Origin of the sequence: Arthrobacter sp. EpRS71 (assembly GCF_001512285.1) — a bacterium.
Taxonomy (GTDB): domain Bacteria; phylum Actinomycetota; class Actinomycetes; order Actinomycetales; family Micrococcaceae; genus Arthrobacter.
In genome coordinates this window covers 336,158-393,828 of sequence record NZ_LNUV01000006.1, presented here as the reverse complement: position 1 = coordinate 393,828, position 57,671 = coordinate 336,158, and the positions used below count along the sequence as shown (strand labels likewise).

Genomic DNA, 57,671 nt, shown 5'->3' with positions numbered 1-57,671 from the left:
ATCAGCGCTCTACGAACTCCTGGAAACCCAGGTGGCGCCGCGCTTCTACGGCACCACCGTGGCCCAAGCCGCCGGCGCAGCGGGACCGTCCGAATCCAGCGTCGAGACCGTGCCCACCCACTGGGTGTCCATGATCAAGCACACGCTGGCCAACCTGGGCCCCGCAGTCTCCGCAGAACGCATGCTCCACGACTACGTCAACAACCTCTACTGCCCGGCCGCGGTGTCCGGACGCAGGGCCGTTGCCGAAGCCTTCAAAGAAGCCAAGGAACTCGCGGCCTGGACCACCAAGGTACGGAACGCGTGGCCCGAAGTTGTGGTGGAACACGTGGACTCCGTCGGCGTCTCCGAAGAACCTCAGGTAGGTGACACGCTCCAAGTCAACGCCTACGTGGCCCTCAACAACCTGACACCCGACGACGTCGCCGTGGAGGTGGCCTTCGGCCGTGCCGAGGAATCCGACGAGCTCGAAGACATCGTGGTAGCCGAACTGGATTCCCTCGAAGACCTCGGCGGCGGACGCCACCTCTTCAGCGGCTCCGTGGTGATCAACCGGTCCGGCTCCTTCGGCTACACCGTCCGGGTGTTCCCGAAGCACAGCGCGTTGGCTTCCAAAGCTGAGTTGGGGTTGATCGCGAACGCCTAGTCCGCATGGACGTTCCTGGCCCGCTGTTCCGTTGTTGTTCAACGACGGAACAGCGGGCCAGCGACGTAAGTTGGACCGACTAATTCTCGAAGATGGCTATGACTGTCAGGTCCCGGCCGGCGTAGCTCTCTGCGTCTTGGAGGATCTCGCAGACCACGCCGAAGGAACGGTCCGTGCGGTAGGCAGGCGGGACCTGCCAGATCATGGTGACCGGGCTGCCGTCGTCCTCTGAGAGGGCATCGGCGTAGTCATGCAAGGAGTCGTTGAGGGCGTCAAGGTTCACGCCGTAGTACTCGGGGAAATCGAGGACCTGGCCGAAAACCTCAAGGACTGCCTGCTTGGTGGTGGCCGGTGGGACCACGAGGGCCCGGCGGCCGGCGTCGGAGATCTGCTCCTGCAGCTCTTCGAGGGTCCAGGTGTCTGCGGAATAGATCTTCATGGGCTCCTGCTTGTGTGGGCTATTTGTCTTCGACAATGAAGGTGAATGACTCGTAATGGTCAGGGGTGTAGTACTTGGCTGAATCCTTGCCCACAACAATTCGGCGCGCACCTCGGTCCGACTCTCCTGGTGTGGGCACCGTGTACTCCTTGTAGAAACCGCCGGATTTCTTGGGCAGCAATCCCTCAAAATTTCCGAAGTTCACGCCGTCGCGCTCGTACGGGTACGGGCCGCCCTGAGCAATCAGGGCAAGCGTTTGGCGTGCTTCCTTGGGTAGCTGTGAGGCGTTGATGGCGGGCAGCGACGAAGGGTTGGCCACTGCGGGGACGGCTGGGTCGGCGGGGACGGCTGAGTCAGCGACGGCGGGGGTGGCACCTCCGGTGGCTGCCGCCGTTGGTGACGTGGACGTGGAGCCAGGTTCCGGCGTCGTGGTTTGAGCGGTCAGTGAGCCTCCGCCCACCATTGCAACCACCAGCACGACGACGGCGATCACCAGACCCGCGAAAGCCACCAGTTTGCTGCGGTTGCGGTTCATTCTGAGAGACCCCCTGTTAGTTGGTGCTTCTAGGCAGCGACTATGTGCGGTAAATATTGATGGTGTTGGCCTGCAGGATATCCCGCTCGCCCGACGCCACCAACGCGCCCTTCCTTCGCTCGTGCAGCACCGAGGTGGTGAAACGAAGTTCAAACATGCGCTTTCCGATGCCTGACTCGCTCAAGATCTCCGGCAGGACCATTTTTACGTCCTGGTTGCTGCCGTTCACTGAGATCAACCCGCGGATCTCACTATCCTCGTGACCCATCAGGAGCTGGACGGAGCGGACACTGGGATCGTTCCAGCGAGCCGGAGTCATCCGCTTTCCCTTGTCATCAAACCATTGAAGGCTGGAGTCGTTCGCGTTGCCTGGGAAGCCTTCAGGCTGGTGCCTCAAGAACCAACGGCGCAGCCTGACCAGTTCACGCGTGGTCCTGAACATGGCGTTGGCTTCCTGGGTGCGGCTCCAATCAAGCCAGGCCGTGGGATTGTCCTGGCAGTAGGCGTTGTTGTTGCCCTGTTGGGTGCGCCCGATCTCGTCACCGGCAGTGATCATGGGAACGCCGAACGACAGCAGCAAGGTGGCCATCAGGTTGCGGACGGACAGTGCGCGGGCGGCAACGATTGCTTCGTTCTCGCTCCTGCCCTCCACACCGTGGTTGTAGCTCCGGTTGTCTCCGTGGCCGTCGCGGTTCTGCTCCCCGTTGGCCTCGTTATGCTTGCGGTCGTAGCTGACCAGGTCCTTGAGGGTGAAACCGTCGTGGGCGGTGATGAAGTTGACGCTGGCCAGCCGTCCGCGTCCCGATGATGCGAAGAGGTTTGCGGAGCCCGCCATGAGCTCAGCCAGCGACGCAACAGAGCCACCCTGGCCACCAGAGTCCATGGCAGCCCTGTCCGAGAGCCAGAAGCTGCGGACGCCGTCGCGGAAGTGGTCATTCCAGTCCGACCATCCGTGCGGGAACCGCCCCGTCTGCCAGCCGCCATAGCCAACATCCCAAGGCTCGGAGATCAGCTTGACCGCTGAGAGTACGGGGTCCTCGGCAATCGCCTGCAGGAAAGGGTGCTGGGGATCGAAGGTGTTGCTGGCGTCCCGGCACAGTGTCACCGCGAGGTCGAAGCGGAACCCGTCCACATGGAAATCGTTCACCCAGTAACGCAAGGAATCCAGGGCGAGGTCAACCACTACGGGATCGCTGAAATCCAAGGTGTTGCCGCATCCGGTGGTGTCCAGGTAGCGCCCATGGGCATCGTGCCGGTAGTACCGTTTCTCTGCCAAACCCCGGAAGCTCAGCGGCGGTCCGTCGGGCCCCGCTTCGGCGGTGTGGTTGTACACGACGTCGAGAATGACTTCGATCCCCGCCGCGTGGAGCAGTTTGATCATGCCCTTGAGCTCATCCTGCACCGCGTGGGGACCCGCATTGCGAGCAGCCTCCGTGGCGTAGTCAGCGTGGGGAGCGAAGAAGGCGGCCGTGTTGTAGCCCCAGTAATTGGTCATGCCCAAGTCCTGAAGGTGGGACTCGTCCAAGTGGAAATGAATGGGCAGGAGCTGGACGGCCGTAATGCCCAGTTCAGTGAGGTGCTGGATCATCACAGGATGCGCCATGCCCGCGTAGGTCCCGCGGAGGTGCTCCGGGATGTCCGGGTGCAGCATGGTTTGGCCGCGAACATGTGCCTCGTAGATCACCGAGGTGCGCATGGGCGTTCGTGGCGGGCGGTCATCGCCCCAATCAAAGCCTGTATCCACGTGAACGCTGGTGAGGAACTCGCCCCGCTGGTCCACGGCGCGGCCATAAGGATCGAGCAGCAGTGGCTGGCCGCCGTCGTCGTCCAGGTCCATAGCCGGGATGGACAGCGGAAGTCCGCCCTCGCCGGGGGCCTCACGGAAGCCGTAGCGGGTGCCGGGCGGCATGCCGTTGACGAGGCTGAAATGGACGCCGTTCTCAACGTTGGACAGAATGTGGGACTGCCACGGTTCGCCGGGTGCTTGGAACACCACCTCCACGCGGTCCAGATCCGGTGCGAAGACGGCCACGTTCACCGAATCGTTGGGTGTGGTTTGGGCGTCGAAAACTCCGGGCTGGGGCGCGCTCAGTCCGAGGGGCCTGGGCTGCGACGCATCCAGGGCAGCTGCTGTGTCAAAAATCGGCATAACCATTGCTTGCAAGTTTAGTTCCACGCAAAGTATGTACCGCGCGGGCCCGCCATGTGACGACGTTCAGCATCTCGATTTCATTACTTGCCCTAACATGGCGGGATTTGATCAGCCGCTCACGTGCTGGAACGCTGCCCCGGGGCGTGCGCCATGGAGGTCTCAGGCCCCGATTGTGTCGCGACCCGCCGCCGCCGGGCCACCCCCTTGGCATACTGGGACGGAGACAACTGGAGGTTTTATCGTGCGAGTGGCACTTGCCCAAGTCATCACCGGCCGGGATCTGGCCAACAACCTGCGGCTCTTGGAGGAGAACGCCCGCCGGGCCAAAGACGGCGGCGCCGAATTGGTGGTTTTCCCCGAGGCGATGATGCGCGCGTTCGGAAATTCGCTGCTGGACATCGCTGAGCCCTTGGACGGGCCGTGGGCCAGCCGGGTGCGATCCCTCGCCGAGGAACTTCAGCTGGTGATCGTGGCCGGAATGTTCACCCCTGGCAACCCCTCCGAGTCCGGATCCCCGCGGGTGCGGAACACGCTTCTGGCCACGGGGCCCGGCGTGGAAACGAGCTACGACAAAATTCACCTCTTTGATGCGTTCGGCTTCGCGGAATCGGACACCGTTGAGGCGGGTAAGGAGCCGGTAACGTTCGACGCCGGTGGCCTCACCTTTGGTTTGGCTACCTGCTACGACATCCGTTTCCCCGCCCTGTTCACGGCCAATGCCCAGCGCGGAGCCGTGGTGAACATTGTGTCCGCGTCATGGGGTTCCGGCCCGGGCAAGGCCGATCAGTGGCAGCTCCTGGCCCGCGCCCGCGCCGTGGACACCACCACGTTCGTGCTCGCCTGCGGCCAAGGCGATCCTGCCACCCAAGGTGTAGAAGCTAAAGGTGCCGCACCCACGGGCGTGGGGTACTCCGCCGTCGTATCCCCGTTCGGACAGGTACTGGAAGCCCTCGAAGGTGAGCCGGGCCTCATTTTCCACGACCTCGACCCCGCCACTGTGGAAGACGCCCGCGCCAAACTCCCCGTGCTGGCCAACCGCCGCGACTTCTAACACCCTCTCACATCTCAAGCCCTTCCCGCCGGCCCTCTCTCACGCAGCGGCCGGAGACCGAACATCGGGGTTGGACGGCGCTACCCGTCCCGGTGAATTTCCCCATTTTGTTCGGCAAACCCAACTACGAGGGAAGTGAGAGAGCGCCAGCCCCAAACCCGAGGGAAATGAGAGAGCGCCAGGCCCAAACCCGAGGGACCTGATAGAGCGTTGGGCATACGAAAGGCGCCACAAGGGCCATCCGGAAGCGTGCGTCTAAGCGAGGAACGAGCGAGCACGCGGAGGAATGGCGCTTGCGGCGCCTTCTGAAGGACTACTTGGCGGCGCGCTGCCTCGACACTTCGTACAGCGAGATACCAACGGCCATGGATGCGTTGAGTGACTCCATGGCGGAGTCGATCGGGATCGAGACGATTTGGTCGCAGTTTTCGCGCACGAGCCTGCTGAGCCCCTTGCCTTCGGAGCCCACTACGATGCACACGGGCTCGGTTGCCACGGTGAGGTCCGGCAGCGAGACGTCGCCGTCTCCGTCCAGGCCGAGCACGTAGATACCCATGTTCTTGAACTGCTTGAGCGCGTTGTTGAGGTTCGACGCGCGGGCGACGGGTACGCGGACAGCGGCACCGGCGCTGGTCTTCCAGGCGGACGCGGTGACGCCGACGGAGCGACGCTCGGGGACGATGACGCCGTGGCCGCTGAACGCGGAGACGGAGCGGATGATCGCGCCGAGGTTGCGGGGGTCGGTGATCCCGTCCAGTGCAACAAAGATGGGGGCGTTGGAGATGTGCCCCTTCTTCCACTTGGCGAGAGTCGTCTCGGCGAGGTCGTAAGCGTCCTCGTATTCGTACGGCGGGATCTGCAGTACGAGGCCCTGGTGGACAGCGTCCTCGGTCATGCGGTCCAGCTCAACCTTGCCCGTTTCGAGCAGCGGGATACCGCGTTCGGCAGCGAGCTTGAGGGATTCCTTGACGCGGTCGTCCATTTCAATGCGAATGGCGACGTGCAGTGCCTTGGCCGGGATGCCGGCGCGGAGCGCTTCGACTACCGAGTTACGGCCCGTCACGAGCTCTTCTGTTGCACGGCCCTTGGGACCGGAGCGGGCGCCGGCGCCACCGGTACGGGGGCCCGATCCACGCTTGGCGGCGGAGCGCTCAGCCAACTGCTTGTTCTTGTATGCCTTGTGGTAGGTGCGTTCCTCCGCTTTGGGCGTGGGACCCTTGCCTTCCAAGGCCTTGCGGCCGTGGCCACCGGTTCCGGTGGTGGGGCCCTTCTTCTGCTTGACCGACCGGCGACCATTATTGGCCATGAGATTCCATCCTTGATTTTGTGAGTAAGTCTGGAATCAAGTCTACTGACCCGATGCAATTCGGCCGTCGCGCCGGTTTGTCAGTCGCGTTTCAGGCTCCAGGTGGCGCCGTCCGCACCATCTTCGACGACCACGCCGGCAGCAGCGAGGGTGTCCCGGATAGCGTCCGAAGCTGCCCAGTCCTTGGCGGCCCTGGCGGCAGCACGGGCTTCGAGTTGCGCTTCGATCAGCACTTCCAGGGCATCGTGCTCGCGCCCCTGGACAGCTTCCGGACGTTTGACCGAGTCCAGGCCCAGCACGTCGGTCATGGATAGCACGCTGTAGAGGGCGGCTTTCGCGGCGTCCAGGTCACCGGCAGCCAGCGCCGTGTTGCCTGCCCGCACGGTTTCGTGCAGGACGCCCAGGGCCTGGGGAACGTTGAGGTCATCGTCCATGGCTGCGATGAAAGCCGCGGGCATATTCGCCTGCGGGGAAACGTCCGAGGCGCCCGTGCCCACCTTGGCGGATGCCTTGTGGATGAACCCGTCAATGCGCTCGACGGCGGCAGCGGCCTCCTGCAGGGATGTGGGCCGGTAGTCCAGGATGGAACGATAGTGGGCCTGGCCCAGGTAGTAGCGGACCACGCGAGGCGATGCGAGCTGGAGCATTTCGGCCGGGCTGACCGTGTTGCCGATGGACTTGGACATCTTTTCGCCCTCGTACGTGACCATGCCGTTGTGCATCCAGAAGTTGGCGAAGTCGTCGCCGGCAGCCTGGGACTGGGCCATCTCGTTTTCGTGGTGCGGGAAGCGAAGGTCCAGTCCCCCACCGTGGATATCGAACCGCGGGCCAAGGTACTTGGTGACCATGGCCGAGCACTCGAGGTGCCAGCCGGGACGCCCTGCGCCCCAAGGAGACTCCCATTTAGCGGTGACGGGCTCACCGTCTTTGAAACCTTTCCACAGCGCGAAGTCGCGGGGGTCGCGCTTGCCCCGAGGGTCGGCGTCGGGCGCTCCCTGCATGTCATCAATATTCTGCCGGGTCAGCGAGCCGTACTTGCTCCAGGATCGGACGTCGAAGTAGACATCGCCGGAATCGTCCAGTGCAGGGTATGCGTGGCCACGGTCGATGAGGCGCTGGATGAGCGCATGCATTTCCGGGATGTGGCCCGTGGCGCGGGGCTCGTAGGTGGGCCGCTGCACGCCGAGGGATTCGTAGGCGTTCTCGAATTCCTGCTCGTAGCGGTATGCCAGTGCCCACCATTCTTCGGCTTGGCGCGCGGATGGCTCCGCGTCCCAGTCCGGCCCGAACGACTGGGCGGACTTGGCCAGGATCTTGTCGTCGATGTCCGTGACGTTGCGTACCACCGTGACCCGGAGGCCCCGGAACTCGAGCCAGCGCGTCAGTTGATCAAAGGCGATGGCCGACCTGACGTGGCCCACGTGCGGCATTCCTTGGACGGTGGCCCCGCAGTAGTACACGCTGGCCTTGCCGTCTTCGAGGGGAACGAAGTCGCGGACTTCGGCGGAGGCGGTGTCATAGAAGCGCAGGGTCACCGCTCCAGATTAGCCGATGACGCGGCGTGACCTGCCTACTTGCAGTATTCGCCGATCTTGTTGAACTGGACTTTGAGTTTCTCCTGCTGGTCCTGAGTGGCTGCACCGAGGGACGATCCCGCTGCTTCGTCCATGATCGCGGCCATCTCCTTGATCGGGTTGCCGATTTCCGGCGCCAGTTTGCCAGCGATCTGGTGATAGTGCTCGGCGATCTGTTTGGACTGCTGTTGCTGGTTGCCGTCGGGTTTGAAGGTGTCGTCATTCAGGAACGCGCAGCTGGCTTTGACGTCCATGGTTTGGGCCCCTCCGCACCCACTCAGCAGGAGCGCTGCGGCCAAGCCTGCAGTCACCACAGCGGAACGCACGACGCCGGCACGTGACTTAAGCATGCGGGGCACCTTTCGCGGGTCCCGGCTCGGATGCCGCCCCCTCGTGTCCGGAAACGGGGTACACGAGGGCTGTAGCAACAGCGGAGATCCCTTCGCCGCGTCCCGTGAAGCCCAGTCCGTCGCTGGTGGTGGCTGTGACACTGACCGGCGCCCCCGCGGCTTCACTCAAGACCTGCTGGGATTCTTCCCGGCGTGGCCCGAACTTAGGGCGGTTAGCGACGAACTGCACAGCGACGTTGCCGATCTCGAAGCCGGCAGCACGCACAATGCGGGCGGCCTCGCTGAGCAGCCGCACACCCGAGGCGCCCTCGAACTCGGGGCGGTCCGTGCCGAAGTGCGTACCCAGGTCACCGATTCCGCAGGCGGAGAAGAGTGCGTCGGCAGCAGCGTGGGCTACGCAGTCGCCGTCCGAATGCCCTGAAAGCCCTTGCTCGCCTTCCCAGAAGAGCCCGCCCAACCACAGCGGCTGCGGGTCGTCTTCGGGGGCGAATGCGTGGACATCGATACCAACGCCGGTACGCGGAAGGACCATGTTCAGTGTCATCAGCCTTCCACCCAACGAATCCCCAGCGGGCCTTCCAACAGCCCCTCGGCGATGATCAGGTCCAACGGAGTAGTGATCTTGAGCGATTGGCTGGCCCCGCGCACGGCGTGAACCGGAACGTTCAGGAGTTCCACCAGCATGGCGTCGTCAGTGACGGCCGCGGACTGCTTGTCGTCGAAGAGGCCCGCAGCCTCGTGGGCTCGGCGCAGGGTGGCCAACTCGAACCCCTGGGGAGTTTGGACGGCGCGGAGCTGTTCACGGGGGGCTGTGCCCGTGACGAGTTCAGGGGCTATGGCCGCATCATCGCCGCTGGTTTCAGTCACCGTCTTGATGGTGTCCACCACCGGCAACGTGGGGATGACTGCTTTCGCGCCGGCGGCCAGGGCGTCGGCTACGCGCTGGAAAACACGCTCGGGAGTCAGTGCACGGGCGGCATCATGGACCAGCACCAATTCGGTTCCGTCTTCCAACGCGGCCATAGCGGCGCGCACCGAATCAGCGCGGGAGGAACCGCCGTCGACGACTGTTATTTCCGGGCCGCCGTCCACGAGTTCCACGGTGAACCCGTCAATCTGCTCGCGGAGTTCCGTGTCCCCTTTGGGCACGGCGATGCAGATCTGGCGGGCCACATCAGAGGCAACCACTCCACGTAGGGCATGCATCAGGATGGTCTCACCTCCCAGCGGAACCTGGGCTTTGGGCATGCCGTAGCCGAGTCGCTCGCCGGAACCGGCAGCAACCACAATCACGGCCGTAACAGCGCGCTTGGAAGGAGTACTCATGCGCCCAAGATTACTGGGAAAGTACTTGAAGGCGCCCCAACATACTCAATGACCAGGTCTCCCCGGCAGTATTTGGGCAAAAAGAAACCCGGCGGCACCTTCGCACCACCGGGCTCAATTCTTAGGAAGCCAAGACCTCGTCAAGAACGCTTGCAGCCTTCTCTTCATCCGTCTTCTCAGCCAGGGCCAGTTCTGAAATCAGAATCTGCCGCGCCTTGGCCAGCATCCGCTTCTCACCTGCGGAAAGGCCGCGATCGTGATCACGACGCCAAAGATCGCGAACGACCTCCGCCACCTTGATGACATCGCCCGAAGCAAGCTTCTCCAAGTTCGCCTTGTAACGACGTGACCAGTTGGTAGGCTCTTCAGTGAACTCGGCGCGGAGAACGTCAAACACGTGCTCCAAGCCTTCTTTGCCCACTACGTCCCGGACCCCAACAAGGTCTACGTTCTCTGCTGGAACTTCAATGGTCAGATCACCCTGAGCCACCTTGAGCTTGAGATACATCTTCTCTTCGCCCTTGATGGTGCGCATCTTGATTTCCTCAATTTTTGCTGCACCGTGGTGAGGGTAAACTACTGTCTCGCCGACCTCAAAAACCATGTGGACTTTCCCCTTTCCCGCAGATTAGTCTATCACGATTAAGGCATACGACTGGCACGCAGGAGGCTCTTCTGCCGCGCCAATAAAGGGAATAAGGCCTTAATCGACTTCCTCCAAGGTCTTGACGTATTACGGTAAAGATGCATCGCGGAGACAATGTGCGAGCAAGATCTCCTTAACCGATGGCGCCACATAGCCTTCCCGAATCCTTATTTCGACTGGTTTGCCGATAGGCTATGGCTGAAAAGTGTTCCAATGACTCTTGAGGAGTAGGTGTCGTGCGCAATACTGCGATGAACCCTGTCCAGCGCGGCAAGCTGGCAATTGCGGCGGCTGCAATCGGCGTCGGTCTTCTGTCCGTCACCGGATGTGGATTCGTCAACGCCCAGCAGACTACCCACCAGTACTCGGCCTCGGACGGGATCAAAGCTGATCTCGGTTCGCTGCAGCTGCGTAACATCCTGATCGTTGCCTCGGGCGAGAAAGAGCCGGGCCGTGTCATCGGCGCCGTCTTCAACACCTCGGCCACCGACGCCACCCTCACCATGAGCGGTGCCAACGGAGCCCAGACCGAGATCCCGGTCAAGGCCAACGGCGAGACCTTCTTGAACGACACCGCGGATGCAGCGATCCTCAGCACCGCAGGAGTCATCCCCGGCGGATTGGTCCCGGTCACCATCCGTAGTGGTTCCGACTCCGCGACCATCAACGTCCCGGTGCTGGACGGCACTCTCCCCGAATACGCCAAGTACCTGCCCACCACGCCGAGCCCCACGGCAACGCCAACCTCCACTGCGACGTCCTCCGAGGCTCCGGCCGCCGGACACTAGCAGCAGCAAGCCACAAGCGACACACAAAGGAAGGGTCCCGCCGCGGCGGGACCCTTCCTTTGTTGTCTGAAAATAGGACGGAGCGCTTACGGCTCGAACTTGTAACCGAGTCCGCGCACAGTCACCAGGTATCGGGGAGCCGAAGGATCCGGTTCGATCTTGCTCCGAAGCCGCTTCACATGGACATCGAGTGTCTTGGTGTCCCCCACATAATCTGAACCCCACACGCGGTCGATCAACTGGCCACGCGTCAAAACCCGGCCAGAGTTGCGGAGCAGCATTTCGAGCAACTCGAACTCCTTGAGCGGCAGCGAAACCTGCTCACCGTTGACGCTCACCACGTGACGTTCAATGTCCATGCGGACAGGTCCGGCCTGCACGGTGGACGTGATGAGCTCCTCCGGCTCACCCTGGCGGCGCAGAACCGCACGGACACGGGCTACGAGTTCACGGGAAGAGTAGGGCTTGGTGACGTAGTCATCGGCACCGAGCTCCAGGCCAACAACCTTGTCGATTTCAGAGTCTTTGGCCGTCAACATGATGACCGGGACACTGGAGCGCTGGCGCAGTTGCCGGCAGACTTCGGTCCCCGGCGTCCCCGGCAACTGCAGGTCCAAAAGGACGAGGTCTGCACCGTTCCGGTCGAATTCCACCAAGGCGTCGCTGCCGTTATCCACTACCTCGACGTCAAAACCCTCTTTGCCCAGGAGATAGGACAGGGGGTCGCTGAAGGACTCTTCGTCCTCCACTATCAAAATCCGGCTCAAGCGCTGGCTCCTTGCTCTTGGGCGCCGTTGGCGCCCGTTTTTTCATTCACGTTTTGGCTGACGTGGTGGGGTTGTTGACTCATGGGACGGGGCTCGACGACGGTACTCGCCTCAAGTTCCGAAGACGCAGCTGCGGCGGAAGGCGGCAGGCCGGCGTCGTCGTCCTGGCCTTCCATCTCCGGCAGGCGGACGGTGAACGTTGACCCTTGGCCGGGCTGGGACCAGACGGTCACCTCGCCGCCGTGGTTGGACACCACGTGCTTGACGATGCTGAGGCCGAGGCCTGTGCCGCCGGTATGCCGGGATCGTGCCGCGTCCACGCGGTAGAAGCGTTCGAACACCCGTTCCTGGTCTTCCGGCGTAAGGCCTTCGCCTTGGTCCGTGACGGAGATGGCGACCACGCCCTCCCGCGTCCGAACGCCGACACCAACCCGCGTGTTTTCCGGCGAGTAGCGGATGGCGTTGTCGATCAGGTTACGGAGTGCCGTCACCAGGAGGTCGTGGTCTCCGAACACCAGCGACTCCGAGTGTCCACCCACCACAATCTGGATGTTTTTGCTCTCTGCCGGCAACTGCGAGCGATCCACCGCTTCGGTGATGACGGTGTTGATGTTCACTGGAAGGCCCTGCTGGGCCACGTTGGCGCCCTGCAACCGCGAAAGTTCAATGATGTCCTGGACCAGGGCCGCCAGTCGCCCGGATTCCTTGTGCATGCGCTTGGCGAAGCGGCGGACTGCTTCTTCGTCATCGGGCGAGGCTTCGAGGGCTTCGGCCAGGAGGGAGATGGCACCCACCGGGGTCTTGAGCTCGTGGGAGACGTTGGCCACGAAGTCGTTCCGGATCTCCTCGGTGCGGGTGATCTCGGTGCGGTCGTCGGCCAGGAGCACGATATATTCCCACCCGAGCATGGCTGCCCTGACCTGGACCACAATGGTGCCTTTGCCCAGCGGGCCACGCGGGAGTTCGTATTGCTCCTCCAGAATCACGCCGTCGCGGCGGACCTTGGCTGTCATGTCCAGGAGCTGTTTGTGAACCACGGTGTGCCCGCGCACCAAGCCGTACGCATACGCGGCGGGACTTGCACGGACCACGCCATCGATCGCGTCCACCACCACGAAGGCGCGCCCGACGACGGACAGCACTTCCGCGGCCCCCTCAGGAAGCAGGGGTTCGCTCACGTCCAGGTCCACGATGCTGCGTTGCCGCTCGCTGATTCTGAAAGCGAGCATGCCAAAGACGCCCAACGACAGGCCTACGAGGCCGGCGACGACACCTATGAGCAATGGATCCACGTGTCCAGCTTATGCTGTGCAAACACGGCCAAGCAGTGATCCGGCCCCAAACGCGGACGGTTCAACTAACGTTCATCTAAAGGAGCCGAACCGTTCACTGGCCCCTGACACAGTTACTGGTTGGACTGTCAATGGTTTTGAAATCCGACGCCCGGCAGGGGACGAGGATTTCCAAGGAAAGGACGCCTTAGTGCGCAAGGTTTTTCAGGAGGAGCTCACCCAGGTAGGTGACGACCTCATCGAGATCTCCAAGCTGGTTCACGAAGCAATTACGAAGGCTACTACTTCCTTCGAAAGCGCCGACGTGGATCTTGCCCAGGACGTCATCGCGGCAGACGCCCGTATCGACTTCCTGCAGAACAGCCTCGACGAACGGGCCATCGACATCCTTGCCCTGCAGGGCCCCGTGGCGAGCGATCTCCGCATGATTGTGGGTTCGCTGCGCATGAGTGCTTCGCTGGAACGCATGGGCGACCTCGCCCGCCACGTTGCCCAGCTGGCGCGCCTGCGCTACCCGGCCACCGTTATTCCCGCATCGCTGACCCAGACCTTCAAGGCCATGGCCCAGCACGACATCGAGATCACCGCCAAGGTCATCGAACTCCTCGAGACCCGCGACCTTGAGGTAGCCCGCGACATCCTCAAGATCAACATCGCCGTGGACGACCTCCACCTCAGCGTCTTCAAGGCGATCGCCTCCCCCGAGTGGAGCGAAAGCCCCTCCACCACCGTGGACGTCGCCCTTGCCAGCCGCTACTTCGAGCGCTTCGCTGATCACGGCGTCTCGGTAGCCCGCAAGGTCACCTACCTGGTGACAGGCGAATGGCAGCCCGAAGGCTTCTAGCTTCACCGCATTAAACGACGGCGGCCGGTCACCTTCCTGGAAAGGTGACCGGCCGCCGTCGTCGACTAAAACGTCATTTCTTGCCCTGGTTGGCCACCGCGAGGATGGCCTGGGCTGCGGCGTCGGGATCCAGGTAGGTTCCGCCGGCGTTGATCGGCTGGAAGTCCTCGTCCAGTTCGTACACCAGTGGGATGCCCGTGGGGATGTTCAGGCCGGCAATGGCGTCGTCGCTAATGCCGTCCAGGTGCTTCACGAGCGCACGCAGGGAGTTGCCGTGGGCCGTGACCAGCACAGTCTTTCCGGCTTTGAGGTCTTCCTTGATGTCCGATTCCCAGTAAGGGAGCAGGCGGACCAGGACGTCCTTGAGGCACTCGGTGCGAGGAAGGGCGTCGCCAAGGTCCTTGTAGCGGACATCGTGGGCCTGCGAGAACTCGCTGTCGTCGGACAGCGCCGGCGGCGGGGTGTCGTAGCTGCGGCGCCATTCCATGAACTGCTCTTCGCCGAACTCGGCCAGGGTCTGGGCCTTGTCCTTGCCCTGCAACGCGCCATAGTGGCGTTCGTTGAGGCGCCAATCGCGCTTAACCGGGATCCAGCCGCGGTCGGCCTTGTCCAGGGCCATGTTGGCGGTGTTGATGGCACGCTTCAGGAGCGAGGTGTAAAGGACGTCCGGGAGGATGTCGTTCTCAACCAGGAGCTCTCCACCGCGCACTGCTTCTTGGCGGCCTTGATCGTTCAGGTCAACGTCCACCCAACCGGTGAACAGGTTCTTGGCGTTCCATTCGCTGTGGCCATGGCGCAGCAGAATCAGCTTGTAAGTCATGGTTTTCATCCTAGCTGAGCAGCTGCGTGCCCTGCCCGGCGTTACGAAGAGCAACGCGGGGTCACATCTGGCCCCTTGGACGCCCCACAGGGGGCCATAAGTGACCCCGCGTTGCAGGATAAAGTGGGGGCCGTGGTGCAAAAAGCGGAACGGGTGAGCTCTCCCCGCAGCAGGGGCGGGAAACCGGTTGGCAACATCACCCGCGGCACCACCAACCCCAACCGCATGCGGCGCCTGGACCGGTGGCTTGCCGGGCCGCAGGCGTGGCGGCTGCGCGCCGCCGTCGACCCCCTGGTGGTGGACCTGGGCTACGGCGCCTCGCCGACCACCGCCGTCGAGCTGTTCGATCGGCTGCAGGCCGTTCGGCCCGACGTGCGGGTCTGTGGAATCGAAATCGAGCCGGAGCGCGTACGGACCGCCAAGGCGTTGGAGCGGCCGGGGCTCAGCTTTCACGTGGGCGGTTTCGAAGTCCCCGTCCCCGGTAACCCGGTGTTGGTGCGGGCCTTCAACGTGCTGCGCCAATATGAGGAAGCCGACGTCGGCGGGATCTGGCAGCTGGTGCAATCACGGTTGGCGCCCGGCGGGCTGTTCATTGATGGCACGTGCGACGAAATCGGCCGACGCGTCACGTGGGTGGCTTTGGATGCCGAGCGCCCGTTGAGCCTCAGTTTTTCCGTGCGGTTCGGCAGTTTTGAGTTGCCATCCGAAGTGGCGGAGCGGCTGCCCAAAGCCCTGATCCACCGGAACGTGCCGGGAGAACCCATCCACGCGTTCCTGCAGGCCATGGATCAGGCGTGGCTGGAGGCGGCGCCGCTGGCCTCGTTTGGAAACCGGCAACGCTGGACGGGAATGTGCCGATCACTACGCGACGCCGGATGGCCGCTTCAGGATGGTCCGGCGCGGTGGCGCTTGGGTGAAGTGACCGTGGGGTGGGACGCCGTGGCGCCCCTGTAGATCATTGAGGCCCGGTAGTGCAATTACCAGGGACCGTAAGGACCCACATTGCGGTTACCACCGCTGCCGGCTTCGCGCAGGGCGGGACGGACATCGGCAAGGTAGACGCTGGCTGCGGTAACAGCGGCGATGCCGAACAATCCAAGGCTGCTTCCGCCCGTCATGACAGTCAGCGCGCCGATCGCCAGCGCCACGCCAGTGAGCGCCAACCAGAACATCTTGGTGCGCTTTGAAGCGGCCTCGAAAAGCGTCGGCTTATGGCGCAAACAGTCCGCGAAGGCCCACAGTTCCAAGGCAAGGGCCACCACGCCAAGGATCAAATAAACCCCGGTGGTAACGTAACCGATCAAAATTTTTCCGTCCACGCCCTTTAGCCTAGCCGTCCAGCGACTTCAGCGCTTGCTCAAGGTCGGACCAAAGGTCTTCCACGTTCTCAATACCGACGCTCAAGCGCACCAGGTTTTCCGGGACGCTCAGCGGCTCGGCCGTGTGCCGGCGTCGGCGTTCAATCAGAGACTCCACCCCGCCCAGGGATGTTGCAGGCAGCCAAAGCTGCAGCGCGCGGACCAGTTCGTCGGCGGCGTCGGCACCACTGCGCTGTTCGTCTCCGGCGATCTGGATGCAGAGGATGGACCCGAAGCCCTTCATCTGTACCTTGGCGCGCTCGTGTCCGGGGTCGCTGGGGAGGCCCGGGTAACGGATGGTTTCCACCCGGGGATGGCTGCTGAGGCGCTCGGCGAGGGTTGCCGCTGAGGCCTGCGAGCGCTCAATCCGCAGCGCCAAAGTGCGGAGGCCGCGCAAAGCCAGCCAGGCCTCGAACGGTCCGGCGATGCCGCCGTGGATGATGCGGTGATGGAGCAGTGTGGCGCGCAGCTCTGGATTGGACGTGACCAGCGCGCCGAGGACCACGTCCGAATGCCCGGCCAGGTACTTGGTTACCGAGTGAAGCACGACGTCGGACCCAAGGCTGAGGGGCTGCTGCACCAAAGGCGTGGAGAAAGTATTGTCCGTGACCACGATTGCGCCCACTGAGTGCGCGGCTTCAGTCAGGGCCCGCACGTCGGCGATGCCGAGCATGGGATTGGTGGGGCTTTCCAGCCAGAGCAGGTCTGCCTTCTTGCCGGTTGCGGGGTTGATGAGTGCCTTGACCGCGTCCGTGTCCGTGATGTCCACGGTTCGAAGTTCCAGGAAGCCCTTCTCTGCCAGTTCAGTGGCCATGACCAGGGAACCTGCGTAACTGTGCGAGGGCATCACCACCACACCACCTGCGGGTACGAGGGACAACGCTGAGCTGACTGCTGCCAGGCCGGAGGCGTAGAGCAGTCCGGGCAGTGTGGCGCCTTCGAGTTTGGCCAGCGCGTCCTCGAAGGGATCCCAGGTGGGGTTGGCGTAGCGCCCGTAGCCGCGATCTCCGTCGCCCAATGAACCTGTTCCGAAGTATGTGGAGGACAGGACGATAGGTGGGTTGACGGGCTCGTCGTGGGCACGGTCGGGGCGGCCGGCCGCAACTACAACGGTTTCCGGAGACAAATCGGCGGCATGCTGATCGGAAAGGCTCATGGTTTCAGCGTAGTCGCGGGCAATGCTGTGGATAAAAGCCGTCTCGTATGCCGGTGATCGGTAGGCTAGTCCAGTGAGTATTAAGAGCCCAGGCCTTTTCATCGCCTTCGAAGGCGGGGACGGGGCGGGCAAATCCACCCAAGCCTCCCGGCTCTCTGACGCCCTTGAGTCACGGGGGCTCACCGTGCTGCGCACCCGCGAACCAGGTGGCACCCCCATTGGTGAGAAATTGCGGTCCCTGGTCCTTGACCACGGACACGGCACCATCGATCCCCGCACGGAAGCCCTCATGTTCGCGGCCGCCCGCGCCGCCCATGCCAGCCAGGTGATTCGGCCTGCACTTGCTGAGGGAACAGTGGTCATCACGGACCGCTACATCGATTCCTCCGTCGCCTATCAAGGTGCCGGGCGCGGACTCGGTGCCGAGGGCGTTTTGTCGCTCAACGAGTGGGCCACTGAAGGCCTCCATCCGGACCTGACGGTACTGCTCGACGTCGACCCCTCCGATGGCCGGCGCCGACGGACTGCCGGGGACGCCACCGAGGACAGGTTGGAGTCCGAACCTGACGATTTCCATTCCGCCATCCGGCACGCTTTCCTGGACCTCGCAGCGGCTGCACCCTCCAGCTATCTGGTGCTGCCAGCCGATGCTGATATCGAAACTTTGGCGTCCCGGATCCTGGAGCGGGTGGAGTCACTGCTCGTTGCCAACGGCGCGCCCCTGACCCCTGAGTCATTGCAGAGCGAAACCGTTCCGGGCGATCGTCCGTGAGCGTCTGGGACGACCTTCAAGGCCAGGCACCGGTGGTTGCCCAGCTCAAGCAGGCGGCGCAGGGTGAAACCGGGCTTACCCATGCCTGGCTCTTCACGGGGCCCCCGGGGTCGGGCCGGTCAAACGCAGCCAAGGCCTTCGCCGCTGCCTTGAACTGCGAGCAGGACGACGTCACCATGCGTGGCTGTGGCCAGTGCGCGGCATGCCACACGATCCTCGGTGAGACCCACTCGGATGTGACATTCGTGCGCACCGAAAAGGTCACCATCACCATTGATGAGGCCCGTGAGCTCGTCTCCAAAGCCGGTGACCGGCCAGCTACGGGTCGGTGGCGGATCATTGTGGTGGAGGATGCGGACCGCATGGCCGAGCGCACCACCAATGTTCTGCTGAAGGCTATTGAGGAACCCACTCCCAGGACCATCTGGATGCTGTGCGCCCCCTCCCCTGCCGATGTCCTGGTCACCATCCGTTCCCGATGCCGCCCTGTGAGCCTGCGGCTGCCGCCTGCCGCTGACGTCGCTGAGCTTTTGGTGAGGCGCGACGGCGTCGAACGCCAACTGGCAGACCGTGCGGCGCGTGCTGCACAAAGCCATATAGGGATCGCCCGCCGGTTGGCCCGCGACGCCGATGCGCGGCAGCGACGGCTGGATACTGTTCGAATACCGCTTGGTCTTCGAGGCGTTACCGCGGCCGTGATGATGGCCGAGAGGTTGGTCAAAATTGCTACGGAGGAAGCCAACAGCTCCAACGACGAACGCGACGCCGCGGAGAAGATCGCACTGCTGGCGAGCCTGGGCGCTCCCGAATCCGGGACGCTCCCTCCCTCCATGCGCAGCCAGGTCAAGCAGCTTGAGGACGACCAGAAACGGCGCGCCAAGCGCTCCATCACCGACTCCTTGGACCGGACACTGACGGATCTGCTGTCCTTCTACCGGGACGTCCTGATCATCCAGCTGGGGAACGCTGTGGAACTGGTCAACGTTGAACTCAAGAGCGAACTGGAAGAATACGCGGGCCATTCAACGCCGGAAACCACCCTCGCCCGAATGGACGCCATCAACAAAGCCCGTGTCCGAATTACCACCACCAACGTGGCGCCGCTGTTGGCGGTCGAGTCCATGGCCACGAGCCTCATCCAGCAATAGGAGAATGCATGAAGTCCGCACCCCGCCGGTCCGCCGGTACCCCTTCACGGGACCGGTCTGCCCAGTTCACAGCGGGTGGTGGTTTGGTGGGCCGGGGCGCTGCGGGGCGTAGCTCCCGCCGCGGGTTTGCGGCACTGTGCGTTGCGCTTGCGTCCATGCTGGTATTGAGCGCGTGCACCGTTCCGTTCTTGCCGGCTCCAACGGCCCAGCCGTCCACCAGCACGGTGGATCCGTCCATCGCAGCCTCAGCTCCCAAGGGCTTGGAGAAGTACTACTCGCAGTCGGTGGAGTGGAGCTCGTGCGAGGATGGCTTCCACTGCGGCAAGGTTCAGGTGCCCAAGGATTACGGCAATCCGGCCTCCGGGGACATCGCGCTTTCTGTCATTAAGTTGCCCAGCACCGGCAACAAGCAAGGGTCCATCCTGGTCAATCCCGGCGGACCCGGCGGCTCGGGCGTGGATTTCGTCAAAGACGCCGGCAACACTCATTTCACAGAGAAGTTGCGGGCCAACTACGATGTGGTCGGTTTTGATCCCCGGGGTGTGGGCCGCTCCGCGCCGGTGACGTGCATGACCGATGCCGAGCGTGACGCCGCCCGCGAAAAGGTGTTCCGCAAGAATACTGACGACGGTCTGGCCGCTGCGTTTGCCTTCAACAAGTCATTCGCTGAACAGTGCGCCCAGCAGACCGGCGATGTTCTGGGACACATAGATACCGTGAGTGCTGCCAAGGATCTGGATGTTCTGCGTGCGGTGTCAAACGATGCCAAGCTCAACTACCTCGGCTTCTCCTACGGCACCTTCCTGGGCTCCACCTACGCGTCACTCTTCCCGGACAACGTGGGCCGTGTGGTCCTTGATGGTGCGGTGGACCCGGCGATCACCAACGAGGAGCTGACGGCCGGCCAGGCGCGTGCCTTCGAAAAAGCCCTGAGCACCTATGTGGCCAGCTGCCAGCGACAGCAACAATGCCCCCTGAGCGGTTCCGTTGACAACGGTGTCCAGGAAATCCGGGACCTCATCACGGCTGTGGACCAGAACCCGCAGACCGCCAAGGACGGCCGGCTGGTGACCGCCAACGACTTCGTCAACGGCCTCATCCTGCCCTTGTACAACGACCAAAGTTGGCCGGCCCTGACTCAGGCGCTGGACAGTGCCTTTGCCGGTGACGCGTCCCAGATGATGCGGCTGGCGGACCTTGGCGCGGACCGCGAACCCAACGGCACGTACAGCTCCAACTCCGCCTTCGCGTTCCAAGCCATCAACTGCCTGGACTACCCGATGGTGACAGATACCGCCGCCATGCGGGACGAGGAAGTCCGCCTCATGCAGGAATCCCCCACGTTCGGCGCGTTCTTTGCCTACGGCGGCGTCAACTGCAAGGACTGGCCCTACCCCAGCACCCGTACCCCGGCGCCCGTGGAATACAACGGATCGGCACCCATCGTGGTGGTAGGCACTACCGGAGACCCCGCAACTCCGCTCGAGTGGTCCCAGTCGCTGCGCAAGCAGCTGGAAAATGCTTCGTTGGTCACGTGGGAAGGTGAGGGCCACACTGCCTACGGCCGCGCGAACACGTGCGTCAGCACCGCCGTCGACGACTACTTTGTTGATGGCAAGCTGCCGCAGGACGGCCTCAAGTGCTAAAGGTGCCGGGCTTCGCGCTTCTCCACCAGGAGCGGGAGCTGCTTGATGGAATCGACGACGACGGTGGCTCCGGCCGCGCGTAGCGTCGCCTCGGAATGGGAACCGGTGAGGACGCCCGCCACGAGGGATGCTCCCGAGCGAACGCCCGAGAGCATGTCCGAGCTGGTATCGCCCACCACGGCCACCTCCCGTACGTCGTCGAGGTCCAATGCGAGCACCGCCGTCAGGATCATGTCCGGGTAAGGCCGTCCTCGTCCGGCATCGGAGGGACATAGGCTGAGGTCCGCCAGTCCCATCCACCCGAGCGATTCAAGCACCATGTTCTGGGTATGGCGGCCGAATCCCGTGGCCAGGCAAATCTGCATGCCGGACTCGCGCATCCACAGAATGGCATCCTCCGCACCGGCAATGGGGCGGACACCGCCGTCTTCAATGAACTCGTCATAGCTCTTCTCGAAGACTTTGTTCGCGCTTTCTGCCACGGCAGGGTCATCGAAGAGGTGGTTGAAGACAGTCATCTTCGAGAGGCCCATGGTGTCCCGTGCATAGCCGAGCATGCTCTCAAACCGCGTGCTTCCCGGTTCAATCCCGTGGTCAACAAGCGCCCGGGACATGGCCCGTTCAGTCCGGCCGTCGTCCGTAATGGTGGTGCCCACCATATCCACCACGGCGAGTCTCAGCCGGTTGGGTGCGTGGCTTTGCCTGGTTGTCTCATGTCCCGTCATAAAGCGGCTCCTTAGGCTCATAGCTGTGGCAGGTGTGCCCCGCTACAGGTGATTCCCCAGCTTCCGGCCACCGGGAAACCACCGCCTGAACCCGGTCCGACGCGTGGGTGAACATCCCCGCAACGGCCGCCGTCGCCCTCGTTTTGACCCGGGTACGGTGCCTCTATTACAGTTATGTCTTGCGTGATCGCCCGGGAAACCGGTGATGAACGCGGTGCTTCCTTAGCTCAGTCGGTAGAGCGTTTCACTCGTAATGAAAAGGTCATCAGTTCGATTCTGATAGGAAGCTCAGAGAAAAAGCCCCGCCGGCTCGTTGAACCGGCGGGGCTTTTCGCTTGCCGAAGTCCAAGACAGAGCCGTCCGCGCATGCCTGATGATGGAAATACCGAACATTCGCCCCAGTCCTTGAAATGTTCAAGATATAGGACATTTGGAGTGTTGAGCCGTATGATCGATATATGGAACATTTCGATGAGTTGACACCGTTTTACCGGGCTGTCGACGCGGCCTCCCTAGGGCGGTCCATCGCTGAGGCACGTAAAGAGGCAGGGCTCACCCAGCACGATCTTTCTGTGAAACTGGGCGTCACCCGCGGAACCATCGTGCGCCTTGAAGCAGGCGAAGCCGTCTCCATGGTCGTGGCTATGCAAGCCATCAGGGCCGTGGGCCGCGACGTTGCCCTGGTGCCGCGCTTTTCGAAGCTGCAGGTGCGGCCATGAGCCCCCGCAAGACCCTTGATGTGTACCTGCCGACCTACTGAACGGCGGCACGGCTAGGCGGGTCCTGGCCCCACAACACGAGTAGACGTCCCGTTCCTCTTGAGTGGCCAGGGCCTCCACCCGTCCGGGACGGCTCGGAGCCGTTCCTCAGCGGCGGCGAGTTGAGCGGTTGTGGCTCCCCGAGGACCAGAGCCGCTTTCGTTGCCGGATCCGTCTGCAGCGAAGAGCGCGTACTCCGCCCACTTCTTCCGGCCCACGGGGTAGCGTTCGCCGTAACCGCCTGCTGCAACACCAAGGACCAACGTCTCCAAGCGGGATGCTTCGCTCTCAGCTGTCTCGTCACAAGCGTCGCAGCCGCAGATGGGAAACGGGAAGTCGTGCAGCACACCGGCGTGGACAACCACCCCTGGGGAACTCGTCAACACGAAAGTCAGCGGAGCGGCGAGCGGGTCGCGAGGTGTCAGACGCGCGACGTCCATCACCTCATCGGCGTTCATGGACACATCCGCCGCATGGGCCGGTTCCCTGCTGACTTCGACGTCGTAAGTGCTCTCCAGGTACTCGATCAAAGCGCGGGCCACCTCGTGGAGCCCTTCGAATCGTTCACTGTGGGTTTCAACACTGTAGGAGTCCTCGGGTGGACTATCGGAACCCCATCTGTTCCCGTAGTTGATCGCGTTGCCGTCAACGCCCCGATACACAGGCGAGGCCAGGTCCGGTCGCACAAAGAGTTCGGTGGCCCGCCCGTTGGGAACCGGCCGCAATGCGGGGAGTGTGGGACCGTCCGGTTCGTCACCTGCCCACTCCTCAAGGTGAGTGAGGAGGCCGGCCACCATCCCGTCGTCGGCCTCCCGCAGACCCTCCATCAAGCGGTCCACCGTGATCGTCATGCCGAGGGCACCTACTTCGCGGGAGCCGTCCGCCATCACTGTCCAGTGCGCTTCCGGGCGCATGGCAGCAATGACGTTTCCTACGAAAATGGTGGCGGCCCCGCTCAGGCGGGGGTCGCCCGTGATGTCGGCGATGGTGGTGCGCAGGAACGCCAACAACCCGCTCACGTCGGAGGCGAACTGCCCAGCGGAAACTCCCATGCCTTCGCAGAACGCCACGAAGGGCCCGTATCCGGCAAGGTGCCTGACCGGAGCCTCTTCCTCCGCCGCCGGCAGGTACCCGGCAGTCTTTCGACTCAGTACAGCTTGGTTCGAAAGCGGTGCCGGCAATCCTGACGCAGGCCCCTCAAAAAGATCTTCAATTTCCCCCATGGGCCCCATCCTAGGGCGGGGCCGGCAGTTAGTGGCCCAGCCGGGACAACAACACGGCGACGGCGGCCGAGACTCCCCCGGCCAGCGAACCTTCCAGCTCGGGAGCGAAAAACGGCGAATGGTTGACGGGGATCGGCCCAGGCCCGTCATGCCCGGCCGTGGGAGTGCCGCCGAACATCCAGAACACGGACGGAACTCCGATGGCCGTGCCTAGATGTCCAAAGTCCTCGCTGCCCATCATGGGCGGGGTGATGTCGACAGCCTCAGCGCCCAGCGCGAGCCGCAGGGCCTCGAGGACCGGAGGAACGGCGTCGGGATCGTTGAAGCATTGCGGGAAGCGGTACATTTCTTCGATGTCCGGCTTCGGTGCCCCGGAGGCGGCGGCCTCTGCCTCGATGATGCGGCGGACGGCGGCCAGAACCTGGCCTCGGACGTCCTCGTCGAAGGTTCGGATGTTGAGGGTGAACTCGGCCAAGGCAGGGATGATGTTCTCTTTGAGGCCCGCATGGAACGTGCCCACGGTGACGACGGCGGACTTCCGCGGATCCAGTTCGCGGGACACAATGCCCTGCAACCGGGTGACCATGTGCGCGGCCATGACAATGGGATCGATGGAGTCCTGCGGCTGCGAGCCGTGCGACTGCTGGCCATGAACGGTGACCTTCAGCGAATCCGCCATCGCGGCCACCGGCCCGCTGGAGATCGCAACAGTACCCACCGGGCGGGGCATGACGTGCTGCCCGAACACCACTTCCGGCCGGGGCGCCTTGTCCCACAGTCCGTCGTCGAGCATGGCCAGCGCACCGGCGGCAGTCTCCTCGCCGGGCTGGAAGATCAGCACCAGTGTCCCGGACCAGGCGTCCAAGCTGCCGGCAAGCACCTCGGCGGCACCCAGCAGGCTGGCCACGTGGGTGTCGTGCCCGCAGCCGTGCATCACCGGGACCGTAGTGCCATCGGGCAATGTGCCCGTGTCCGTGCTGGCATAGTCCAGCCCTGTGGCCTCTTCGATGGGCAGGCCATCGGAATCGGCACGGAAGGCCACCACGGGACCGTCACCGTTTCGCAGGATTCCCACCACCCCGGTGCCACCGCAGCGGAAATGCTCAATGCCCAGGCCGTCCAAGTGCTCTTCGATCAGCGTGGCCGTGGCAAACTCCTGCATGGACAGTTCCGGATGTGCGTGAAGGTGCCGGTACAGGGCGTGGAGCTTGGCGGTCTGGTGGGTATCGAGCTGAAGGGCTGCGACTGTTGACGTCATGGGTGTTGTCTTTCTCGCGGAGGGGCTGGAGGCGTGTCTGGATGGAGTTGCTACTCGATGTGGATCGGTTTGGCTTCGGCAATGGTGGCCTTTCCGCGGAAGAACCACGCCAGCAGGATGGTGCCCAGCACGGCGATGGCCGTTGACACCATGGCGAGCGAGGGTACCAGCGGCAGCACAACGAACACGACGACGGCCGAGACCAGCAGGGCGAACACGGTGGTGCGGGGCTGCTTCATGGACACGATGGCCTGTACCAGAACGGCTCCCAGGACGGTGGGCAGCACGTAGAGCCGGGTGACGAGCAGGACAGAGGGCGGGATGACGCTGATCAGCCAGCTGCCCAGGAGACCGACGAAGATGGCCAAGGAGACCAGGTGGACTACCGCTGCGCCGCAAATAGCGACGACGGCGGCAAGTTCCGCCCTCTTGCTGCCCGGCTTTGCACCGATATTGGTTTGGGCGATCAGCGCCGCCGGCAGGAGCTTGTTGGAGATGTTGCCGATCATGAACGCCTGGTACATCGCGGCCGGGCCCAGGATGGGATAGTACGTGAGGGGCTCCACGATCCAGATGATGCCGAACGTTGCGGCCACTGCCGCGAAGGCGATCCACAGCTGGGCGGGCGCAATATCCAGTCCCGTACCGAAAACGAGGTAGAGCGGACCGGCCACGGAAATCAGGAGGCCGGCGATCATGGTGATCTGGCCCCATCGGGACGTGGTGCGGCTGAAGTCCGCCATGGCGGTGTTGTTTGCGGTTGGAGCAGAAGTGATGGAAGACATGAGGGGTGTTCCTTTCGGGCTCAAGGAGAGTCGGGTTCAGGAAATGACGACGTCGGAAGCTTGCGGGCGAGGGGTCAGCTTGCGGCAGCGCGTTTAGGCGCCGGCGGCCGGACCAACAGCAAGCAGTGCGGCGCCCAAGCCAATGACGATCGAGATTCCAAGCCCCCATTCACGCAACCAGCTCTTGCCAAGTTTCTTGGCCAGCAACAGGCACGTGCCCATGACCGCTGCGGAGACCACGAAGGACAGCACGTGGATTGCCGATTTGGGCAGCTCGGTGAGCCCCAGGCAGGACAAGGCACCGATCAATGCCGCAGCAGGGACGATCGCCATGGCTGCCGGGTTCACCGAGCGGATCTTGGCGTCGCCCTTGCGCAGCAGTGGGGTCAGGATCAGGGTGGCAAGCATCCACATCGCTCCGCCGATGCTCATGGCGAAGAACGCCACCGCGAAAACACTTTGTGTGTAGCTGGCATCGCCGAGCTTGGCCCCCATGGAACCTGCTGCGATGCCAGCGGCCGAAACATCGTAGGCAGCTGAACCGATCAGGCCGATCCTGGACAACACAGCCGGTGCCCCGAAGAGACCCAGCAGCGCGATGGCCACCAGCGATACTGCCAGGGAGGGACCGATGGCCGAGACAGCGCCGGAGCGGAACGAGGTCCTGATGTCCCGTGCACTCATGTCCACGGAGGGAGCGGCCCGCCGTGCGGCTTTCATGAAGATGAGGGACTGAATGATGATCACGCCGAAGACGCCCGCCACGCAGATCCACAGGACGGGATTGTTGGCGATGGCCATGATGTCGGTTGAGTCGTTGGGTGCGAGCGGTTGAAGAGCCAGGGGTTGGTGCATGGGAACCTCCGGTGTTGGCCCCTTGGCAAGTCCGCATCCGGACGACGCTGTGCGGTATGTGGCGCTGTGGGGCAAATCCTTACCCAACGACCAGATCGGCCAGTGGGTTACCAACACCCTCTGCTATGAGCCGGATCACACACAATAGCTGACGAAATCAGCCTCAGTTGTGGCCGAATCGTTCAAAGCTTGCCATTGGCTGATTCAGGACTTCCCCCCCATCAATGTGACCCGGCACACTTCAGGCAGAAGCAATCCAGCAAAGGAGCACCATGTCTGACACCCTTGGCGAGTTGTCCGCCGTCGAACTTTCCGCAGCCATTCGCCACAAGAAAGTTTCCGCTCGCGAAGCGTTGACCGAACACCTGGAGCGCATCTCCGAGATCAACCCCGTGGTCAACGCTGTGGTGACCCTCGACGCGGAAGGCGCCCACGCCTTGGCGCACCGGGCCGACCAGCTCACGGCGTCCGGAGCAGACCTGCCACCGCTCCACGGCGTTCCCATGACGCACAAGGACACCAACAACACCGCCGGGATGCGCACCACCCAAGGATCCCTCGCCTTGCGTGACTTTGTTCCCGACGCCGACGACCTCATCATTGCGCGGTTGAAAGCGGCCGGTGTGGTCACCACCGGAAAGTCGAACGTCCCCGAGTTCGGCGCGGGATCGCACACCTTCAACGAGCTCTTCGGAACCACCACCAACCCCTATGCCCCCACCCTGAGCGCAGGCGGCAGCAGCGGCGGAGTGGCCGCCGTCGTCGCCTCCCGCGTCCAAAGCATCGGCGACGGCAGCGACATGGGCGGATCGCTCCGGATCCCGGCTTCCTTCTGCAATGTGGTGGGCTTCAGGCCGTCGACGGCGGTCATCCCCATGCCGTCCGCCGTCAACGCCCACGCGTGGCTGGGGAGAACCGGCCCCATGGCCCGGACCGTGGAAGACATCGCCTTGTTCATGTCCGTGACCGCCGGCAGCGATCCCCGCGTTCCCCATCCTTCCGGGCTGGACCCTGAAGTGTTTCGATCCAACCTGGAGACCGACATGCGCGGCGTGCGGATCGGGTGGTCGCGCGACTTCGGCATAGGGGTGCCGGTGGAGCCTGAGATCGTGGATCATCTTGAGCGGCAACTGGCCATCTTCGAAGATCTCGGAGCGATAGTTGAGGAGGCCACCCCGGATTTCAGCGAAGCAGACCTGGTGTTCGGCAACACCCGTGCCATGGACTTCGCCGCGGGGCTGGGACCGATCCTGGAGCGTGCCGGTGAGGTCATCAAGCCGGAAGTCCACTGGAACGTGGAGAAGGGGTTCGCCCTGACGGCGCGGGATGTCATAGAGACCGCGGCAGCCCGGACCCGGTTGGAATTGAGTGTTCAGGATTTCTTTGGGCGGTACCAACTCTTCGCCAGCCCCTGCGCCCAGGTTCTCCCCTTTGACGCTAAGCTGCGCTACCCCGCGGACATTGCCGGCACGGCGTCAGAAACGTACTTGGACTGGATGCGTTCAGCCTGCCTCCTGTCCGCGACCGGCCTGCCGGTGCTCAGTATTCCCGCGGGATTCAGCTCTGCCGGACTACCTATCGGCCTGCAGCTCGCCGGCAACCATTACACAGACATGCAGCTGCTCCGCTACGGCCACGCCTTCGAACAGCGGACGGGGTACGCCGCCGTCGCGCCAGCTATCAGAGCAGCCCAGGCACCCCTTACGACGGTGACCGCATAACCCTGCCGCCACGCTTCCGCGCATCAAGAAGGATGGAAACGTCCACGCCGGAGGCGTTTTGTGCCCATGCGGAGGTGGTGATGAAACGATAGAGGGCAGCCATGTCCTCCACGGTCACGTCCGCCATGATCTGATAATTGCCGGCGATCGCCGCGGCATATCGGACGGTGGGAAGCTCAGCCAAGCTCTTCCCCACCTGCTCGACGTGTTGCGGCGAGGCACGGATCCAGAGCAGCGCTTCAACGCCAAGGCCAAAGGATGCGGGCTCCACGATGGCCCTCAAGTGGACCTGGTTATTGGTCAGCAACCATTCGCTACGGCGGCGGGCAGTTGCCTCCGAAACGCCAACCCTGCGGCCCAAAGCCTCAAAACTCATCCGGCCATCGGCACACAGTGCGTCCACAAGTTCGTTGTCCTGACGACTCAAATCCTGCCGGGGCACCAGGGCGCCCGAGTCCTGGGCGACGTTTGAGCGGAGTGCCTCGGCTTTGTCTGCAGTGAGAATCTCCGGCCGCCAACCGCGGATGGTTCGGAAGTACCGCAGCACGGGATAACTGGTGGAATCGCGCAAACCAAGGGTGGCCGGCAGCTCATCAGAGAGGACTTCTGCCATGCGCGCCGGTTCCGTGAGTATTTCGGCCACACAGTCCCCGGTGCCTGTGGTGGTGTAGACGAAGGTGGTGTCCGAGCGTTGCGCGAGTGCGTGGACTGCGGCACGTACCGTCCCGGGCATGCACCGCATTTCAACCAGCACCACCGACGGCCTGGGACGGATCCCCACCACGGCCACCGCACCGGATTCCAACAACTGCGATCCCCTGCGGGCAACAGTTCGTTCGGCTTCGCCCAAAACGGCCGCCATCTTCCGCCACGGGCAGCGCGGATCCAGTTGCAGGGCAGCAACAATCTGCCGTTCCAATGCGTCAAACACCACCATGCCAACCCCGTCCGTTTGCGTCGCTCAATTTCATCACGGACTTCGACGGCGACGCGTCGCGAAGGCGGGAAGCGACGTCGGGCGTTAACTGCAGGTGCCGGGCGTTAACGGCAGGCGCCCCGCACCCATGAAGGATACGGGGCACCGAGGTCAACCCGGTAAAGGCTTGGGTTTAGGCGAAGTCGGAGACTGCCGGGTCCGGGCCGATGCGGCCTTCAGCACCGCGGTCCAGGCCGTTGATGGCCTCGACGTCGGTAGCGTCCAGCGTGACGTTCAGGGCAGCGAAGTTCTCCTGAATGCGGGACTCCGTAACGGACTTGGGGATCACCACGTTGCCGATGGCCAGGTGCCAGGCGATGACCACCTGAGCCGGGGTGGCGTCATGCTTGGCAGCAATCTCAGCCACGGTCGCGCTCTCGAGGAGTTCGCCGCCCTGGCCCAGCGGGGACCAGGCCTGGGTCAGGATTCCCTTGGAAGCATTGAATTCGCGAAGGTCAGCCTGGTTGAAGAACGGGTGCAGTTCCACCTGGTTGATGGCCGGAACAACGCCGGTCTCATTGATGATGTGCTGCAGGCCTTCCTTGGTGAAGTTGGAAACACCGATGGACTTGACCCGGCCGCGCTTCTTGAGCTCGATCAGTGCCTTCCAGGTATCCACGTACTTTTCCTGCTTGGGCTGCTGCCAGTGAATGAGGTAAAGGTCCAAGGTCTCGAGGCCGAGACGGTCCATGGACTCCTCAAAAGCAGCCAGCGTGGACTCGTAGCCCTGGTCAGCGTTCCACAGCTTGGTGGTGATGAAGATTTCCTCGGCGGACAGGCCGGAGGAGGCAATGGCACGGCCGACGCCTGCCTCGTTGCCATAGATCTTGGCAGTATCTATGTGGCGGAACCCGGCTTCGAACGCCTGGCGCACCACCTTTTCGGCTACATCGTCTTCAACTTGCCACACCCCGTAGCCGAGCTGGGGGATGGTGTTGCCGTCGTTGAAAGTAAGTGTTGGTGACGAAGTCATGTCTGCCATCCTGCCAGCCCCGCGCCACCAAAAGCGCGGAATATTACGCAGATCAGCTATGCGCGTAACTTTTTGCATACAGGGAATAAGGGCGCGCGCGGGTAGTTGCATGCGCTTGCCATTAAGTGAAGTGAGCCTCAGGCGCCCAGTTGGCGCTCCGCGTCGGCAACCTGCTCGAAGACCGACTCCGCCCTGCGCCTCACCGATAATGCGCCAACAGGAACGGGCCCTACCGCCAACCTCAACATGGCCGCAGCCTCAGCAGTGGTCGCCAAGGAATTGCCCGCTTTGGACAGGGCGCGGTGCACACCGGCAAGTGCACCCGGGACATCCAGTCCGTCACTCGGAGACCTTTTCTGCGCCTCAACGCAGATGGTCCTCACACGTGAGGATAATTCGGCCAACTCGTTGGCTATCTGCACCAGCTCGTTGTAGAGCTGCTCATCATCAACGCCCTCAAGGACTTGGTGGTACCGGTCCAGTCCCCGGTGAAAACGGTCATGGGCGCGGCGCCACAGCCCCTTGCCCAGCTCCAGATCGTCCTTCCGCCCCTGCCGGACGGCCCCAAAGAAACCCACCTGCGAACTCAGAGGTACTGACCCGGGCCGTGATCGGGATCTTCCCTGCGGCCCTGGTTGGGAGCACCAGGTGCACCGGGTGCTGCCGCCCTCTGCGGTTGACCGTTCTCGCCAATCACGATGCCCGGCGCAATGACAGTCCCCGGCGGGAGCTGACGGAGCTGCATCTGCGCGGCCGCATGTTCTTTGGCAGCCTGCTGCGCGGCAATGGCAGCCTGGATGCCATGAAACAAGCCCTCCAGCCAACCAACCAGTTGCGCCTGCGCAATGCGAAGCTCCGCATCGGAGGGCGCTTTCTCGTCAGGGAAAGGCAAGCTGATGCGTTCCAGTTCCTCGATGAGTTCCGGAGCCAGCCCATCCTCGAGTTCCTTGATGGACCGCTCGTGAATCTCGGCAAGGCGACCGCGGGCGGCGTCGTCCAACGGCGCGGCTTTAACTTCCTCCAGGAGCTGGCGGATCATGGTGCCGATCCTCATCACCTTGGCCGGCTCATCAACAAGTTCGTGAAGGTTGCCTTTGGGTTTGGCGTCCTTCGCCACCTCATCCGCCGACGGGTGCTGTCCCCCGGGCGTCTCAAGGCCCTCGTCCAGCGTGGTTCCCTCCACGGGGGTGTCGTCCGAAGCCTCATCCTTGGGCTGAATCTTGTTCAGATCGCTCATCCGTTCATACTCTCACGAGCTTCACGCCAACCCCTGTCCCAGCCCTGATTTTGGACTTCGTTCGTAGCGAAACTTCGTCCCGGATGCTGACCTCAGCAGCACCTGCCCTGGGGGTTGCTGTCCTGCCGATCCATCCGGTCCCGCCAGAACTCGCGTTCGGTCATGGCAGGACCGGAGTGGCCGGTAGTTTCGAAGTGCTCCAGGTACTTCCGGTAAGCATCAGCACCCATGAGCGAACCCATGTAGGCGGCAAAGCCCCGAAGGCCCCTAACCACGGTATTCATCAGCAAGGTCTTTCATGAGTGGTGCCGTTCATTAGTGGTGACTGGCCTTCTGAGTCCGTTTCTCCGCAGGGAGGGCGTTCCATTCTGCGAGCAACTTCTTCTCCGCAGTGGTGGGGAACAGCCCTGCCGGTGCGTACACCTTGGAAGGAACGGGTGGGTCTTCATGATCCTGGCCGCCGCCTGCGCGGATTGCTTTGATGGTTGCCAGGAGTGCGGCAACGATCACGATGATGCTGAGCGTCACGAAGATCACGGAGAGCACGCCCTGGATCATGGTGTTGCGGACCACGGCTTCCATGGCGGCGACGGTCTTGGCAGTGCCAAACTCCGTCTTCCCATCAGCCAGAGCCTTGGAGAACGCCTGGTTATTGGCGAAGTAACCCACTGCCGGAACCGGCGAGAAGATCTTGTGGAAGCTGGCGGTGATGGTCACTACGGCCGCGAACGCCAACGGAACTGCCACGATCCACAACCATTTGAACACTCCACGTTTGGCCGTGATGGCCAGGCACACAGCCAGCGCAATGGCTGCCAGCAACTGGTTGGCGATGCCGAACAGCGGGAACAGCGTGTTGATGCCGCCCAGTGGATCCGTGACACCCATGATCAGCACTGCACCCCACGCTGCCACCATGATGGCTGTGCACAGCCAGGCCCCTGGACGCCATGAGGCTTCCTTGAACTTGGGAATGAAGTTGCCGATGGAGTCCTGGAGCATGAACCGGGCCACACGGGTTCCGGCGTCTACGGCGGTAAGGATGAAGAGTGCCTCGAACATGATGGCGAAGTGGTACCAGAAAGCCATCATTCCCGGTCCGCCAATGAACTGCTGCATGATGTGCGCCAAACCGACAGCCAGTGTAGGGGCGCCGCCCGAACGGGAAATGATGCTTTCCTCGCCCACGTCCTTCGCGGTTTGCGCCAGCACGTCAGGGGTGATGTTCACGTTGGCCAAGCCCAGGCTGTTCACCCACTGCGCTGCAGACTCCACAGTGCCGCCGGTCAGGGCCAGAGGCGCGTTCATGGCGAAGTAGATTCCACGGTCGATCGAGATCGCGGCTACCAAGGCCATGATCGCCACGAAGGATTCCATCAACATGCCGCCGTAGCCGATGAAGCGGGTTTGCCGCTCCTTCTCGATCAGCTTGGGCGTGGTGCCTGAGGAAATAAGTGCGTGGAATCCGGAGAGGGCACCACAGGCAATAGTGACGAACAGGAAGGGGAACAGGGCACCGGAGAACACGGGGCCGTTTTCCCTGCCGGCGAATTCGCTGAACGCCGGGACAGTGATCTCCGGGCGCACCACGATGATGGCGAGCGCAAGCATCACGATCACGCCGATCTTCATGAACGTGGAGAGGTAGTCACGGGGAGCCAAAAGCAACCAGACGGGCAAGATGGCGGCGATGAAGCCGTAGATGATGATGCCCCAGGCAATGGTGACCTTGTCCAGGTGGAAGAAGGCCGCACCCCACTCCGTTCCTGCGACGGCGCCGCCACCAATGATGGCTGCCATCAGGAGCACGAAGCCGATGATGGACACCTCCATCACCTTGCCCGGCCGGATGAATCGCAGGTAGACACCCATGAACAACGCAATGGGGATGGTCATGCCCACCGAGAACACACCCCACGGGCTTTCACCCAGGGCATTGACCACTACCAGAGCAAGGATGGCCACAATGATGATCATGATGAGCAGCGTGGCTACCAACGCTGCCGTACCGCCAATGACGCCGAGTTCCTCCCGGGCCATCTGGCCGAGTGAACGGCCACCGCGGCGCATGGAGAAGAACATGACCAGGTAATCCTGCACCGCGCCGGCAAGAACGACGCCGATGATGATCCAGATAGTGCCGGGAAGATAGCCCATCTGAGCCGCGATGACGGGTCCCACCAGCGGCCCGGCACCGGCAATGGCGGCAAAGTGGTGCCCGAACAACACGTTCCTGTCAGTACGGACGTAGTCCTTGCCATCCGCTTTGTACTCAGCAGGAGTAGCGCGGCGGTCATCCGGCTTGAGCAAGTAACGCTCAATGACCTTGGAGTAGAAACGGTAGCCGATCAAGTAGGTGCAAACGGCCGCGAAAACGAACCAGATGGCATTGACGGTTTCGCCGCGCACCAGTGCGAGCATGAACCACGCCACCGCTCCCAACAGCGAGATAGCAATCCAGAGACCAATCTTGAACGGGGTCCACTTGCGTTCCTCCGCTTCACGCACGGAGTCCTCCACAGCCGGAGGAGGCAGCGTGGGATCCAATCCTTCCGCAAGCTTGGATTGGTCAGAAATCTTGCCCATATCTCCTCCTTGAGAACTGCTGCGGTGACGAATGTTGCGGTGGGGGCCGCTGCGTCGGGTACTTCTCCTCACCTTAACAACCGACACGGACAGGATAGGGCGGCACACGGCAAACGTCTGCAGGTACGCGGTGAACGGTCATTACCCTGCGCCGGACGTCAGCCCTCCCGCCGAGGCGGAGCCTGCTGGCTCGATCCCCCGTTTACCTGGCCTTGGACCATGCGGGCCTCACAGAGATCCAACCAGCGGACTTCAGCTTCAGCCTGGAAAATCAAGGAATCGAGCACCAGGAGCCAGGCAGTATCGGAGGACCGTTGGCTCGCCGAGACCGCTTTCCTGGCCTGTGTGTGCTCCTGCAGGGCCTTGACCGAGACCTCGCGCTGGGACTGGATCACTGCGGAGGTGTCCACGCCGGGAAGCGTCACTGCGAGCGCCAACTTGATGGCGATTTCGTTCCGTGGAGGATTGCCCCGGTCCACTGCACCGGCGAACCAGGCCGCGACTTCCTCAGCCCCTGCGCCAGTGATGCTGTAGATGACGTGCCCACCGCCGTCGTCGCCGTCTTTGCTGACCAGACCGTCGCGCTCAAGCCTGTCCAGGGTGGTGTAGACCTGCCCGATGTTCAACGGCCAGGCAGCCCCTGTACGGTCCTCGAATTCGACACGCAGCTCGTAGCCGTAGCGCGGCTGGTCCTGGAGCAGGGCCAGCAGGCTGTGCCGGATGGACATGTGGCTCCTCGCTGCAGTGGGACGGATGGACGCAGGTGAACGGGCCGATCAGAGGAGCAGCAATACCTTGCCCACGTGTTCGCCGGAGTCGAAGTACTGGTGTGCTTCGCGAACTTGCTCCAAGGGGAACGATTTGGCCACCAACGGCCTGATCCTTCCGTCAGAGATCATCGGCCACACTGACTCGCGCACTGCGGACATGATGATGCCCTTCTCGGACACGGGGCGCGGCCGCAAGGCCGTGCCGATGACGGCGGCGCGTTTGCTGAGGAGCTGCCCCAGGTTGATCTCCGCCTTGGTGCCACCCTGCAGGCCGATGACGATGAGTCGCCCGTAGTCGGCGAGGGCATCGATGTTCTGTTGCAGGTACTTGGCACCCACGACATCGAGGATCACGTCCGCGCCTTTGCCTCCGTTGCGTGCCTTGAGGCTTTCAGCGAAGTCTTCTTCGGTGTAATTGATGGCGATGTCGGCGCCGAGGAAGGCCTTGGCCGTGCCGACTTTTTCGTCAGTTCCGGCCGTGGTTGCCACCTTTGCACCATAGGCTTTGGCCATTTGGATGGCCATGGTGCCGATGCCGCCGGTTGCACCATGGATGAGCACTGTCTCGCCGGGTTGCAGCTGTGCGGTCATGATCAGGTTCGAGTACACGGTGGCAGCGACTTCCGGCAGGGCTGCCGCTGTGATGAGGTCCACGCCGTCGGGAATCCTCAGTACTTGCTCCGCCGGGACTGCCACCTGCTGGGCGTAGCCACCGCCGGACAACAATGCCACCACCTTGTCTCCCACGGAGAATGCTTTGGTGACGCCGGGACCGAACGCGGCGATGCGGCCGGAAACCTCCAGGCCTGGTACTTCCGATGCGCCCGGGGGCGGCGGGTAGAACCCTCTTCGCTGCTGGACGTCCGCACGGTTCAACCCCGCGGCCACGACGTCGATCAGGACCTCGCCCTCGCCGGGCACCGGAGCAGGGACCTCGCGGATTTCGAGGACTTCGGGCCCGCCCGGCTCTGAGATGTAGACGGCTTTCATGACGAACTCCCGGTTTCTTGCTTGTCTTCCGGACCCCGGGGCAGGGGCTGGAAGACGTGATGTTTTGGAACAGCCAACTCCCTATGAAACACTACTAGGCGAGGAAGGTTGTCCGAGCGGCCTAAGGAGCTGGTCTTGAAAACCAGTGTGCGGTAACCCCGTACCAAGGGTTCAAATCCCTTACCTTCCGCGTAGACCGAGCATTTATGCGGGTCTGAGGCCGGTTGAGTCAATCCGCGGGATTGATTTGGCCGGCCTTTTGCGTATCTTCAGGTCAGTTTGTGGCCGATCCGTGGCCGCTGGTTTTCCTCCAAGAGTTGCACGGGATGAGCGCGGCACGCTTGTCCGCCGCTTCTTCCCCCACGCCCAGGAGTAAATGGCCGTAGGAATCTACAGTCAGCTTGATCGTGGAGTGACGTAGCACCTTCGACACAATGGCGATATCGGCACCAGCCGCGATCGTCAACGATGCAGTGCCGTGCCGCAGGTCATGTAAGCGCACCCTCCTGACCGGCCGGGACGCACCCAGGAAGCCTCGGACATCTAATCGAAAGGCGCCGAGGCGCTAGAGCTGAAGAACCGCATCGAGTCCATCGCGAAGTCCGAAAAAGCTCTGGTCTATGGGACGTGACAGGCCAAAACGCTGACTGGATAAAACGCCTTCACCGGATGGCGTCCAGGTGCGGAGTTCCGCATCGAGAAGGTGGTGGGCTGATGGAGTTCAACGACAAGTTCTTTGAGGAAATCGGCAAATCAGCCGGAGTGACCCAGATGTGCAAGGAAGTCGCTGAAAAGGTCCTTGCGGCAGCCCAGACTTCGGCGCCCGTGAACGAAGTCGCCTACCGTGACGGCCTGCACGTCGAGGTGAAGACAGTGGAGAACGCAACGTCGCCCTCGTCGTGGGCAGCGACCCGAAGACGACGCTGATTGAGTCGAAGACCGGCAACCTCGCCCGGGCGCTGAATCAAAGGCTAGAGCCGCCTTCGTCGACGCATACCGTGGTCTGTTCTGGGGATCGGTCCATTGGCTGGAGGTTATTGCTAGTGTTCGCTGATGAGTACCAGAGTAGTGGTGCCGCTGTCGCCTTGGTTCCCAAGAATCGGCTTTCTCATGCTTCCCACGTCCTTCACTCGGGTACCACGGCTCGGGATGAATCAAGGATAAACCCCAGTTAGCAGGACAGTCGGATACTGTCCCCACCAGACGCTTCGAGCCGACCAAGCCCGCGAGCACTCCCAGCCCAGGAATCAGGTCCGTCTGGCAACCAAAGAGTGCTTGGTCGAGGAATGCCGCGCTCCAAATCGAAGCTCAGTTTTGCCAACGTCCCACTGTTCCAGAATCTGCTTACCGGGCATCCTCATCGAGATTGCCAGCGGCGGTTCGTTCTCCGACTTGTCGGTAGGCGTCCTGGATGAAGTGTTCGAGGTCCTGGCGTCCGAAGCGCCATACATTACGGCCCCCGACCTGGTGCCCTTGAGCTGGCCAGCTTTGTGCATGGCACGGATCTGAATCTCACTTGCCATTTCTGCCGCCACCTGCTCAATCGTCAGGAACCGGCGCTAATTGATTTCATCGGGCATTAGACCATCCTAAAGTCCTGCAGTTGTGGAGTCCGTTGGCACACTTCCACGGGTTATGCTATTCATTGGATTAATTGTTCGCTTTTGTGGGGGACGGGCATCACTTCTACCTTTGAGCACGGCGCGGCCGTCGGGATTGTCTTTGATGATGGCGCTGCGGACGCTTTGATCAGTGCTGCTGATTCAGCGGATCAGGTTCTGCGTGGTGAGGGTGGGTTCCTGGACGGGACCATGGATCATGCCGTGGAGGACTTCAAAGGCGGATACGCGCAGCTATTTACCCAGGCTTGTGCCATCAGGGCTGACGACCGGGCCAGGCTTGCCGGTGTTCTCGCGATGTTGGCGGAGGACGTCCGGCAAGCGAAGCTCAAAGCACGGGAGGAGAAGTCCAGGCTAAAGAAACTCACCGCCTGGAGGCAACGCGCCGATGTTCGTGAACAGGAACTGGCGTCCCTCGACCCGGCCCGCCAGTCGGCGGCCCTGCTGAGCACAGTAAATGATCCAAAACCCGAGGAAACGCGGGTTGCGCCGCCAACGATTTCGGCGGAGTTTTCCACACGCGACCGGCCCCGGTTTGCCGGTGGATCGGGAGGCGGAACAAGCTCGTCTGATCCTGGAAAGCTGCGCGGGTTCGTGTCCCAGTCCCGCGCCGCAGCGAACATCCTGGACGCGGAGTTGGGAAGAATCCGAAACGCGTGGAGCGGATTCACCTCAGCGTGTTCCTGGGTGAACGTCGAGGCGGAGTCGTTTGTGACTGGCTTCGAGCAGCTGCTGGCTGAGAACGTCGCTGACGCGGCGTGGCTTGAGCAGATCGCCACGGCATTCGAAACAGCCGGCGGCGGCTCCTTGGCTGACGGTGTGCTGAACAGCGCCCTCATACTGTACGCACCACCCGGGCAAGTCGGCTTGAGCGACGTTGGGGCCTTGAATGCCGCACAGCTGAAGGCCTGGCTGGCAGTCCCTGCGAACAAGGATCGCCTTCAGGGGCTTCTTGAGCAACCGGGGCTGGATCCTGTGGTGATAGCCAAGTGGTGGGCCGGCCTCGGCCACACAATCGTCGACGGGGTAATTGAACCCGGCGCGGCTCAGTTGCTCCTGATCGAAGCCCTCCCGGGAGTCATTGGGAACCTGAACGGCATCACCACGACCGCCCGGAATGAAGCCAACGTGCTACGCCTCGCCACAGAGCAGGAGCGCATCACCGCCGAACTCGCCCGGACGCCTCCATTCCTGCCCACCAGCCAAGGCCTGTCCGTGACCAACCCGGCGTGGACACGGCTGCAAACGCAGCAGAAAGCACTGGATGGTATCGGTGATGCCCTCGCAAGGGCCGGAGTGTCGGGTGCTGCCGTCTTGCTCGGTTTTGACCTCACCCACGGCTCACCGAAAGCACAGGTCTCTGCTGGCAACCCTGATACGGCGCAGAACGTTACCTACGCCGTGTCCGGCATGGACATCACACCCCAAAGCGGCTTCAACGACTGGGCGAAAAACGCAGCGAACCTCCAATTGCGGCAAAGCCAGAACGAGCCGGGTAAGTCGTTTGCGGTGGTGGCGTGGATCAACTACGAACCGCCCACTGTTCCGACCGTGAACAGCGGCGACGCCGCCCGGGCCGGCGCCGGCCGGTTCGTCACGGACCTCCAGGGGTTCAACGCCGTCAGAGAGGGTTTGGGCAACAGGACCCCGGAGACCTTGAACGTACTGGCCCATTCCTACGGCACCACCGTGACGTCCGACGCCCTTGCCGCCGCGGCATTGAACGTTGCTTCCTTCACGATGCTCGGCTCCGCCGGAATAGAGAAAGAGATCCGGAGCGCTGGAGAGCTCCACATCCCTGTAGGGCGGGTCTACATCACAGAAGCCGCAGGCGATGGACTTGCGAAAATGGGTCGCTTCCAACGCCAAGATCCTCGCGGGGAATACTTTGGCGCCAAAGTCTTCTCATCAGAGGCGGCCACCATCGACGGGATCGAATATCACGGCACCACCGAACACAACACGCTGGTACACGGACCAGGCAAGGGTGGCTACGGGTACCTTGACCAGGACACCACCGCCCTGTATGAAGCTGCCCTCACAACCACCGGCAAAGGAGATCGTATCCTGCCAGGCACGCGGCCTCAGTCGTCTCTCCCCTTGGAGTTGCAGGCTGTTGAACAACTCAGGGAAAGTGAACCATATGCCCCATGAACCCCAGACCAGACACAATGCCGCCCGCATCCTCGCTGCATTGGTCTTCGCGGCCATAGCACTGAGCGCGTGCACGCCCGCTACCACGGAGAACCCCATGATCGGCTCAAACAATCCCAGCGATCCAGCAACCGTCAAAGCCCAGGTCGAAGAACTCAAACAAGCCCTCGCGGACCTGCGCGCCTTCAAAACAGAAACCCAGCAAGCCATCGGACCCCAGAAATGGGCCGACAAAAACCTTCGAAACATCGACTGCAGAACACCCGACGGGCGAGACGGCGTGAACTACAGCGATATGAGCCAGACTATGGAGACCCTCGACCTGGAGTCGTCAGTAAACGTCGTCAAAACGTTCTGGGAATCAAAGGGCTTCACCACGCGAACCGAAACCAACCCCCGAGACCCAGGCCTCATCCGCCTCTACGCCAACGAGAACGGCGGACATCTCCTGTCCTTCACCGCCAACACCAAAGGCTCCAGCCTCGAAATGAACAGCGCCTGCGTCGCGGGAGACGAAACCGCAATCTACAAGGAGCTGTACCCAGAGAATTACGGGCTGCCTCCCAAGCCCAGCTCTTCTCCGACTCCAAAGTAACCCGCTGAAGTGACCCTCATCCTCGTTCGGTCCTATCACACCAGCAGGGCCAATGAACCCTGGCCGGGCCACGCGATGAATAGCGCGCTTTCCCTGAGTGCAAGCGCGCTACACATAGGGAACCGAAATGGCACCACCACCCACGAAGGGTGGGGTCATTTTGCGTTATCCCCGGCCGTCCCGTATTTGGTAGTCCGGGACAAGGTGAGAGTATCGGTCAATCGTCGTTTGGGCACCTCGGGGCCAAGCCGTCCGGAGAGCTCGTAGATGCTCATGCCGCCGGCCAGCATCAGAGGGTGGCCGGCGCATCACAGGTCAAGACTGGGACGAGATCCACGCTCTGCGTGCAGACTGCCCGGCTCAGCTCAATTATCAGCAAGGCGTCTGGGGTTCTCCACGCCAGTTCCGCGCCTCAAGTCCTACTACGAGATGGCGCAGGAGTTGAAGAAGCGGAAGTGACTGGCGCCGGTCCTACAGCTGAGTGCTGCAGGCGCCCGCGAGCAAGGAAGGGCCGTCACGCATCTTCGGATTTCTTGCGAACCTCTTGGAGTTCGTCGTGCGACAGGGTGACGTTGGCGGTTTCTAGGGTCTCTGGGGATACACGTAAATCGGCAGATGTCAGGCCGAGAACCGTGCGGAGAGCTGCAGCTGCCATGTCGTAGAGACTTGGTTCAGTGCTGAATCGGGGAAGGCCCTCTTTATGGCGCTGCCACCCCCGTCAACGAGATCATTTGAAAGGGTGACGTTGGCGGTTACATCGACACATCCGCGTGCGTTCTTACCCTCCACCCGTAACTGGCCGGCGGCAAGGTACTTGCCGGCCACGATCTCAAGCAGTCGGATAGGCCAAGAAACGTGAACTTCCGCGCCTGGGCGGAACTCACTGCTTACCTGCATGATGCTAAGGCCGCCGGAGAATATGCTGGCCAGTTTAGGAGCTTTACTCGTCGTCACTGCATCGCGCCCAAGCTCATGGCGTCGGGAGCATCTCGATCGGTCTGCTGGCTTTTGCTTTCTGAGGTTCTTCGACGCGGAGCCCAGACCAAGCCGAACGCCGACGCTCTTGTTCAGCCCATCGAAGTCCATCCGCAGCATCGATTGTAACTTTCGCTCCAACAGCCATCGCGTAACCGACGATAGTGCTGAGTTTCGGGTCGCCGTCGTATCGTTCCAATGCCGTTATGCCTGCCCATACAGCTGAGAAGTGTGTCCCGGTCGAGGCCGCTAGATTCCGATGAAATCAGCCGTTTCAGACTGCAACGAACTAAGGCAGGACTTATCCGAAAAAACTTGAAAACCAGTTCGCGGTAACCCCGTACCAAGGGTTCAAATCCCTTACCTTCCGCAGAGAGAATGCCCCGGGTTCCAGGACCCGGGGCATTTCTGTGTCTGCGGCAAGGGTTGGAGCGCGGAAGTGAGAACTGGCAACCGGAAGATCATTGAAACTGTCAGAGGCCCCGCATAGTGTTCTTTTTGTCTCCACACCGCAGACATCCGCCGCGGTTTTGGCCGCGGAACAATAACAGGAGCCTCACCTATGCCTAAGCCTGACATCACTCCCGGTGCCCCTTGCTGGATAGACCTCATGACCTCCGATACGGAAAAAGCCAAGGCTTTCTACACCGCCCTGTTCGGTTGGACCTATGAAACCGGGGACCAGGAAAAGTATGGCGGCTACATCACGGCGTCCAAGAACGGCAAGATGGTTGCAGGCATCATGGAGAAGCAGGCGGATATGGGCGCCATGCCTGACCTCTGGTCCACGTACCTGCGCACGGACGACATCGCAGCAACCACCGAAGCGGCAGCGGCCAACGGCGGCCAAGTGCTCCTGGCACCCATGGAGGTCCCGGAGCAAGGCAGCATGGCCATGTACGCAGATGCCTCAGGCGCTGCCATTGGTGCGTGGCAGTTCGGCGAAATGACAGGATTCGAACTAGCGGCGGAAGCAGGAGCTCCGGCTTGGCATGAACTTCTTGCCAAGGACTACGAGGCAGCTGTCACCTTTTACCAGCGGGTCTTCGGGTGGGAGACCTCCGTTATGAGTGACACCCCGGATTTCCGTTACATCACGTTGGGTGCCGGAGATCAGTCCAAGGCAGGCATCATGGATGCTTCCGGCTTCCTGCCTGAACAGGTCCCCTCCATGTGGAGCGTCTACTTCGCGGTGGAAGACACAGACGCCAGCGTTGAAAAAGCCACGGCCCTTGGTGCCACGGTCACGCAGCCCGCTGAAGACACCCCGTTCGGACGGCTGGCCACGCTGGCAGATCCCACGGGGGCGGTCTTCAGGGTCATCCAGGAACTGGGCCAGGCGGCCTGAGTCCACTCCAGATTTACCAGTACGGCGCGCCCCTCAACTCCGAGGGGGGCGCGTCCGGTGGACCGCCGGATTGAGGCAAACCCGCTGGCTACTCCCGGTCCACCTCCTATTCATCCGTTCGTGTTCAGCTAGGTCCGAGGCAGCTTTACCCCGGAGTAACTTCCGGAGCGTTCTCTTCACAAGACAGCGGACGTCGTCCACAGGGCCCTACAGGGCTCCCTCATGAAAGTTAGAGCGGATGCATCAACAACATTGGAAATTACTTGCGGGAACTGTCCTGTCCGTGGGGTTGCTCGCAGCCCCGCTGACAGCCGTCCCGGCATTGGCCGCGGACGATCCTGCCGCAGCCGATACCTCGCCGGTGGTGATCAACGAGGCCTATCTCAGCGGCGGGAGCAGCGGAGCCGCCTTCAAAAACAAGTTCGTGGAGCTCTACAACTCCTCGGACGCACCGGTCAGCCTGGCGGGCTGGTCACTGCAGTACCGGTCCGCCACAGGCACAGCTGCGCCCACAGGGATCACTCCCCTGGCCGGCAGCATTCCTCCGAAGGGGTACTTCCTCGTCAAGGGCGCCACCAACAGCGGTACGTCCACGGCGCCGGAATTGCCCGCTGCTGATGTTCAGGCAACCGGCACGTTGAACCCCGGAGGATCAGCCGGAACCCTGATCCTCGCCAAGCAGCCAGGCGCAGTCTCACCCCTTCCGGCGGGTTCGGTGACGGGCAACGCCGCCATCGCCGACCTCCTCGGCTATGGGACGTCCAATACCTTTGAGACCGCGGCAGCCACCGCACCCACCACCAACGCGGACGTCAAGAGCCTGAACCGCACCAACGGTGTGGACACCGACTCCAACGCCGCTGATTTCAGCCTGAACGCCACCATCACTCCCACGGCCTCCACCGGCGGCGGGACTCCACCGGTTGATCCCCAACCGGAACCGGGAGTCAAAGCCATTGCCGAGATTCAGGGCACCGGCCCAGCCAGTCCGTTCGTTGGCAGTACCGTGACCACCAGCGGCAAGGTTACGGCCGTCTACGCAACCGGCGGTTTCAACGGCTACTTCGTCCAGACCCCCGGAACCGGAGGTGAAAGCGCGGGGGCGGCCAGGACGGCGTCGGACGCTTTGTTCGTCTATTCACCCTCGACGACGGCCACGGTCCAACCCGGCGACTACCTCCAACTCACCGGTGTGGTCAGCGAATTCGCCAACCAGACCCAGCTCACCGTTGAAGCTGCAGGATTGAAGAAACTCACCGAGGCGGCACCGGAGGTCAAGTCCACTCCGTTCACCTTGCCTGCCAACGAGGCCGCGCGGGAAAGCCTGGAGGGCATGCTCCTGGCTCCGCAGGGTGACTTCACGGTGACGGACAACTACTCCCTGAACCAGTACGGCGAGATCGGCCTCGCGGCCGGGACATCACCGCTGGTACAGCCGACGGCGGTAGCCACCTATGGCTCACCCGAGTACGCGGCTGTAGTGGCGGACAACGCCCTGCGCGGCATCAAGCTCGACGACGGCGCGTCCACCAACTTCCTCAAGGACGCCACCACCAAAGCCCAGCCATTGCCCTATCTGACAACGTCAGACCCCGTCCGGGTGGGCTCGCCGGCTAAGTTCCGGACCGACGTGATTTTGGGCTACGGCAACAACTCCTGGAAGTTCCAGCCCCTCACCGCGCTGACTGCGGCCAACGCTGACTCCGTCCAGCCTGCAAGCTTCGCCACCACCCGGCCGGACGGTCCCGCGGATGTTGGAGGCAACCTCAAACTGGCTTCCTTCAACGTTTTGAACTATTTCCCCACCACCGGTGACCAACTGTACGGCTGTGTCTTCTACACCGACCGCGACGGCAACCCGATCACGGTCAAGGAGGGCTGCAACGCCCGCGGTGCCGCCAATGCAGAGAACTTCGAACGCCAGCAAAACAAGATCGTCGCCGCCATCACCAAGTCCGGCGCCGACGTCGTATCCCTTGAAGAGATTGAGAACTCGGCGCAGTTCGGCAAGAACCGCGACGACGCCCTGTCCAAACTGGTGGACGCCCTCAACGTCAAGACGCCGGGCGTGTGGGACTACGTGCGCACACCCGCCAACGCTCCCCCGCTGAGCGATGAAGACATGATCCGTACCGCGTTCATCTACAAGAAGGCTGTGGCCGAGCCCGTGGGCGAGTCCATCATTCACAATGACACCGTGGCTTTCGCAAGTGCCCGCAAGCCCCTGGCCCAGGTTTTCAAGCCGGTGGGCGGAGACGATGACAAGAAGTTCATCGCGATCGTGAACCACTTCAAGTCCAAAGGCTCAGCAGCAACACCGGACGACACGGACAAGGGCCAAGGCGCCTCGAACATTGCCCGCACCAAGCAGGCCGAATCGCTGCTGGCCTTCTCCCAGGAACTTCAGGCCTCGAAAGGGACAGACAAGGTCTTCCTGATCGGTGACTTCAACGCCTACTCCAAAGAAGATCCCATCAACGTCCTGACAGGTGCCGGTTACACGGACCTGGAAGTGGGTACCGGCAAGCACTCCTACCTGTTCGGTGGCATGGTCGGCTCCCTGGACCACATCCTCGCGTCCCCGGCCGCCCACAAAGTGGTCACCGGAACTGACATCTGGAACATCAACTCCGTAGAGTCCGTGGCGCTGGAGTACAGCAGGTATAACAACAATGTGACCAACTACTATGCCGGTGACGAGTTCCGGGCCAGCGACCACGACCCCGTGGTGGTGGGCCTGAACCTGACTGCCGACGAACCGGCAACTGTTGACCTGCAGTTCCTGGGTATCAACGACTTCCACGGCCGGATCGACTCCAACACAGTCCTCTTCGCCGGAACAGTCGAGAAGCTCCGGGCGGCAGCTGCCCCCGGTGCTACGGCCTTCATTTCCGCCGGTGACAACATCGGCGCTTCCCTCTTCGCTTCCTCCGTAGCGAAGGACCAGCCCACCATCGATGTCCTGAATGCCCTTGACCTGCAGGCCTCCGCCGTAGGCAACCACGAGTTCGACGGCGGCTGGGCGGACCTGCGGGATCGCGTTATTGCCGGCGGGAGCAACGCGAAGTTCGCCTACCTGGGCGCCAACGTTTACCAGAAGGGCACCACCACACCGGTCCTGCCGGAGTACAAGGTCCTGGACATGAACGGCATGCGTGTAGCCGTGATCGGTACCGTCACCCAGGAAGTTCCGTCGTTGGTGACGCCGGCCGGAATCGCGGACCTGGAGTTCGGCGATCCCGTGGAGGCCATCAACCGGGTAGCTGGGAAGATCAAGGCCGAAAACCTGGCCGACCTGATCATCGTGGAAAACCACGACGGCGCCGCATCCGGCACGCCCGAGGGCGCCACCCTGGAGCAGGAAGTTGCTGCCGGTGGTCCGTTCGCAAAGCTCGTCAATGAGACCACGCCTGACGTCGCCGCGATCTTCACGGGGCACACCCATAAGGAGTACGCCTGGGACGCCCCGATCCTGGACGCCAACGGCCAGCCCACTGGGAAGACCCGGCCCATCGTCCAGACCGGCAACTACGGTGAGAACGTGGGCAGCGTGACCCTCACAGTGGACACTGCAAGCAAGTCGGTGACTGCCTACAAGGCCGCCGTGGTGGACCGGACCACAGATACCGCTGAAAGCCTCGTTGCTGCCTACCCGCGGGTGGCAGCAGTGAAGACGATCGTGGACAAGGCCCTCGCCCAAGCCGCAGAGATCGGCAACCAGCCAGTGGGTGCAGTGACAGCTGATATCACCACCGCCTTTACCCCGGATCCGGCCGGCGGCGCCCCCAAGCGGGACGACCGCGCGAGTGAGTCCACGCTGGGCAACCTGGTGGCGGACTCTCTGGTGGACACGCTCAAGGCGCCGGAACTGGGGGCGGCGGAGATCGGCGTCGTCAACCCCGGCGGCTTGCGCAACGAGCTCTACTACGCCCCGGACGGCACCATCACCTACGCCGAGGCCAACGCGGTCCTGCCGTTCGTGAACAACCTCTGGACCACGTCCCTGACGGGCGCACAGTTCAAGACTCTCTTGGAACAGCAGTGGCAGACCAACGCTGACGGCACCATCCCCAGCCGCCCTTACCAGCAGCTGGGCGTGTCCAAGAACGTCAACTACACCTACGACGCCGCTCGCCCCGCCGGGGACCGCATCACCGGCATCTGGGTGAACGGAGCCGTGATTGATCCTGCCAAGCAGTACAGGATCGGCACCTTCAGCTTCCTGGCTACCGGAGGCGACAACTTCCGGATTTTCAAGGAAGGGAGCAACACCAAGGACACAGGCCTGGTGGACCGCGATGCGTGGATCAAGTACCTGCAGGCACACAATCCCGTGTCCCCGGACTTCGCACGCCGTTCCGTTGCCGTGGCCAACACCACTGCCGCTGAGGTGAAGGCCGGTGACCCCATCGCTTTGGCTGTCTCCAAACTGAACCTCACCTCCATCGGCAGCCCGGCCAACGCAACGCTGAACGCTGTGTTCGTTGATTCCAAGGGCGCTGCTGTCGCTCTGGGCCCCGTCCCGGTCACAGCTGGTGCGGCCACGGTGAACCTCAAAGTGCCCGCAGCGGCAGCTGCAGGCACGGGCACACTGGTGCTCACCGCCGTCGAAAGTGGAACCGTGGTGAAGGCCCTGGTGAACGTGGCTGAGAGCGGTCCGAACCCGCCGCAGTGCACCGCACCTACCAAGCCGTCCAAGTGGTACGACGTCGTGGGATGGCTCCGGTACGCGTTTGCGTGGCTGGAGTACCAGAGGTGCTTGAGAGGCTAACCACCTCCCAGTGACACAACAGGGCAGGGCCCCTCACGATCTCCTTCGTGAGGGGCCCTGCTTCTTGTCGATCAGGCGCGGATTACGTGTTCGCGGGTTCCGGCTCCCCGACCCTGTCCGCGTCCCGCTGGAGCTCAGCTTTGAACTCCTCGTAGCGGGCCAAGTGCGCGGGGCGGCGGCGGAGAATCAGCCAGGCGACCCCCAGGATAACGAACCACACGGGAGTGGCCAGCAGTGCTATGAGAGTGTCCGGCTGGGTGGTCAGTGCCCACAAAACGAAGGCAAAGAAGGCGAAAACCACCCACACCATCACCACTCCACCGGGCATCTTAAACGCCGAGGACTCGTGCAGGTGCGGACGACGCTTCCGGAAGGCAAGGTAGCTGGCCAGGATGATGGACCACACGAAAACAAAGCAAACAGCGGACACGGTGGTCACCATGTCGAACGCCTTGCCGATGTCCGAGCCCGCGTACATGAGGACGACGCCGGACAGCAACAGGATGCAGGACAGGAACAGGGCGTTGCGGGGTACTTTGCGTCCGGAGAGTGCGCCGAACACCTTGGGCGCGTCGCCCTCCTGAGCCAGACCGAACACCATGCGGGACGTGGAGTAGATGCCCGAGTTGGCGGAGGACATTGCGGAGGTCAGCACCACAAGGTTGACGATGGTGGCCGCTGCGCCGAGGCCTGCCAGGGAGAACATGGCAATGAAAGGGCTGTGTCCGGCAGTGAACTGGGTCCACGGGGTGACGGACATGAGGATGATCAGGGCGCCGACGTAGAAGAGCAGCACACGGATGGGGATCGAGTTGATGGCCTTGGGCAGGTTCTTCTCGGGGTCCTTGGCCTCGGCTGCTGTGGTGCCCACCAGTTCGATGCCCACGAATGCGAAGACGGCGATTTGGAAGCCGGCCACAAAGCCCATGAATTCGTTGGGGAAGAATCCGCCATGGCTCCACAGGTTGGAGAAGGTGGCCGGTCCGGCGTCGGACTGGAAGCCGCTGAAGATCATGAACAGGCCAACAATAATGAGGGCAGCGATGGCCACGATCTTGATGAGGGCGAACCAGAACTCTGTCTCACCGAAGGCCTTCACTGTGGCGAGGTTCAGGAGCAGGAGGATGCCGATGGTGATCAGTCCCGGCACCCAGAGGGGCAGTGCCGGCCAGAGTTCCTGGGAGTACCCGGCGATGGCGATCACGTCCGCGATCCCTGTGATGACCCAGCAGAACCAGTAGGTCCAGCCGGTGAAGAAGCCGGCCCACGGTCCCAGGAGGTCCGCGGCGAAGTCGCTGAATGATTTGTAGTTGAGGTTGCTGAGCAGCAGTTCGCCCATGGCCCGCATGACGAAGAACAGCATGAAGCCGATGATCATGTACACGAAAATGACGGACGGGCCGGCAGCGGAAATGGTCTTGCCGGAGCCCATGAAAAGGCCGGTGCCAATGGCTCCGCCGATGGCGATGAGCTGGATGTGGCGGTTGCTGAGTTGCCGCTCGAGGTGGGGTGAATCTGGACCAGTGGAAGGCGGGCGCTGAATCGTCAAAGGAACTCCATCGTTCAGGCGGCACAGGGTGCCACATTGATTCGGGTTCCTCCCCGCTCTGTACGTGGACCTGAGAGTTTCCGCGGCCCTGCAGGGCAGGACCGCTTGCACCTTCGGTGAGCCCGGTGACCGGACTGCTTTCCAGAGTTGCCTCGCCGCGGCGGTACATGGGCCTGAGAGATTCCTGGGGAGGGTTTGCTCCTACGGCGCCTGACGGGATGTACCGGCAGGACTCTCCCGCCGCAGATCAAAAGCGCGCACCATCTATTCGGTGATGCAGCTCACACCCTAGCGAAGAGCGGAAGTACCCGCAAGCTGGCGCCGTTAGCGGCCCAGAATGCTACGGGCAATCTCGTCCGCATCGCGCAGGGTCCGCTGTCCGCTCGCGTAAGCCGGGCCGGTGCGCGGCTTCGCTTCCGCAGCAATGGCTGTCCCCCACTGTGAAGCCGAGAGTTGAAGGCCCAGCACGTACAGTCCCTCGGTGACCGATCCGTTGGCCGCCAGGGGCCGGTACGGGTGTGGTTCAACGTCCAGCCCAGTGGTCTGCATGGGCGTCCCTTCAACACTCATCATGATTTTGGTGCGCACCAGACCATCCGCCATGAGTTGTTCCAGCAGGGGCGAAAGGTTGATGCCCACCCTGTTGGCCGGAGACATCGCCTCGATGAGGGTCCGGGCCTCAACCGGGGAGTCGTGCACCCACGGCGAAACCGCCCGGAACACTTTGGCACCCCGGTCCACGCTGAACTTCGGGTCCGGGCCCACAAAACTCACGACGCCGGCACGCGCCAACGCGGCCAGCTGCTCCGACCGCAGGGCGGGCGCGCCGCTGGCCAACCCTTCAACAAAGGACTCGAACCAGCCGCGCAACCCTGCCAGCCAGGACTCATCGGTGATGCCGCCATCCGCCACTACCGATTTGAGGATGGCCCGTCCAGTGTGGAGAGCGCCGATGGCCATCTTGACGGGATCCGCCTCGCCCAGCGCTGACCGGCGGGCATCATCATCAAGGTAGGCCGTGATAACGGAGTCCAGTTCGCGCCGGGACGCGAACGTCCGGCCCGCGAGCGGTGCCGCGAGCCCCCGCAGATTCAAGCGGCGGGAAGCGACAACGTGCTTTTCAACGAGGTTTCCCACCCCGATTTCCCAGTTCGCAGTGGTGTGCGCATGCGGTTGGAGCGCATCTTCAAGGTCTGCGAGGAACTGCGCGGGGTCCTTAATCGAGGCTGGCTGGGACCGGGCAAGCGTGGAGTAATAAGCCCACAGGGCATCGCGGTGCAGCAGCGGCCAGAGGTCATGATCGAAACCGGGCTGGATACCGGCCGCGCGGAACCTGTCCACCGCGGCTTCTGTCAGGTAGCGCATGGTGATGCTGCTGGGGTAATAGCCTGCCAACCCCGCCTTTGCCCGATAGGGGGTGCCCCTTCGAGAGGCAGCAATGATCCTCGGCTCCCTTCCCGAGGCCCGATACTCCAAGACACCCGCGCCCGGCGAACCAGCCTCAACGAACTTGCCGCCGCGACCTTCCGTCAACTGGCCCATGACGTCAAAGAAGTTCAAACCCATGCCGCGGACCAGCACGGGCTCATTGTCCGGCACAGCCTGCCAGTCGACGTCTGCCGGCGGAGCAGGCGGGAAATAAAGCAGCCCCCGGTCCTCCGCCGCGCTCTTGAAGGACCGCTGCTCCGGATTAAGCCGGGACTCGATGTGGCCCAGCGCGAGGACCACGGAACCGACGGTGAGTGTGGCGCCGTTGGCGAGTTCGACGTCGAACCCGTCTTCAACCGGGCGCGCAGCAACGGCAAGTGTCTGATGGAAGGTGACCTCGACGCCGTCGGGCAGCCGTTTCAGCAGCCCATCCAACGTCTGGCGAAGGTAGCGCCCATACAGCGCACGGCTGGGGAAGTCATGCGATTCGAGCGTGGCCAGCTCCGCTTTCTCGGCGTCGTTCAGTCCCCCGCCATCACAACGACGGGCCTCCCGCCACTGATCGAACGAACCGCCCGTGAGCGGAGGGGCGAGCTCGGGGTCCTCAGGAATGAGGGTGGGATAGAACGACTGGGTGTTCATCAGGAACAGGCGTGACTGCTCCGGCTGCCACACGTGGCCCGAACCGGCCGGGTACGGATCCACAACATTGACGCAAAGTGTGCTTCCTGGCTGGCTGTCCGCAGCCCAATTCGCAAGCAACCGCTCAAGGACACTGGTGCCCCGGGGGCCGGCCCCAATCAGGGCAACACGGTTGGTTTGCGATTTAGCCACGCTCCAGCCTAACTTCTGTGTGACTTGCTTACTGTTGAACAGTGTTGCTTGGATGGGGCGATGACCACCACAGAAGCTGATCAGACGCCACCTCCCCAGAATGACGTAACGGCTTCCGGCCCGCGCCATGCAGCGGACGTCGCGCCTGAGCCCACGGATGAAAACGTTTGGCTCGAGGATATCCACGGCGAAGAGCAGCTGGCATGGGTCCGCGAGCAGAATGCACGCACCGAAGACCTGCTGGAAGACACCGAGTACCAGGCCGTCGAAGCCGGCATCCTGGAGGTCCTCGACTCCACGGACCGGATCGCCATGGTCAACAAGCGCGGCGATTTCTACTACAACTTCTGGAAAGACCAGGAACACCCCAAAGGACTCTGGCGCCGCACCACGTGGGAAAGCTACCTCTCCGAGGAACCGGAGTGGGATGTCCTGCTTGATATCGACGCCCTCGCCGCCTCCGAAGGCACCGAGTGGGTGTTCCACGGGGCCGGTTTCCTCCGCCCTGCCGACGGTTCCGCATACCGCCTGGCCATGGTCTCGCTCTCCCCCGACGGCGGCGACGCTGACCGCCACCGCGAGTTCGACGTCGAAACCCGCACCTTCGTGGAGGGCGGCTTCGACCTGCCCACAGCCAAGGGCAACGTGAGCTGGCTGGATGCCGATACTTTGCTCGTCTCCAGCACCGCCGACGGCTTGCCTGCCACAACCTCCTCCTATGCGCGGACCGGCGTCAAGCTTCGCCGCGGCCAGTCCCTTGCTGACGCTGAACGGCTCTTCGACATTCCGGAGGACCACATGCTGGCCATGGTGGCCCACGACTCCACCCCGGGCTATGAACGGACCTTCGCCGTGGACTACATCGACTTCTACAACCGGAGTACCTCGCTGCTGCGCGACGACTCCTGGCAGGTCATCGATGTTCCCACTGATGTGAACATCAGCGCCCACCGGGAATGGTTATTGTTCCGTCCGCAGAAGGACTGGGATATTGCCGGCGTTGTGTACCCTGCAGGTTCCTTGCTGGCCGCAGATTTCGACTCATATCTGGCAGGGTCCCGTTCACTGCTGGTCCTGTTCACGCCGGATGCCCACACGTCCTTGCAGTCCTGGAGCTGGACCAAGGACCACCTCCTGCTGAACCTCCTGCGGGATGTATCCTCCGAAATCCGCGTACTCGACCCGTCTGTTGTTGACTCCGACGGGGTGTGGGCATCCACTGTCCTGGACGCTTGCCCTCCCCTTCACGACGTCAATGCCTATGCTGTGGACGACGAGGACACCGGCGCCGAGGGCAACGACTTCTGGCTGGTGGCCACAGGCTTCACCACGCCGACGACGTTGACCCGGGGGACGCTTCTTGCGTCCACTTCCGGGGGCTCCGGCGTGGCGAGCCGGCATGCCGAGGTGAAGCGGTCGCCGTCGTTCTTCAACGAATCCGACTACGAAGTCCAGCAGCACTTCGCCGTGTCCGCCGATGGCACCAAAGTTCCCTACTTCCAGGTGGCGTCCAAGGACCTGGTGTTGGACGGCCAGAACCCCACCCAGCTGTCCGGCTACGGCGGCTTCGAAATTTCCCGGACACCCGCCTACAGCGGAACCATCGGGCGGGCTTGGCTTGAGCGGCGCACCACCGGAGCAGCGTCCGACGACGGCGCTGCCGCACACTCACGAGGCGGCGTCTACGTGGTTGCGAACATCCGCGGAGGCGGCGAATACGGTCCCTCCTGGCACCGTGCGGCACTCCAGGAAAACCGGCACCGCGCTTACGAGGACTTCGCCGCAGTGGCAAAGGACCTCATTTCGCGAGGTGTCACCAGCCGACGTCGACTCGGTTGCGTCGGAGGTTCCAATGGCGGCCTCTTGGTAGGCAACATGCTGACCCAGTACCCGGAATTGTTCGGAGCCGTGTCCTGCGGTGTGCCGCTCCTGGACATGCGCCGCTACACCAAGCTATCCGCAGGCTACTCGTGGATTGCCGAATATGGTGACCCCGATGTGCCGGTGCAATGGGAGTTCATCCGCACTTTCTCGCCGTACCACCTGCTTCACGACGGTGTGGAATACCCCGAGACCTTCATTTGGACTGCCACCTCGGACGACCGTGTGGGCCCTGTCCAAGCCCGCAAAATGGCAGCACGCATGCAGGCCATGGGCATCCCGAACGTCTGGTTCCATGAAGCCTTGGAAGGCGGACACGCGGGAGCATCGGATAACAGGCAGGCGGCAGCGCTTCAGGCCAGGAGCAACCACTTCCTCTGGCGTTCCCTGGCGGGGAGCAACTGACACGTCGGCCCGGGCCCTTCCCTTCCCGCGCCCGCGCCCGCTTCGATGGTTCCCTGCTGAGAGTGCCGCGCGCACGGCATGTCTGGCAGGGAACCATCGAAATGGGCAGCTGGGCCGAGGCGTTTTGCGCTGGAAGGCACGTTCTGCGTATCCTTGGTGGGCTAGCAATAGCAAAGGGAGACGTGCCAGAGCGGCCGAATGGGCTTCACTGCTAATGAAGTGTGGGGCACAACTCCACCGGGGGTTCAAATCCCCCCGTCTCCGCGAACAGGTCCCGGTTTTCGAACCGGGACCTTTTGCGTTTAACTGCGTTTGGCTCCGCCGCTGACCTCGGCCCCGGCGTGACGGTGGAGAGTCAGGCTGTCCACTGTGCTGATCAGCATCAGGACCGCCATGGCAATGAACGCCCCTTTGTAAGCCGACACCTGGTCCGCCCCGAACACCTGCGTGGTCTCGAAAAGGCGCAGGAACAGAGCACCCACCGCGATGCCCGCCGCGGCCGCCAACTGGACCAGCGTTGCCGAGATCGCGTTGGCCGAGGGCAACTGCAACGGAACGATGTCCGCATATTGCACCGAGGCGTACGCGGAGAATCCGATGGAACGGAAGGCACCGCTGAACAGCAGCAGGGCGAAGATCAGCGGCTCGGGTGTTTGGGCGTCCAGGAAGGCGCACAAAGCGAAGGTCACTGCGGAGGCAAACGAGGCAAAGACGAGCACCGGTTTGAATCCAAAGCGCCTGATGAGGGGCGTAGTGGCTGGCTTGATGCCAATGTTTCCCACGAACACGGCCGCAACCATTACCCCGGCTTTCAGGGGATCCCAGCCAAATCCGTCCTGGAACATCAAGGGCAGCAGGAAAGGAACCGAACTGATGGTCAGCCGGTAGATGAAACCGCCCGTAGAGGTCGCCCTGAAAGTTCTGGTGCCAAAGACGCTGAGATTGAACAGTGGGACGCGCGCCTTCCTCATCCACCACATGGCACCGGCCAAAGACAGCAGGCCTCCAACAACCACCATCACGGCTAGCACATTGGACGCGTGGCCGCCCAAAGTTTCCAAGCCAACGACCAGAGCACCCACGCCCACTGTGGTGAGAAGGAGCCCGAACCAGTCCAAGCGACGCTCGGCGTCAAAAGTTGTTCGCGGCACCAACCGCAGTGCAGCAATGAAGGCGGCAAGGCCCAGCGGGACGTTGATGATGAAGATCCAATGCCACGACAGGAAGGTGGTGAGCGCCCCGCCCACCATCGGAGCCAGGACCGGTGCCAGGAGGCCGGGCCAAACGAGATACGCGGTGGCACGGAGGAGCTCTGATTTGGGGGTGCCCCTCAGGACCACCAATGTGCCTACCGGAACCATCATGGCTCCGCCCATCCCTTGGGCCACTCGGCTCAGTGTCAGCATGGTCAGGTCCGTACTGATGGCACAGAGCAACGATGCGATGGTGAACACCGATATCGCCAGGCAGAAGATCCTGCGGGCACCGAACCTCTCGGCAAGCCAACTGCTCAACGGGATGCCCATGGCCACCGTCACCAAGTAAGCGGTCATGGTGATGTTGATATCCGCCGGAGCCACGCTGAAATCGGAGGCGATGCTGGGAATGGCCGTGGTGAGGATCGTCCCGTCGAGGAACTCCATGAAGAACGTTGCCGCAACCAAGAGGGCCAGCCGCGGCCGCCACCTGGTTTCGTCGGAAGTTTCGACGGCGGCGCTGGGGTTTGTGCTCATGGCTCCGGTCCAAGTTCTGGCTGGTGGCCTGCGACGGGGAAGCAGGCGTGTTTGCTCGATCCTATAGACGCAGAGTGGGAGCGATCACAACATGACGTAAATCTACCGCGGGTGCGCCGTCCAGCCAGCCCGTGAGGTCCGTCCTGGGTCCCAGCCGTCCTGGACCTTAGCTGTACTAGCCTGCCTGAGCCAGCCCCAGTGGGAGAACGGCGCCCACACCAGCTTGGCGCAACGCCCGCGCAGATACGGTCATGGTCCAGCGGCTGTCAATGATGTCGTCCACCAGCAACACGGGCTGCCCTCCCGTACCCGCCAACGCCTGAGCGAGCTCGGGTCCAACAACGAGGCGGTCCCACACGCCGGCCAGCCTGTAGGCGCTGTTGCCTCCACGGGCACCGGTTGGCCCTCCGTGGTGCGGTTGCAACTGCCCCAGGTAAGGCATCCGTCCTATTCCGGCAATTCCCTGCGCCAAGGACTCCACCAACTGGGGCTTGCTCCGGGACGGGATGCTGACCACCGCTGCTGGACGTCCAACGCCGCTCCACGGTGTTCCTCCTTCGGCCCCCGACCACTCACGCAGGACTTGGACGCAGGCCTGCAGCATGGCAGGATCCACGGCGCGGTCCGGAGCCCCTGCGGCGAACAGCTCCCTCAGGGCACCACCCCAACCCAGGTCGGTGAGCCTGGCAAGGACCCGCCCTTCGGAGACACTCTCATCCGGCTTGATCTTTCCCTTGACCGCCACTCCGAGCCTGTCCATTCCGCTGGGCCACTGCAGGCGCGGCTCAACGGCGATGCCCGCGCGGCGAAGAGTTTGTCCCGCGGCATCTGCCGCCGAAGCCGCTACATCCACAGGGAACCATCGCCCGGCGCAGTTGTCGCAGCGTCCACAAGCGGCTGCTGTTTCGTCATCCAGGACGGAGGTGATGAACTCCATGCGGCAACCGGCCGTGTCCTGGTAGATCACCATGGAGTCCTGCTCATCCACGCGGGCCTCGGCGATGCGCTCATAGCGCTCGGCATCGTAGGTCCACGGTGTGCCGGTGGATCGCCAACCGCCCCCAACACGTTCCACGGCTCCATCAACCGCCAGAACTTTGAGGAGCAGCTCCAACGGTGTGCGGCGAAGGTCTACGCGGGCCTCCAAGGCGACAGTGGAAAGAGCTGCCCCTGCCTCCCCCAGCACGCTCAGCACCGCGTCGGCCTTCTCAGCCGAGGGCATGGATGCTGTGGCGAAATACTGCCAGATTTCGCGGTCTTCGGAGCCCGGCAGCAGCAGCACGTCTGCGTTGGCTGCTCCACGGCCTGCACGGCCTACCTGCTGGTAATAGGCAACCGGAGACGACGGAGCACCCAGGTGGATCACGAATCCCAGGTCCGGTTTGTCAAAGCCCATACCCAGTGCCGATGTGGCCACAAGGGCTTTCACCTGGTTGTCCTTGAGGAGTTGTTCCGCCCGCTCCCGGTCGGCGGGGTCCGTCCGTCCCGTGTAGGACAGGACGTTGTGCCCGGCCTCCGAAAGAAGCCGCGCAGTGTCCTCCGCCGCCGAGACTGTGAGGGTGTAGATGATGCCACTTCCGGGCATGTCTGAGAGGTGCGTCAAAAGCCACCCCAGCCGATCCCGGGAATCGGGCAGCGTCAGAACGCCGAGTCGCAGTGACTCACGGCCCAGCGCGCCACGGATGGTCAGCACTCCCGCACCCAGCTGTTCCTCGATGTCATGAACCACCCTGGAGTTGGCGGTGGCTGTGGTGGCCAGGACAGGGACAGAGTCCGGCAACTGGGCAATGAGGTCCGCAATCCGGCGGTAGTCAGGGCGAAAATCGTGTCCCCAGTCCGAAATACAGTGAGCCTCGTCAATCACCAGGAGCCCGGTTCGACGGATGAGCTCGGGGAGCTGGTTCTCCCTGAAGGAGGGGTTGGTGAGCCGTTCCGGGGAAACCAGAAGGACGTCTACCTCGTCCGAGGCCAATTGGGCCAGGACCGTGTCCCATTCCAGGGCGTTGGCGGAGTTGATGGCGACCGCCCGCACCCCCGCCCGGGCCGCAGCGGCAACTTGATCACGCATAAGGGCAAGCAACGGCGACACAATGAGCGTTGGCCCGGCGCCCCGCCTACGCAGCAACAATGACGCCACGAAGTAAACCGCTGACTTTCCCCAACCTGTGCGCTGAACCACCAAGGTCCGGCGGCTCGCGTCCACCAACGCTTCGATGGCTTCGTACTGTCCTTCATGGAACTGCGCTTCGGCGTGGCCCACCAACTCACGAAGGCATGCCAGAGCCTGCTGATGGGTAGGTGATTGCACGGAAACGGCAGCGTTTGGGGAGTTGTTGGCCATCAACCCAGTATTCCAGCCGACCCTGACAGCCAGAACCCGCCGCCCGGCTATGTGGACAACCGCTATCCACAGGTCCGGCGTTCAGTTCAACCCGCGCTGGGTTGCCACAGTAGGATTGAGCCCGTGACTAGCGAGCAGAACAAGACATTCGACCTCTCGGCTTCCTTCAAGGCGTACGACGTCCGGGGCATCGTGGGCGAAACCATTACGGCCGAAATCGTCGAGGCTGTTGGTGCTGCCTTCATTGACGTCCTTGGCTTGGAGGGCGAGACGGTACTGGTTGGCGGCGATATGCGTCCCTCCTCTCCTGAGTTCAGCCAGGCGTTTGCCAACGGCGCAGCCACACGTGGCGCGAACGTTCAGTTGCTGGACCTCATCTCAACCGATGAGCTCTACTACGCCTGCGGGGCCCTGAACGCTGCCGGCGCAACGTTCACAGCCAGTCACAACCCCGCCGCCTACAACGGGATCAAGATGTCCAAGGCCGGCGCCCAGCCCATCTCCTCCGAGAGCGGCTTGAAGGAAATCCAGGCCCTCGCCGAGGAGTACCTGAACACGGGCATGA

Annotated in this window: 48 protein-coding genes, 3 tRNA genes, 1 pseudogene and 1 riboswitch (1 of these 53 cut by a window edge); of the genes and pseudogenes, 21 read left to right on the top strand and 31 right to left on the bottom strand. The window is 62.8% G+C overall.

Annotation, left to right across the window (positions count from 1 at the left end; genetic code table 11):
• Positions 1-646 carry the 3' end of an alpha-glucan family phosphorylase gene (gene glgP / locus AR689_RS12050; RefSeq protein ID WP_197412867.1) on the top strand. 1,979 nt of this gene lie to the left of the window's left edge, so the window shows 646 of its 2,625 coding nt (coding positions 1,980-2,625); its start codon lies off the left edge, out of view; it ends in the stop codon at positions 644-646.
• Between the two features lie 79 nt (positions 647-725).
• On the opposite strand, the gene AR689_RS12045 is transcribed toward glgP, so the two are convergent.
• The 3 genes from AR689_RS12045 to glgX are packed head-to-tail and all read right to left on the bottom strand — an operon-like array spanning position 726 to position 3,775.
• The gene (locus AR689_RS12045) at positions 726-1,085 is read right to left on the bottom strand and encodes a barstar family protein (protein ID WP_062070458.1); all 360 of its coding nucleotides are present in this window, start codon (positions 1,083-1,085) and stop codon (positions 726-728) included.
• Positions 1,086-1,104: 19 nt separating this feature from the next.
• Positions 1,105-1,620 carry a guanyl-specific ribonuclease gene (locus AR689_RS12040; RefSeq protein ID WP_062070456.1) on the bottom strand — a complete coding sequence of 172 codons (516 nt, stop codon included), beginning with the start codon at positions 1,618-1,620 and terminating at the stop codon, positions 1,105-1,107.
• Positions 1,621-1,660: 40 nt separating this feature from the next.
• Positions 1,661-3,775 (bottom strand): glycogen debranching protein GlgX, encoded by a 2,115-nt coding sequence (gene glgX / locus AR689_RS12035; RefSeq protein WP_062070454.1) that lies wholly within the window; start codon positions 3,773-3,775, stop codon positions 1,661-1,663.
• A gap of 238 nt (positions 3,776-4,013) precedes the next feature.
• Between glgX and AR689_RS12030 the strand changes: the two genes are divergently transcribed.
• Entirely contained in the window at positions 4,014-4,823 is an 810-nt protein-coding gene (locus AR689_RS12030) for a carbon-nitrogen hydrolase family protein (protein ID WP_062070452.1), read from the top strand.
• A gap of 313 nt (positions 4,824-5,136) precedes the next feature.
• Here AR689_RS12030 and rlmB read toward each other — a convergent pair whose 3' ends face one another.
• The 6 genes from rlmB to AR689_RS12000 all read right to left on the bottom strand — a co-directional run bounded on the left by rlmB (position 5,137) and on the right by AR689_RS12000 (position 9,983).
• Positions 5,137-6,129 carry a 23S rRNA (guanosine(2251)-2'-O)-methyltransferase RlmB gene (rlmB, locus tag AR689_RS12025; protein ID WP_062070450.1) on the bottom strand — a complete coding sequence of 331 codons (993 nt, stop codon included), beginning with the start codon at positions 6,127-6,129 and terminating at the stop codon, positions 5,137-5,139.
• Between the two features lie 80 nt (positions 6,130-6,209).
• The gene (cysS, locus tag AR689_RS12020; protein WP_062070448.1) at positions 6,210-7,664 is read right to left on the bottom strand and encodes a cysteine--tRNA ligase; all 1,455 of its coding nucleotides are present in this window, start codon (positions 7,662-7,664) and stop codon (positions 6,210-6,212) included.
• A 35-nt stretch (positions 7,665-7,699) separates the two neighbouring features.
• The gene (locus AR689_RS12015) at positions 7,700-8,053 is read right to left on the bottom strand and encodes a hypothetical protein (RefSeq protein WP_062070446.1); all 354 of its coding nucleotides are present in this window, start codon (positions 8,051-8,053) and stop codon (positions 7,700-7,702) included.
• Complete coding sequence (gene ispF, locus AR689_RS12010; protein WP_062070444.1) at positions 8,046-8,597, bottom strand: 2-C-methyl-D-erythritol 2,4-cyclodiphosphate synthase; 552 nt, start codon at positions 8,595-8,597, stop codon at positions 8,046-8,048. The genes AR689_RS12015 and ispF overlap by 8 nt, the downstream gene beginning before the upstream one ends.
• The gene (gene ispD / locus AR689_RS12005; RefSeq protein WP_062070442.1) at positions 8,597-9,379 is read right to left on the bottom strand and encodes a 2-C-methyl-D-erythritol 4-phosphate cytidylyltransferase; all 783 of its coding nucleotides are present in this window, start codon (positions 9,377-9,379) and stop codon (positions 8,597-8,599) included. Before ispD ends, ispF begins: the two co-directional genes overlap by 1 nt.
• Positions 9,380-9,500: 121 nt before the next feature.
• The gene (locus tag AR689_RS12000; protein ID WP_011690592.1) at positions 9,501-9,983 is read right to left on the bottom strand and encodes a CarD family transcriptional regulator; all 483 of its coding nucleotides are present in this window, start codon (positions 9,981-9,983) and stop codon (positions 9,501-9,503) included.
• A 293-nt stretch (positions 9,984-10,276) separates the two neighbouring features.
• On the opposite strand from AR689_RS12000, the gene AR689_RS11995 reads away from it, so the two are divergent.
• Positions 10,277-10,813: a hypothetical protein gene (locus AR689_RS11995; RefSeq protein ID WP_062070439.1), complete on the top strand. Its 537-nt coding sequence runs from the start codon at positions 10,277-10,279 to the stop codon at positions 10,811-10,813.
• Positions 10,814-10,899: 86 nt separating this feature from the next.
• On the opposite strand, the gene AR689_RS11990 is transcribed toward AR689_RS11995, so the two are convergent.
• Together AR689_RS11990 and AR689_RS11985 are read right to left on the bottom strand one after the other, a co-directional pair.
• A complete protein-coding gene (locus AR689_RS11990; RefSeq protein ID WP_020608526.1) occupies positions 10,900-11,580 on the bottom strand; it encodes a winged helix-turn-helix domain-containing protein in 681 nt (226 codons plus the stop codon).
• Positions 11,577-12,863, bottom strand: a complete 1,287-nt coding sequence (locus tag AR689_RS11985; RefSeq protein ID WP_231745641.1) for a sensor histidine kinase — start codon at positions 12,861-12,863, stop codon at positions 11,577-11,579. The genes AR689_RS11990 and AR689_RS11985 overlap by 4 nt, the downstream gene beginning before the upstream one ends.
• Positions 12,864-13,062: 199 nt before the next feature.
• Here AR689_RS11985 and phoU point away from each other — a divergent pair, with 199 nt between their 5' ends.
• Positions 13,063-13,716, top strand: a complete 654-nt coding sequence (gene phoU / locus AR689_RS11980) for a phosphate signaling complex protein PhoU (RefSeq protein WP_062070437.1) — start codon at positions 13,063-13,065, stop codon at positions 13,714-13,716.
• Positions 13,717-13,789: 73 nt separating this feature from the next.
• Here phoU and AR689_RS11975 read toward each other — a convergent pair whose 3' ends face one another.
• The gene (locus AR689_RS11975; RefSeq protein ID WP_062070435.1) at positions 13,790-14,536 is read right to left on the bottom strand and encodes a phosphoglyceromutase; all 747 of its coding nucleotides are present in this window, start codon (positions 14,534-14,536) and stop codon (positions 13,790-13,792) included.
• A 132-nt stretch (positions 14,537-14,668) separates the two neighbouring features.
• On the opposite strand from AR689_RS11975, the gene AR689_RS11970 reads away from it, so the two are divergent.
• Positions 14,669-15,490, top strand: coding sequence for a class I SAM-dependent methyltransferase (locus tag AR689_RS11970; protein WP_197412865.1), 822 nt, complete (start codon positions 14,669-14,671; stop codon positions 15,488-15,490).
• Positions 15,491-15,513: 23 nt separating this feature from the next.
• Here the strand turns inward: AR689_RS11970 and AR689_RS11965 are convergent, their stop codons facing one another.
• Complete coding sequence (locus AR689_RS11965; protein ID WP_062070433.1) at positions 15,514-15,855, bottom strand: DUF2516 family protein; 342 nt, start codon at positions 15,853-15,855, stop codon at positions 15,514-15,516.
• Positions 15,856-15,865: 10 nt separating this feature from the next.
• Positions 15,866-17,050, bottom strand: coding sequence for a trans-sulfuration enzyme family protein (locus AR689_RS11960; RefSeq protein WP_062070432.1), 1,185 nt, complete (start codon positions 17,048-17,050; stop codon positions 15,866-15,868).
• A gap of 73 nt (positions 17,051-17,123) precedes the next feature.
• Here AR689_RS11960 and tmk point away from each other — a divergent pair, with 73 nt between their 5' ends.
• The 3 genes from tmk to AR689_RS11945 are packed head-to-tail and all read left to right on the top strand — an operon-like array spanning position 17,124 to position 20,616.
• Positions 17,124-17,822, top strand: a complete 699-nt coding sequence (gene tmk / locus AR689_RS11955) for a dTMP kinase (protein ID WP_062070430.1) — start codon at positions 17,124-17,126, stop codon at positions 17,820-17,822.
• Positions 17,819-18,970: a DNA polymerase III subunit delta' gene (locus AR689_RS11950; protein ID WP_062070428.1), complete on the top strand. Its 1,152-nt coding sequence runs from the start codon at positions 17,819-17,821 to the stop codon at positions 18,968-18,970. The genes tmk and AR689_RS11950 overlap by 4 nt, the downstream gene beginning before the upstream one ends.
• An 8-nt stretch (positions 18,971-18,978) precedes the next feature.
• Complete coding sequence (locus AR689_RS11945; protein ID WP_062070426.1) at positions 18,979-20,616, top strand: alpha/beta hydrolase; 1,638 nt, start codon at positions 18,979-18,981, stop codon at positions 20,614-20,616.
• Here AR689_RS11945 and AR689_RS11940 read toward each other — a convergent pair.
• Positions 20,613-21,341 (bottom strand): HAD family hydrolase, encoded by a 729-nt coding sequence (locus AR689_RS11940; protein WP_062070425.1) that lies wholly within the window; start codon positions 21,339-21,341, stop codon positions 20,613-20,615. The two genes, AR689_RS11945 and AR689_RS11940, sit on opposite strands and share 4 nt — an antisense overlap.
• Before the next feature lie 216 nt (positions 21,342-21,557).
• Between AR689_RS11940 and AR689_RS11935 the strand changes: the two genes are divergently transcribed.
• Positions 21,558-21,630 (top strand) — tRNA-Thr (locus AR689_RS11935).
• A 169-nt stretch (positions 21,631-21,799) separates the two neighbouring features.
• Positions 21,800-22,060, top strand: a complete 261-nt coding sequence (locus tag AR689_RS11930) for a helix-turn-helix transcriptional regulator (protein ID WP_062070423.1) — start codon at positions 21,800-21,802, stop codon at positions 22,058-22,060.
• Between the two features lie 53 nt (positions 22,061-22,113).
• On the opposite strand, the gene AR689_RS11925 is transcribed toward AR689_RS11930, so the two are convergent.
• The 4 genes from AR689_RS11925 to AR689_RS11910 all read right to left on the bottom strand — a co-directional run bounded on the left by AR689_RS11925 (position 22,114) and on the right by AR689_RS11910 (position 26,220).
• On the bottom strand, positions 22,114-23,322 hold the full coding sequence (locus AR689_RS11925; RefSeq protein WP_062070421.1) for a DUF6226 family protein: 1,209 nt from the start codon (positions 23,320-23,322) through the stop codon (positions 22,114-22,116).
• A gap of 28 nt (positions 23,323-23,350) precedes the next feature.
• Positions 23,351-24,580, bottom strand: coding sequence for an amidohydrolase (locus AR689_RS11920; RefSeq protein WP_062070419.1), 1,230 nt, complete (start codon positions 24,578-24,580; stop codon positions 23,351-23,353).
• Positions 24,581-24,630: 50 nt separating this feature from the next.
• A complete protein-coding gene (locus tag AR689_RS11915) occupies positions 24,631-25,365 on the bottom strand; it encodes a hypothetical protein (RefSeq protein ID WP_062070417.1) in 735 nt (244 codons plus the stop codon).
• A 93-nt stretch (positions 25,366-25,458) separates the two neighbouring features.
• Entirely contained in the window at positions 25,459-26,220 is a 762-nt protein-coding gene (locus tag AR689_RS11910) for a DUF5058 family protein (protein WP_062070415.1), read from the bottom strand.
• Between AR689_RS11910 and AR689_RS23075 the strand changes: the two genes are divergently transcribed.
• Together AR689_RS23075 and AR689_RS11905 are read left to right on the top strand one after the other, a co-directional pair.
• The gene (locus AR689_RS23075; protein WP_156424590.1) at positions 26,219-26,368 is read left to right on the top strand and encodes a hypothetical protein; all 150 of its coding nucleotides are present in this window, start codon (positions 26,219-26,221) and stop codon (positions 26,366-26,368) included. The two genes, AR689_RS11910 and AR689_RS23075, sit on opposite strands and share 2 nt — an antisense overlap.
• Before the next feature lie 124 nt (positions 26,369-26,492).
• A complete protein-coding gene (locus AR689_RS11905) occupies positions 26,493-27,941 on the top strand; it encodes an amidase (protein WP_062070413.1) in 1,449 nt (482 codons plus the stop codon).
• Here the strand turns inward: AR689_RS11905 and AR689_RS11900 are convergent.
• From AR689_RS11900 to AR689_RS11865, 8 genes are all read right to left on the bottom strand, one after another.
• Positions 27,922-28,878, bottom strand: a complete 957-nt coding sequence (locus AR689_RS11900; protein WP_062070411.1) for an Lrp/AsnC family transcriptional regulator — start codon at positions 28,876-28,878, stop codon at positions 27,922-27,924. The genes AR689_RS11905 and AR689_RS11900 overlap by 20 nt on opposite strands.
• A 172-nt stretch (positions 28,879-29,050) precedes the next feature.
• Positions 29,051-29,890: an aldo/keto reductase gene (locus AR689_RS11895; protein ID WP_024819637.1), complete on the bottom strand. Its 840-nt coding sequence runs from the start codon at positions 29,888-29,890 to the stop codon at positions 29,051-29,053.
• Between the two features lie 137 nt (positions 29,891-30,027).
• Positions 30,028-30,468 (bottom strand): hypothetical protein, encoded by a 441-nt coding sequence (locus AR689_RS11890; protein WP_062070409.1) that lies wholly within the window; start codon positions 30,466-30,468, stop codon positions 30,028-30,030.
• 8 nt (positions 30,469-30,476) lie between these two features.
• Positions 30,477-31,127, bottom strand: coding sequence for a bacterial proteasome activator family protein (locus AR689_RS11885; RefSeq protein WP_062070407.1), 651 nt, complete (start codon positions 31,125-31,127; stop codon positions 30,477-30,479).
• A 92-nt stretch (positions 31,128-31,219) separates the two neighbouring features.
• Positions 31,220-31,411, bottom strand: a complete 192-nt coding sequence (locus tag AR689_RS11880) for a YbdD/YjiX family protein (RefSeq protein WP_062070405.1) — start codon at positions 31,409-31,411, stop codon at positions 31,220-31,222.
• A 31-nt stretch (positions 31,412-31,442) separates the two neighbouring features.
• Positions 31,443-33,713: a carbon starvation CstA family protein gene (locus AR689_RS11875; protein ID WP_062070403.1), complete on the bottom strand. Its 2,271-nt coding sequence runs from the start codon at positions 33,711-33,713 to the stop codon at positions 31,443-31,445.
• A gap of 158 nt (positions 33,714-33,871) precedes the next feature.
• Entirely contained in the window at positions 33,872-34,441 is a 570-nt protein-coding gene (locus AR689_RS11870; RefSeq protein ID WP_062070401.1) for a PadR family transcriptional regulator, read from the bottom strand.
• A gap of 48 nt (positions 34,442-34,489) precedes the next feature.
• On the bottom strand, positions 34,490-35,473 hold the full coding sequence (locus tag AR689_RS11865; RefSeq protein WP_062070399.1) for an NAD(P)H-quinone oxidoreductase: 984 nt from the start codon (positions 35,471-35,473) through the stop codon (positions 34,490-34,492).
• A 102-nt stretch (positions 35,474-35,575) separates the two neighbouring features.
• On the opposite strand from AR689_RS11865, the gene AR689_RS11860 reads away from it, so the two are divergent.
• The 6 genes from AR689_RS11860 (at position 35,576) to AR689_RS11820 (ending at position 46,935) form a co-directional block, all read left to right on the top strand.
• Positions 35,576-35,663, top strand: a tRNA-Ser gene (locus AR689_RS11860).
• A gap of 524 nt (positions 35,664-36,187) precedes the next feature.
• The gene (locus tag AR689_RS11850) at positions 36,188-36,400 is read left to right on the top strand and encodes a hypothetical protein (RefSeq protein WP_197412864.1); all 213 of its coding nucleotides are present in this window, start codon (positions 36,188-36,190) and stop codon (positions 36,398-36,400) included.
• A gap of 896 nt (positions 36,401-37,296) precedes the next feature.
• Positions 37,297-39,246, top strand: coding sequence for an alpha/beta hydrolase (locus tag AR689_RS11840; protein ID WP_231745502.1), 1,950 nt, complete (start codon positions 37,297-37,299; stop codon positions 39,244-39,246).
• Positions 39,236-39,841, top strand: coding sequence for a hypothetical protein (locus tag AR689_RS11835; protein ID WP_062070389.1), 606 nt, complete (start codon positions 39,236-39,238; stop codon positions 39,839-39,841). The genes AR689_RS11840 and AR689_RS11835 overlap by 11 nt, the downstream gene beginning before the upstream one ends.
• Positions 39,842-41,378: 1,537 nt before the next feature.
• On the top strand, positions 41,379-42,164 hold the full coding sequence (locus AR689_RS11825) for a VOC family protein (RefSeq protein ID WP_062070378.1): 786 nt from the start codon (positions 41,379-41,381) through the stop codon (positions 42,162-42,164).
• Between the two features lie 238 nt (positions 42,165-42,402).
• Positions 42,403-46,935, top strand: a complete 4,533-nt coding sequence (locus AR689_RS11820; RefSeq protein ID WP_062070376.1) for an ExeM/NucH family extracellular endonuclease — start codon at positions 42,403-42,405, stop codon at positions 46,933-46,935.
• Between the two features lie 82 nt (positions 46,936-47,017).
• Here AR689_RS11820 and cycA read toward each other — a convergent pair whose 3' ends face one another.
• Both cycA and AR689_RS11810 read right to left on the bottom strand, forming a co-directional pair.
• The gene (gene cycA / locus AR689_RS11815) at positions 47,018-48,484 is read right to left on the bottom strand and encodes a D-serine/D-alanine/glycine transporter (RefSeq protein WP_062070374.1); all 1,467 of its coding nucleotides are present in this window, start codon (positions 48,482-48,484) and stop codon (positions 47,018-47,020) included.
• Between the two features lie 151 nt (positions 48,485-48,635).
• Positions 48,636-48,734, bottom strand: a riboswitch (glycine riboswitch).
• Between the two features lie 74 nt (positions 48,735-48,808).
• Positions 48,809-50,746: an FAD/NAD(P)-binding protein gene (locus tag AR689_RS11810; protein ID WP_062070372.1), complete on the bottom strand. Its 1,938-nt coding sequence runs from the start codon at positions 50,744-50,746 to the stop codon at positions 48,809-48,811.
• Between the two features lie 60 nt (positions 50,747-50,806).
• Here AR689_RS11810 and AR689_RS11805 point away from each other — a divergent pair, with 60 nt between their 5' ends.
• Both AR689_RS11805 and AR689_RS11800 read left to right on the top strand, forming a co-directional pair.
• On the top strand, positions 50,807-53,032 hold the full coding sequence (locus AR689_RS11805) for a prolyl oligopeptidase family serine peptidase (RefSeq protein WP_062070370.1): 2,226 nt from the start codon (positions 50,807-50,809) through the stop codon (positions 53,030-53,032).
• Between the two features lie 176 nt (positions 53,033-53,208).
• Positions 53,209-53,296: transfer RNA gene (locus AR689_RS11800), tRNA-Ser, on the top strand.
• A gap of 38 nt (positions 53,297-53,334) precedes the next feature.
• Here the strand turns inward: AR689_RS11800 and AR689_RS11795 are convergent.
• On the bottom strand, positions 53,335-54,765 hold the full coding sequence (locus AR689_RS11795) for an MFS transporter (protein ID WP_062070368.1): 1,431 nt from the start codon (positions 54,763-54,765) through the stop codon (positions 53,335-53,337).
• 175 nt (positions 54,766-54,940) lie between these two features.
• A complete protein-coding gene (locus tag AR689_RS11790) occupies positions 54,941-57,106 on the bottom strand; it encodes a RecQ family ATP-dependent DNA helicase (protein WP_062070366.1) in 2,166 nt (721 codons plus the stop codon).
• Between the two features lie 123 nt (positions 57,107-57,229).
• Here AR689_RS11790 and manB point away from each other — a divergent pair.
• Positions 57,230-57,671: pseudogene (gene manB, locus AR689_RS11785) on the top strand (phosphomannomutase/phosphoglucomutase); the annotation flags it as partial.

Bases quoted from the DNA above. Each gene is read 5' to 3' on its own strand.
- AR689_RS12045 (WP_062070458.1), bottom strand. From the start codon at position 1,085: ATGAAGATCTATTCCGCAGACACCTGGACCCTCGAAGAGCTGCAGGAG.
- AR689_RS12040 (WP_062070456.1), bottom strand. From the start codon at position 1,620: ATGAACCGCAACCGCAGCAAACTGGTGGCTTTCGCGGGTCTGGTGATC.
- glgX (WP_062070454.1), bottom strand. From the start codon at position 3,775: ATGGTTATGCCGATTTTTGACACAGCAGCTGCCCTGGATGCGTCGCAG.
- rlmB (WP_062070450.1), bottom strand. From the start codon at position 6,129: ATGGCCAATAATGGTCGCCGGTCGGTCAAGCAGAAGAAGGGCCCCACC.
- AR689_RS12015 (WP_062070446.1), bottom strand. From the start codon at position 8,053: ATGCTTAAGTCACGTGCCGGCGTCGTGCGTTCCGCTGTGGTGACTGCA.
- ispF (WP_062070444.1), bottom strand. From the start codon at position 8,597: ATGACACTGAACATGGTCCTTCCGCGTACCGGCGTTGGTATCGATGTC.
- ispD (WP_062070442.1), bottom strand. From the start codon at position 9,379: ATGAGTACTCCTTCCAAGCGCGCTGTTACGGCCGTGATTGTGGTTGCT.
- AR689_RS12000 (WP_011690592.1), bottom strand. From the start codon at position 9,983: ATGGTTTTTGAGGTCGGCGAGACAGTAGTTTACCCTCACCACGGTGCA.
- AR689_RS11995 (WP_062070439.1), top strand. From the start codon at position 10,277: ATGAACCCTGTCCAGCGCGGCAAGCTGGCAATTGCGGCGGCTGCAATC.
- AR689_RS11975 (WP_062070435.1), bottom strand. From the start codon at position 14,536: ATGACTTACAAGCTGATTCTGCTGCGCCATGGCCACAGCGAATGGAAC.
- AR689_RS11960 (WP_062070432.1), bottom strand. From the start codon at position 17,050: ATGAGCCTTTCCGATCAGCATGCCGCCGATTTGTCTCCGGAAACCGTT.
- AR689_RS11945 (WP_062070426.1), top strand. From the start codon at position 18,979: ATGAAGTCCGCACCCCGCCGGTCCGCCGGTACCCCTTCACGGGACCGG.
- AR689_RS11940 (WP_062070425.1), bottom strand. From the start codon at position 21,341: ATGACGGGACATGAGACAACCAGGCAAAGCCACGCACCCAACCGGCTG.
- AR689_RS11930 (WP_062070423.1), top strand. From the start codon at position 21,800: ATGGAACATTTCGATGAGTTGACACCGTTTTACCGGGCTGTCGACGCG.
- AR689_RS11925 (WP_062070421.1), bottom strand. From the start codon at position 23,322: ATGGGGGAAATTGAAGATCTTTTTGAGGGGCCTGCGTCAGGATTGCCG.
- AR689_RS11920 (WP_062070419.1), bottom strand. From the start codon at position 24,580: ATGACGTCAACAGTCGCAGCCCTTCAGCTCGATACCCACCAGACCGCC.
- AR689_RS11915 (WP_062070417.1), bottom strand. From the start codon at position 25,365: ATGTCTTCCATCACTTCTGCTCCAACCGCAAACAACACCGCCATGGCG.
- AR689_RS23075 (WP_156424590.1), top strand. From the start codon at position 26,219: ATGGGAACCTCCGGTGTTGGCCCCTTGGCAAGTCCGCATCCGGACGAC.
- AR689_RS11910 (WP_062070415.1), bottom strand. From the start codon at position 26,220: ATGCACCAACCCCTGGCTCTTCAACCGCTCGCACCCAACGACTCAACC.
- AR689_RS11905 (WP_062070413.1), top strand. From the start codon at position 26,493: ATGTCTGACACCCTTGGCGAGTTGTCCGCCGTCGAACTTTCCGCAGCC.
- AR689_RS11900 (WP_062070411.1), bottom strand. From the start codon at position 28,878: ATGGTGGTGTTTGACGCATTGGAACGGCAGATTGTTGCTGCCCTGCAA.
- AR689_RS11895 (WP_024819637.1), bottom strand. From the start codon at position 29,890: ATGACTTCGTCACCAACACTTACTTTCAACGACGGCAACACCATCCCC.
- AR689_RS11885 (WP_062070407.1), bottom strand. From the start codon at position 31,127: ATGAGCGATCTGAACAAGATTCAGCCCAAGGATGAGGCTTCGGACGAC.
- AR689_RS11880 (WP_062070405.1), bottom strand. From the start codon at position 31,411: ATGAATACCGTGGTTAGGGGCCTTCGGGGCTTTGCCGCCTACATGGGT.
- AR689_RS11875 (WP_062070403.1), bottom strand. From the start codon at position 33,713: ATGGGCAAGATTTCTGACCAATCCAAGCTTGCGGAAGGATTGGATCCC.
- AR689_RS11870 (WP_062070401.1), bottom strand. From the start codon at position 34,441: ATGTCCATCCGGCACAGCCTGCTGGCCCTGCTCCAGGACCAGCCGCGC.
- AR689_RS11865 (WP_062070399.1), bottom strand. From the start codon at position 35,473: ATGAAAGCCGTCTACATCTCAGAGCCGGGCGGGCCCGAAGTCCTCGAA.
- AR689_RS11850 (WP_197412864.1), top strand. From the start codon at position 36,188: ATGGAGTTCAACGACAAGTTCTTTGAGGAAATCGGCAAATCAGCCGGA.
- AR689_RS11835 (WP_062070389.1), top strand. From the start codon at position 39,236: ATGCCCCATGAACCCCAGACCAGACACAATGCCGCCCGCATCCTCGCT.
- AR689_RS11825 (WP_062070378.1), top strand. From the start codon at position 41,379: ATGCCTAAGCCTGACATCACTCCCGGTGCCCCTTGCTGGATAGACCTC.
- AR689_RS11820 (WP_062070376.1), top strand. From the start codon at position 42,403: ATGCATCAACAACATTGGAAATTACTTGCGGGAACTGTCCTGTCCGTG.
- AR689_RS11805 (WP_062070370.1), top strand. From the start codon at position 50,807: ATGACCACCACAGAAGCTGATCAGACGCCACCTCCCCAGAATGACGTA.
- AR689_RS11795 (WP_062070368.1), bottom strand. From the start codon at position 54,765: ATGAGCACAAACCCCAGCGCCGCCGTCGAAACTTCCGACGAAACCAGG.
- AR689_RS11790 (WP_062070366.1), bottom strand. From the start codon at position 57,106: ATGGCCAACAACTCCCCAAACGCTGCCGTTTCCGTGCAATCACCTACC.